51 protein-coding genes (1 of these 51 cut by a window edge) are annotated in these 57,671 nt (G+C 61.8%); 20 read left to right on the plus strand and 31 right to left on the minus strand.

Annotation, left to right across the window (positions count from 1 at the left end; translation table 11 throughout):
• Positions 1-1,048 carry the 5' portion of a DUF805 domain-containing protein gene (locus FHP91_RS14180; protein ID WP_144310213.1) on the minus strand. Its footprint begins 389 nt before the window's first position, so 1,048 of the gene's 1,437 nt are visible here — the first part of the coding sequence; its start codon is at positions 1,046-1,048; its stop codon lies off the left edge, out of view.
• A gap of 48 nt (positions 1,049-1,096) precedes the next feature.
• On the opposite strand from FHP91_RS14180, the gene FHP91_RS14185 reads away from it, so the two are divergent.
• Positions 1,097-1,297, plus strand: coding sequence for a SlyX family protein (locus FHP91_RS14185; protein ID WP_144173576.1), 201 nt, complete (start codon positions 1,097-1,099; stop codon positions 1,295-1,297).
• Here FHP91_RS14185 and FHP91_RS14190 read toward each other — a convergent pair.
• Positions 1,291-1,959 carry a hypothetical protein gene (locus FHP91_RS14190; protein ID WP_144310214.1) on the minus strand — a complete coding sequence of 223 codons (669 nt, stop codon included), beginning with the start codon at positions 1,957-1,959 and terminating at the stop codon, positions 1,291-1,293. The two genes, FHP91_RS14185 and FHP91_RS14190, sit on opposite strands and share 7 nt — an antisense overlap.
• Positions 1,960-2,163: 204 nt before the next feature.
• On the opposite strand from FHP91_RS14190, the gene FHP91_RS14195 reads away from it, so the two are divergent.
• Both FHP91_RS14195 and FHP91_RS14200 read left to right on the plus strand, forming a co-directional pair.
• Complete coding sequence (locus FHP91_RS14195; protein WP_186301560.1) at positions 2,164-3,117, plus strand: restriction endonuclease; 954 nt, start codon at positions 2,164-2,166, stop codon at positions 3,115-3,117.
• Positions 3,118-3,179: 62 nt separating this feature from the next.
• Complete coding sequence (locus FHP91_RS14200; protein ID WP_391527571.1) at positions 3,180-4,331, plus strand: PQQ-dependent sugar dehydrogenase; 1,152 nt, start codon at positions 3,180-3,182, stop codon at positions 4,329-4,331.
• On the opposite strand, the gene FHP91_RS14205 is transcribed toward FHP91_RS14200, so the two are convergent.
• Positions 4,332-6,119: a GspE/PulE family protein gene (locus tag FHP91_RS14205; protein ID WP_144310216.1), complete on the minus strand. Its 1,788-nt coding sequence runs from the start codon at positions 6,117-6,119 to the stop codon at positions 4,332-4,334.
• 121 nt (positions 6,120-6,240) lie between these two features.
• Between FHP91_RS14205 and FHP91_RS14210 the strand changes: the two genes are divergently transcribed.
• Complete coding sequence (locus FHP91_RS14210; protein ID WP_144310217.1) at positions 6,241-6,708, plus strand: CreA family protein; 468 nt, start codon at positions 6,241-6,243, stop codon at positions 6,706-6,708.
• Between the two features lie 46 nt (positions 6,709-6,754).
• Positions 6,755-7,573, plus strand: a complete 819-nt coding sequence (locus FHP91_RS14215) for a nitroreductase family protein (protein WP_144310218.1) — start codon at positions 6,755-6,757, stop codon at positions 7,571-7,573.
• On the opposite strand, the gene FHP91_RS14220 is transcribed toward FHP91_RS14215, so the two are convergent.
• A complete protein-coding gene (locus FHP91_RS14220; protein WP_144310219.1) occupies positions 7,560-9,827 on the minus strand; it encodes a putative bifunctional diguanylate cyclase/phosphodiesterase in 2,268 nt (755 codons plus the stop codon). The two genes, FHP91_RS14215 and FHP91_RS14220, sit on opposite strands and share 14 nt — an antisense overlap.
• 254 nt (positions 9,828-10,081) lie before the next feature.
• Here FHP91_RS14220 and FHP91_RS14225 point away from each other — a divergent pair, with 254 nt between their 5' ends.
• Entirely contained in the window at positions 10,082-11,149 is a 1,068-nt protein-coding gene (locus FHP91_RS14225) for an HD domain-containing phosphohydrolase (RefSeq protein WP_144310220.1), read from the plus strand.
• Here FHP91_RS14225 and FHP91_RS14230 read toward each other — a convergent pair.
• Positions 11,131-11,814, minus strand: coding sequence for a hypothetical protein (locus tag FHP91_RS14230; protein WP_144310221.1), 684 nt, complete (start codon positions 11,812-11,814; stop codon positions 11,131-11,133). The genes FHP91_RS14225 and FHP91_RS14230 overlap by 19 nt on opposite strands.
• Before the next feature lie 381 nt (positions 11,815-12,195).
• Here FHP91_RS14230 and FHP91_RS14235 point away from each other — a divergent pair, with 381 nt between their 5' ends.
• Positions 12,196-14,613 (plus strand): putative bifunctional diguanylate cyclase/phosphodiesterase, encoded by a 2,418-nt coding sequence (locus FHP91_RS14235; protein ID WP_186301562.1) that lies wholly within the window; start codon positions 12,196-12,198, stop codon positions 14,611-14,613.
• An 82-nt stretch (positions 14,614-14,695) separates the two neighbouring features.
• Here FHP91_RS14235 and FHP91_RS14240 read toward each other — a convergent pair whose 3' ends face one another.
• Both FHP91_RS14240 and ettA read right to left on the minus strand, forming a co-directional pair.
• Complete coding sequence (locus tag FHP91_RS14240; protein WP_144310223.1) at positions 14,696-15,160, minus strand: tellurite resistance TerB family protein; 465 nt, start codon at positions 15,158-15,160, stop codon at positions 14,696-14,698.
• 69 nt (positions 15,161-15,229) lie between these two features.
• Positions 15,230-16,894 (minus strand): energy-dependent translational throttle protein EttA, encoded by a 1,665-nt coding sequence (ettA, locus tag FHP91_RS14245; protein WP_144310224.1) that lies wholly within the window; start codon positions 16,892-16,894, stop codon positions 15,230-15,232.
• 106 nt (positions 16,895-17,000) lie between these two features.
• Here ettA and FHP91_RS14250 point away from each other — a divergent pair, with 106 nt between their 5' ends.
• Positions 17,001-18,245 (plus strand): D-amino acid dehydrogenase, encoded by a 1,245-nt coding sequence (locus tag FHP91_RS14250; RefSeq protein WP_144310225.1) that lies wholly within the window; start codon positions 17,001-17,003, stop codon positions 18,243-18,245.
• Between the two features lie 3 nt (positions 18,246-18,248).
• On the opposite strand, the gene FHP91_RS14255 is transcribed toward FHP91_RS14250, so the two are convergent.
• Positions 18,249-18,710, minus strand: a complete 462-nt coding sequence (locus FHP91_RS14255; protein ID WP_144310226.1) for a hypothetical protein — start codon at positions 18,708-18,710, stop codon at positions 18,249-18,251.
• Positions 18,711-18,818: 108 nt separating this feature from the next.
• Positions 18,819-19,445 (minus strand): bactofilin family protein, encoded by a 627-nt coding sequence (locus tag FHP91_RS14260; protein WP_246116316.1) that lies wholly within the window; start codon positions 19,443-19,445, stop codon positions 18,819-18,821.
• A gap of 351 nt (positions 19,446-19,796) precedes the next feature.
• Between FHP91_RS14260 and FHP91_RS14265 the strand changes: the two genes are divergently transcribed.
• The 6 genes from FHP91_RS14265 to tssA all read left to right on the plus strand — a co-directional run bounded on the left by FHP91_RS14265 (position 19,797) and on the right by tssA (position 27,276).
• Positions 19,797-21,203, plus strand: a complete 1,407-nt coding sequence (locus FHP91_RS14265; protein ID WP_144310227.1) for a sensor histidine kinase — start codon at positions 19,797-19,799, stop codon at positions 21,201-21,203.
• An 11-nt stretch (positions 21,204-21,214) separates the two neighbouring features.
• Positions 21,215-21,769: a hypothetical protein gene (locus tag FHP91_RS14270; RefSeq protein WP_144310228.1), complete on the plus strand. Its 555-nt coding sequence runs from the start codon at positions 21,215-21,217 to the stop codon at positions 21,767-21,769.
• Positions 21,766-23,193 (plus strand): sigma 54-interacting transcriptional regulator, encoded by a 1,428-nt coding sequence (locus FHP91_RS14275; protein ID WP_144310229.1) that lies wholly within the window; start codon positions 21,766-21,768, stop codon positions 23,191-23,193. The genes FHP91_RS14270 and FHP91_RS14275 overlap by 4 nt, the downstream gene beginning before the upstream one ends.
• A 217-nt stretch (positions 23,194-23,410) precedes the next feature.
• Positions 23,411-23,752: a BON domain-containing protein gene (locus FHP91_RS14280; RefSeq protein ID WP_186301563.1), complete on the plus strand. Its 342-nt coding sequence runs from the start codon at positions 23,411-23,413 to the stop codon at positions 23,750-23,752.
• 232 nt (positions 23,753-23,984) lie between these two features.
• A complete protein-coding gene (locus FHP91_RS14285; protein ID WP_246116317.1) occupies positions 23,985-25,997 on the plus strand; it encodes a TonB-dependent copper receptor in 2,013 nt (670 codons plus the stop codon).
• 184 nt (positions 25,998-26,181) lie between these two features.
• Complete coding sequence (gene tssA / locus FHP91_RS14290; protein WP_222105215.1) at positions 26,182-27,276, plus strand: type VI secretion system protein TssA; 1,095 nt, start codon at positions 26,182-26,184, stop codon at positions 27,274-27,276.
• Positions 27,277-27,525: 249 nt separating this feature from the next.
• On the opposite strand, the gene FHP91_RS14295 is transcribed toward tssA, so the two are convergent.
• The 6 genes from FHP91_RS14295 to FHP91_RS14320 are packed head-to-tail and all read right to left on the minus strand — an operon-like array spanning position 27,526 to position 35,655.
• Entirely contained in the window at positions 27,526-28,305 is a 780-nt protein-coding gene (locus FHP91_RS14295; RefSeq protein ID WP_246116318.1) for an OmpA family protein, read from the minus strand.
• A gap of 2 nt (positions 28,306-28,307) precedes the next feature.
• On the minus strand, positions 28,308-29,291 hold the full coding sequence (gene tagF, locus FHP91_RS14300) for a type VI secretion system-associated protein TagF (RefSeq protein ID WP_144310232.1): 984 nt from the start codon (positions 29,289-29,291) through the stop codon (positions 28,308-28,310).
• Positions 29,288-33,052 (minus strand): type VI secretion system membrane subunit TssM, encoded by a 3,765-nt coding sequence (gene tssM / locus FHP91_RS14305; RefSeq protein ID WP_144310233.1) that lies wholly within the window; start codon positions 33,050-33,052, stop codon positions 29,288-29,290. The genes tagF and tssM overlap by 4 nt, the downstream gene beginning before the upstream one ends.
• Positions 33,053-33,069: 17 nt before the next feature.
• Positions 33,070-34,488 (minus strand): hypothetical protein, encoded by a 1,419-nt coding sequence (locus FHP91_RS14310; RefSeq protein ID WP_186301564.1) that lies wholly within the window; start codon positions 34,486-34,488, stop codon positions 33,070-33,072.
• Positions 34,485-34,751 carry a PAAR domain-containing protein gene (locus FHP91_RS14315; protein ID WP_144173619.1) on the minus strand — a complete coding sequence of 89 codons (267 nt, stop codon included), beginning with the start codon at positions 34,749-34,751 and terminating at the stop codon, positions 34,485-34,487. The genes FHP91_RS14310 and FHP91_RS14315 overlap by 4 nt, the downstream gene beginning before the upstream one ends.
• Before the next feature lie 43 nt (positions 34,752-34,794).
• Entirely contained in the window at positions 34,795-35,655 is an 861-nt protein-coding gene (locus tag FHP91_RS14320) for a M15 family metallopeptidase (protein ID WP_246116319.1), read from the minus strand.
• 30 nt (positions 35,656-35,685) lie between these two features.
• On the opposite strand from FHP91_RS14320, the gene FHP91_RS14325 reads away from it, so the two are divergent.
• The gene (locus tag FHP91_RS14325; protein WP_144310235.1) at positions 35,686-36,477 is read left to right on the plus strand and encodes a hypothetical protein; all 792 of its coding nucleotides are present in this window, start codon (positions 35,686-35,688) and stop codon (positions 36,475-36,477) included.
• Positions 36,478-37,313: 836 nt separating this feature from the next.
• On the opposite strand, the gene FHP91_RS14330 is transcribed toward FHP91_RS14325, so the two are convergent.
• From FHP91_RS14330 to FHP91_RS14370, 9 genes are all read right to left on the minus strand, one after another.
• Entirely contained in the window at positions 37,314-38,933 is a 1,620-nt protein-coding gene (locus FHP91_RS14330) for a GMC family oxidoreductase (RefSeq protein ID WP_144310236.1), read from the minus strand.
• Positions 38,934-39,006: 73 nt separating this feature from the next.
• Positions 39,007-40,521 carry a CoA-acylating methylmalonate-semialdehyde dehydrogenase gene (locus FHP91_RS14335; protein ID WP_144310237.1) on the minus strand — a complete coding sequence of 505 codons (1,515 nt, stop codon included), beginning with the start codon at positions 40,519-40,521 and terminating at the stop codon, positions 39,007-39,009.
• Between the two features lie 229 nt (positions 40,522-40,750).
• A complete protein-coding gene (locus tag FHP91_RS14340) occupies positions 40,751-41,203 on the minus strand; it encodes a PAS domain-containing protein (protein WP_144310238.1) in 453 nt (150 codons plus the stop codon).
• Between the two features lie 138 nt (positions 41,204-41,341).
• Positions 41,342-42,547 (minus strand): dimethylsulfonioproprionate lyase DddY, encoded by a 1,206-nt coding sequence (gene dddY / locus FHP91_RS14345; protein ID WP_144310239.1) that lies wholly within the window; start codon positions 42,545-42,547, stop codon positions 41,342-41,344.
• 62 nt (positions 42,548-42,609) lie between these two features.
• Complete coding sequence (acuI, locus tag FHP91_RS14350) at positions 42,610-43,599, minus strand: acrylyl-CoA reductase (NADPH) (RefSeq protein ID WP_144310240.1); 990 nt, start codon at positions 43,597-43,599, stop codon at positions 42,610-42,612.
• 138 nt (positions 43,600-43,737) lie between these two features.
• Complete coding sequence (locus FHP91_RS14355) at positions 43,738-44,607, minus strand: enoyl-CoA hydratase (protein ID WP_144310241.1); 870 nt, start codon at positions 44,605-44,607, stop codon at positions 43,738-43,740.
• A 34-nt stretch (positions 44,608-44,641) separates the two neighbouring features.
• Positions 44,642-45,907 carry a CaiB/BaiF CoA transferase family protein gene (locus tag FHP91_RS14360; RefSeq protein WP_144310242.1) on the minus strand — a complete coding sequence of 422 codons (1,266 nt, stop codon included), beginning with the start codon at positions 45,905-45,907 and terminating at the stop codon, positions 44,642-44,644.
• A 144-nt stretch (positions 45,908-46,051) separates the two neighbouring features.
• Entirely contained in the window at positions 46,052-46,687 is a 636-nt protein-coding gene (acuR, locus tag FHP91_RS14365; RefSeq protein ID WP_186301565.1) for an acrylate utilization transcriptional regulator AcuR, read from the minus strand.
• Between the two features lie 147 nt (positions 46,688-46,834).
• Positions 46,835-47,734 (minus strand): LysR family transcriptional regulator, encoded by a 900-nt coding sequence (locus FHP91_RS14370; RefSeq protein WP_144310243.1) that lies wholly within the window; start codon positions 47,732-47,734, stop codon positions 46,835-46,837.
• Positions 47,735-48,546: 812 nt separating this feature from the next.
• Here FHP91_RS14370 and FHP91_RS14375 point away from each other — a divergent pair.
• On the plus strand, positions 48,547-49,074 hold the full coding sequence (locus tag FHP91_RS14375; protein WP_144310244.1) for an O-acetyl-ADP-ribose deacetylase: 528 nt from the start codon (positions 48,547-48,549) through the stop codon (positions 49,072-49,074).
• A 5-nt stretch (positions 49,075-49,079) separates the two neighbouring features.
• On the opposite strand, the gene FHP91_RS14380 is transcribed toward FHP91_RS14375, so the two are convergent.
• Complete coding sequence (locus FHP91_RS14380; protein WP_144310245.1) at positions 49,080-49,439, minus strand: hypothetical protein; 360 nt, start codon at positions 49,437-49,439, stop codon at positions 49,080-49,082.
• Between the two features lie 218 nt (positions 49,440-49,657).
• Between FHP91_RS14380 and FHP91_RS14385 the strand changes: the two genes are divergently transcribed.
• Positions 49,658-50,929: an O-acetylhomoserine aminocarboxypropyltransferase/cysteine synthase family protein gene (locus FHP91_RS14385; protein WP_144310246.1), complete on the plus strand. Its 1,272-nt coding sequence runs from the start codon at positions 49,658-49,660 to the stop codon at positions 50,927-50,929.
• Between the two features lie 49 nt (positions 50,930-50,978).
• Here the strand turns inward: FHP91_RS14385 and FHP91_RS14390 are convergent, their stop codons facing one another.
• On the minus strand, positions 50,979-51,842 hold the full coding sequence (locus FHP91_RS14390; RefSeq protein ID WP_144310247.1) for a hypothetical protein: 864 nt from the start codon (positions 51,840-51,842) through the stop codon (positions 50,979-50,981).
• A 115-nt stretch (positions 51,843-51,957) separates the two neighbouring features.
• The gene (locus tag FHP91_RS14395) at positions 51,958-52,251 is read right to left on the minus strand and encodes a 4a-hydroxytetrahydrobiopterin dehydratase (protein WP_144310248.1); all 294 of its coding nucleotides are present in this window, start codon (positions 52,249-52,251) and stop codon (positions 51,958-51,960) included.
• 225 nt (positions 52,252-52,476) lie between these two features.
• On the opposite strand from FHP91_RS14395, the gene FHP91_RS14400 reads away from it, so the two are divergent.
• Positions 52,477-53,673 (plus strand): BaiN/RdsA family NAD(P)/FAD-dependent oxidoreductase, encoded by a 1,197-nt coding sequence (locus tag FHP91_RS14400; RefSeq protein ID WP_281281798.1) that lies wholly within the window; start codon positions 52,477-52,479, stop codon positions 53,671-53,673.
• A 1-nt stretch (position 53,674) separates the two neighbouring features.
• Here FHP91_RS14400 and FHP91_RS14405 read toward each other — a convergent pair whose 3' ends face one another.
• Positions 53,675-53,998 carry a DUF3301 domain-containing protein gene (locus FHP91_RS14405; protein ID WP_144310249.1) on the minus strand — a complete coding sequence of 108 codons (324 nt, stop codon included), beginning with the start codon at positions 53,996-53,998 and terminating at the stop codon, positions 53,675-53,677.
• Positions 53,999-54,070: 72 nt separating this feature from the next.
• Between FHP91_RS14405 and FHP91_RS14410 the strand changes: the two genes are divergently transcribed.
• Complete coding sequence (locus FHP91_RS14410; RefSeq protein ID WP_144310250.1) at positions 54,071-54,592, plus strand: glycine cleavage system protein R; 522 nt, start codon at positions 54,071-54,073, stop codon at positions 54,590-54,592.
• 48 nt (positions 54,593-54,640) lie between these two features.
• Here the strand turns inward: FHP91_RS14410 and FHP91_RS14415 are convergent, their stop codons facing one another.
• Together FHP91_RS14415 and FHP91_RS14420 are read right to left on the minus strand one after the other, a co-directional pair.
• A complete protein-coding gene (locus FHP91_RS14415) occupies positions 54,641-55,003 on the minus strand; it encodes a nucleotide pyrophosphohydrolase (protein ID WP_144310251.1) in 363 nt (120 codons plus the stop codon).
• A 9-nt stretch (positions 55,004-55,012) separates the two neighbouring features.
• Complete coding sequence (locus FHP91_RS14420) at positions 55,013-55,798, minus strand: 23S rRNA (adenine(2030)-N(6))-methyltransferase RlmJ (protein WP_313791159.1); 786 nt, start codon at positions 55,796-55,798, stop codon at positions 55,013-55,015.
• 256 nt (positions 55,799-56,054) lie between these two features.
• Between FHP91_RS14420 and FHP91_RS14425 the strand changes: the two genes are divergently transcribed.
• A complete protein-coding gene (locus FHP91_RS14425) occupies positions 56,055-56,606 on the plus strand; it encodes a gamma carbonic anhydrase family protein (RefSeq protein WP_144310253.1) in 552 nt (183 codons plus the stop codon).
• Positions 56,607-56,740: 134 nt separating this feature from the next.
• Here FHP91_RS14425 and FHP91_RS14430 read toward each other — a convergent pair whose 3' ends face one another.
• A complete protein-coding gene (locus FHP91_RS14430) occupies positions 56,741-57,622 on the minus strand; it encodes a DMT family transporter (RefSeq protein ID WP_222105216.1) in 882 nt (293 codons plus the stop codon).
• Positions 57,623-57,671 lie beyond the last annotated feature (49 nt).

Consider the following 57,671-nt stretch of genomic DNA (forward strand, 5'->3'; position numbering starts at 1 on the left):
AAAAATTGAAGGCCAGGGTCGACGACACCGTAATAAACACGATCGAACCAATGGCACCGATCCAGCTGGTGGGGGGTGGCTGCGGGCCAAAATTATTGTCGCCCTTGCTGCCGGGGAGGAACATCAGCAGCAGGCTGAACAGACCGCCCACGTAGGGAATTGCGGTAATCAACACCCACCAGCCGCGCCAGTCGAAGTCATGGCAGCGCAAAATGCTCAGGCGTGCGCCGAAGAACACCGCGACCACCGCGCATAGCCCGAGCACCAGCAGACTCTCCAGACGGATACCGATAATGGCGAGCCATATCAGTGCGCTGGTCAGGAGCATGCTGCCCGCAAAATAAGAGCGTCGGCTGATTCGACCGCCGAAATCGGTGCCGAAAAGACGGACCGCTTCGGTCTCGACCACCGCCGCGTCACCGGTATGAATGCGCAATGAACTGTGCTGCGTTGTCGACACGCCCGCTAGCGCCTCCTGTGCCTGATCTTCACGCGCCGCCAGCACTCGCGGCATGTCGCAACCGCAGTTCAGGCAGAGTGTGCGCCGGGGCTGGCGATGGCCGCATTCGGGGCAATCCATGTCGCCAGCAGGTTCGTCAGTGGTGGGCACCAGATCCAGCGCGGCAGGTGTTGCGCGAGTCGGTGGCGGGGGCGTGTCGGGCGCCATCGTCGGTACGTCGGTCGCGGGGGTGGTAGTCGACGGCGGCGTGATCACCGGTTCCGGCACGTCGGCCTCGACCCGGATGCCTACGCCCATGGCCGCGAGCTTGCGGCGATAGGCTTGCGCTTTTTCGGTATCCAGTCCCTTTCGGAGCGTGACGCGCTTGCCGGAAAAGAGCCGCGGTGTTTGTTCTGGCGCAACTTTGAGCATTGCGGCCAACTGTACCTTGACGACCTCAGGATCGTGGCCTGGCAGGATGTCGCCAGAAAAAACGAGTTTGTATTGAGTCATGATATGCGCGTGCGTGTCGGCGGTAGGCGCCAGTTTAATGCATATCGAATTCCGCCAAAGCGACCGGCGTGCATCTTTTGTTCCAGATACCGGCACAAGCGCACGAATGCGTACAATGCCGGCTGCCCGAGTCAGGAGAAAACGATGGAATCACGTCTGGATGCTCTGGAGTGCAAGCTCATGGCCGCAGAGGATTTGCTCGATGGCCTGAACATGACGCTATTCCGGCAGCAGGAGGCGATCGCGCTGCTGCAATCGCAGGTGCTGGACCTCAAGCGCCAGCTGCAATCCGCGCAGCCCGGCAGCGCTGGCCGGCCTGAAGACGAGATCCCGCCGCACTACTGAGTGACTGCCTCCCGCAGGGGCGTGCGCACACGCGCAAAGCTTCGCGGTGCGACGTATTGCAGGATTTCCTTGCCCTCGGTGTCGACAATCAGATCGAGCCCCTTGTCGGGGTAGAGCAGATGCGTCTGGTGCGCGTTGATCGCGACGCGCTCGATCGGCGCGCCAAAGCGCGACATCACGGCTTCCTCGTCGAGGTTCACCGAGGGAATGAAGACGATGCTGTCAATCGGGCGCGTCATGGCGGTGGCCAGGTCGGCCGCACTGAGCGTGGCCTTGCGTGTGGTCGATTCCATGTATTCGGTTTTGACCGCGCGCTGACGCATGCGGTCGAGTTCGTCGCCGGCCACGGCAATTGTCAAAACAAGTTTTCCGGTGACAAACCCCAGCTGTGCACTGCTGAGATAGGCTTCGAGCGCCCCCGTTTCGCCGGGGGCGGTCACGATGGCCACGGTGAGGTCCAGGCCAAAGCGTTCGCGCGCCTCGCCAAGCGTACTTTGCTCCAGCGTGAGCCCGAATACCTTGCTGCGTCCCTGCGCATCTACCTCGATCTGCCACGGCAAGGCCGACTGTTGACGGTGGATGTCATCGGCTGAGGGCATGAAGGCCAAGGGGGCCAGAATGGCCAGCACGACGAGAGACAAAATGGCGACGATCAACTTCATTTTCTGGCGGGTGCTCCGGCTGGGCTCAAGGCTTCGGATTGTCGCCTGCCCGGTCGGGTGACGCAATCTTCCGCTGCGCATTCGGTTTTGCGCATGACATCAGCAAGTGCTGTTTGTTTGATGCTTGCCGCTATGCCAAAATCAGCTTTTTCCGCACCCAAATGAGGCGGGAAGGCGGGTCATGGCCATGCCATGGGAGAGCACATGAATCAGGCGAAAGCACGTCGGCGTGACATGCCCCCTTCGCCGCGCAAGGCGCGGACGCTGTGGCTGCTCGCGCTGGCGTTGATCGTACTTGCCGCGTTTGCCTTCTGGCAACTGGACGGTTCGCACGATGGTGCCACGATGATTGTGCCCGTCATGGCCTTGTTGGTGTCCCTGGTGCTCGGCGGCGCGGCCCTGAGCGCGCACTGGCGCGGTTCGGCAGACAAGGCGCGCAAGCGGGCCGACAAACGCCGAACGGCGGCCAGCCCGGCAAGCCCGGGGCAAGGCGGCGATGCGCCGCCCACGATGCACTCCGCGCCCACCGAGTTCGACCCCGCCGCCATGGACGCTGCGGATCTATCCGATTTCGACCCCGAAATGGTGCCGGCCGCCGCCCGCGTATGGACCTTGAGCCTGCTCGAGAGTCTGGAGTGGCAGCGCTTTGAAGCCTTGTGTGTCGCGTACTACTCCCGCAAGGCAATCTCACTCCGCGCTGTTTCTTTGCCGCACGCGGCCGGCCGTGACGTCTTTCTGTACCAGGACAAGGAACGTCTGGAGCAGGCCACCGGCCTGGTCCACGTGCGCACCCGTGGGGTGAGCTATCTCGATGTGACCCCGGTGCGAGAATTGATTGGCGCCATGACGCACGAGGCCATCGAGCGCGGCTTTTTGATGACCAACGGTTGCTTTACGCCGCAGGCCCGCACGCTCGGCCGTGAGCACGGCATCGTTCTTGTGGATGGGCGCGTGTTACTGGCCATGATCGAGCGTCTGCCGGCCGACGCACGCGATCGCCTCCATGCCATTGCGACCGAAGGCAAATACACCACGCCGACCTGTCCCGAATGCGGCGAAAAAATGGTCTCGGCGACCGGCTCCCATGGCGATTATTGGGGGTGCCGCAATTTTCCCGATTGCACCGCGCTATTGCCTCGACTCCCGGCATTGAACTGAGCCGACGACAAACACCGCCTCACTTGCCATACTGAAACCGGGTTTTCAACGGGAGTGACGAGGTGGCTGGTTTTCGATTTCCAATACCTGCCGGCATCGCGCTGGTTCTTGTTTTGCTGGCGAGCAGCCGGGTGTTTGCCGATGCGCTCCGGCTCGACTCATCCGCCGGACCGCTGGCGGTCACTACCGTCGCAAGCGGCCTCGACACACCATGGTCGCTGGCATTCCTGCCCGATGGGCGCCTGCTGGTCAGCGAGCGCCCCGGTCGCCTGCGTGTGGTGGCGGCGGACGGACGTCTTTCAACCCCGGTCGCCGGCGTGCCGACAGTACATGCCGAGGGGCAGGGCGGTCTGCTGGATGTGATCCTGAGTCCGCGGTTTGCGCAGGATGGGCTCATTTACTTCAGCTTCGCTCAGCCGACTTCAAACGGCGCGCGAACCGCAGTGGCGCGGGCCCAACTTGAACTGTCGTCCACGCCCCCTCGATTAAAGGATGTGCGCGTCATTTTCGCGCAGCGGGACGACCCGGCGGGGCGTCATCATTTTGGCTCGCGCCTGGTGTTCGACGCCGCCGGCAATCTCTTTGCCACACTTGGCGAGCGGTATCACGAGCGCGATCGCGCCCAGGCGCTCGATAGTCACCTCGGCAAAATCGTTCGCATTCGGCCGGACGGCAGTGTGCCGACCGACAATCCCTTGGTGGGGCACAGCACCGCGTTGCCGGAGATCTGGTCTTACGGGCACCGCAATGTGCAAGGTGCGGCCTTGCATCCGGTCACCGGGGCGCTATGGACGCATGAGCACGGCCCGCAAGGCGGCGACGAAATCAATGTGCCGGGTGCCGGCGCCAATCACGGCTGGCCGGTGATTACCTACGGGCGCGAGTACGTCACCGGCTGGCGCATTGGCGATGGTACGCAACGGGCCGATGTGGCGCCGCCGGTGCATCAATGGACGCCGTCGATTGCGCCGTCCGGCATGGCCTTTTATACCGGCGATCTGTTCCCCGCCTGGCGGGGCAATCTGTTTGTCGGCTCCTTGAAGTTCGGCCTGCTGCTGCGTGTCGAACTCGACGGTGACAAAGTGGTGCGTGAAGAGCGGCTGCTGACCGAGATCGGTCACCGGATTCGCGATGTGCGGCAGGGGCCAGACGGCGCGCTGTATGTGCTGGACGAAACCGAGGGACGCATCCTGCGCATTGCCCCGGCAAAGTGATTATTGCGCCTCGCCGCTGGCTGGCGGGGTGGAACGCGCGATCTCTTCGATGGTGGTGGTGCCGGCGGCGATCTGTCGGGCGCCGGCGAGGCGCAGCGGGGTCATGTGCTCACGCACGGCCTGGGCACGAAAACGTGCCAGATCCATGTCGGGGCTGATGAGCTGGCGCAGTGTGGGTGTGAGCGTCATGAGTTCATACAAGCCCACCCGGCCGTGATAGCCGGTCATGCGGCACTCCAGACAACCCACCGGACCACAGGCGGAGGTTGGCAGCGCGGACTTCCACGGTGCGACCAGATCGCGCCAGTCGGGCTCGTCGATCGGGTGTGGCTTGCGGCAATGTGGGCAGAGCGTGCGCACCAGCCGCTGCGCCAGTACGCCGAGCAGCGTCGAGCGGATGAGGTAGGGCGGCACGCCGAGATCGAGCAGACGGGTAATGGCGGAGGGGGCGTCGTTGGTGTGCAGGGTGGACAACACCAGATGACCGGTGAGGGCAGACTGGATGGCCATCTCGGCGGTTTCGAGGTCGCGGATTTCGCCGACCATGATCACGTCCGGGTCCTGACGCAGCAGGGTACGCACCCCGCTGGCGAAATCGAGCCCGATGTTGTGCTGTACCTGCATCTGGTTCAGATGCGGATAGACCATCTCGATCGGATCTTCGATGGTGCATACGTTCACTTCGGGCGTAGCCAACTCCTTGAGCGTGGAATACAGCGTAGTGGTTTTGCCCGAGCCGGTCGGCCCGGTCACCAGGATGATGCCGTTGGGCTGGGAGAACATCTCGCGCCAGCGCACGCCCTCGGCCTGGCTGAAGCCGAGGTCGCCGAAGGACTTGAGCAGCACGTCGGGGTTGAAGATGCGCAGCACCAGCTTTTCGCCAAAGGCGGTCGGCATGGTCGACAGGCGCAGTTCGATCTCCTCGCCATTGCCCGACTGGGTCTTGATCCGCCCGTCCTGCGGGCGGCGCTTCTCGACCACGTCCATGCGGCCCATCAGCTTGATGCGGTTGGTGATGGCCGCGGCCACCGGCACGGGGGTCTGATAGACGAGGTGCATCACGCCGTCGATGCGGAAGCGCACATTGCACACCTCGCGTCGCGGCTCGATGTGGATGTCGCTGGCGCGCTGCTCGAAGGCGTACTGCAGCAGCCAGTCGACGATGTGGATAACCGCCTGGTCGTTGGCATCGAGCGATTTGTTGGAGCCCAGTTTCACCAGCTGCTCGAAGTTGCCGATGCCGCTCTGCGCGCCCTCGTGCTGCGCGACCGCGTGCTTGAGCGAGCGCGCCAGGCTGTAAAACTCGGCCAGGTAGCGCACGATGTCGGTCGGGTTGGCGAGTACGCGATGGATGCGGATCTTGAGCGCCTGCTCGAGCACCGACAGCCACTCGCTCTCGTAGGGTTCGGCGGTGGCGATGGTGACATCGTTATCGCGGATCGCTACCGGCAGGATGCGAAAGCGCGTGGCGTAAGCATGCGAGACCAGGTTGCACACGGAGGACACATCGATCTTCAGCGGGTCGATGTGGAAGTAGGTCAGCCCGGCGTCTTCGGCCAGCCACTCGGTCAGCGACTCGACGCTGAGGGTGTCGTGTGGTGCGCAGGCGCGGGTGAGCCGACGTTCGCCCACCTGCGCCAGCGGATGCTGCTCATTGCGTCCACGCATGCGCAGGGCGGTGACGGTCTCATCATGGTCGCGGCGGCTGATCTGGCCGGCGTCAAGGAGGCGGGTGAGCAGGGTGTCGACGGTGAGTCGGCCGGTGGTCGGCGTGCGTGAACGTGTCATATCATCAGGCTATCTGAAGCGGCGATTGGCGGCAATTGGCGCGTTCAGCCTTGAGAGTCGCTGAAGCGTCCCCATCTTCTACTCGTTTGATTGCCTTGTTTTCAACAAAAAGGACTGGCCGATGAAAGCCGTGCTGTTCATGCTCGCCTCTGTGCTCTGGATGTCTGTGTCGTTTGCCGAAGACGTCGGCAGCGTCAACACCGAATGGAAGCTCACCGGCTCGCACAAGCTGGTGGTCGAGGCGTTTGATGACCCCAAGGTTGATGGTGTGGCCTGCTACGTGGCCAAGCCGGAACGCGGCGGCATTGCAGGCGCGTTTGGCGTTGCCGAGGAGTTATCGGATGTGTCGATTGCTTGCCGGCAGGTCGGCCCGATCACCTTCCGCGAGCCGCTCCCCAGGCAGGAAGACGCTTTCAGCGAGCGGCGCTCGATCATCTTCAAGGTTTTGCACGTGGTGCGCATTGTCGATGTGAGCCGCAACACGCTGGTCTATCTGACCTACACCGACAAAGTCATCTCCGGCAGCCCCCAGAACTCGGTCACGGCCGTGACGGTCGACCGGTCCCTGCCGATTCCGGTAAAAAAATAATGCAATCCACGACCTCGCCTCACTCTTTGAATGGATTTTCCCCGAGATGACCGCACATCAGCCTTTGTACGACAGCCGCTACGGCGGTATGGCGCAAGCCGTTCCCGACATCAGCACTCCGGTGATTGATCAATTGATGACGCATCGCTCGGTGCGGGCGTTTCGCGCCGACGCGGTCAGCGATGCGCAACTGAGTGCGATGATCGCCGCCGCGCAATCGGCCGCCAGCTCGTCCAATCTGCAGGTGTGGAGCGTGGTTGCGGTGCGTGATCAAGCGGTTCGTGACCAATTGGCCGAGTTTGCCGGCAACCAAGCCCATATCCGTCAGGCGCCGTTGCAGCTGGTGTGGCTGGCCGACTTGTCTCGCCTTGAACGGGTGGCGGCGGCCGAGGGGCGGCCCAGCGACGCGCTGGACTACACCGAGATGTTTCTGACGGCGGTGATCGACGCGGCACTCGCCGCGCAAAACGCGGTCGCCGCGGCCGAATCCATGGGTTTGGCCACGGTGTATATCGGTGGCATGCGCAATCGGCCCGAAGACGTGGCGCGTGTGCTCAAGCTGCCGCCCAAGACCTTTGCCGTGTTCGGCATGTGCGTGGGCCATGAAGACGATGCCCGGCCCGCCAGCGTCAAGCCGCGTCTGCCGCAGTCGGCCGTGCTACACCACGAAAGTTATTCAACCGAACAGGACGACGCGGTTGCAGCCTACAACGCCGCCATGGCGCGCTTCTATGAGGCGCAGAAAATGGATGTGAAAGGCAACTGGTCCATCCACTCGGCCAAGCGCGTTGCGGGGCCGGCATCGCTGTCGGGTCGTGATCGCCTGGTGGACGCGCTGAAGGCGCTGGGCTTCAGTCTGAAATAGCGGCTGAGGGTTGGCCGATGCGATCGGCCGCCCAGCACGCAAAGGCGTCGGCGGGCATGGGTCGCGCGTAGTAGTAGCCCTGCACCTCAGTGCAGCCGAGCGCTTTCAGGGCGTCGTGATGATGCGCCTCTTCGACCCCCTCGGCCGTCATGCGCAGGCCCAGCCCGGCTGCCATCTGGATAATGGCGCGAACGATGCTCGCGTCGTCGGCATCCTGGCTCATGTCTGCCACGAAGGATCGATCGATTTTGAGCCGGTCGACAGGCAGGCGCCGCAGATAGGCGAGGCACGAATAACCCGTACCAAAGTCATCAATGGCCAGGCGGATTCCTTGCGCTTTGAGGTTGGCCAACTGGCCAACCAGCGTCGCGGTATCGCCGATCAGCGTTGACTCGGTAATCTCGAGTTCGAGGCTGCGCGCACTCAGCCCGGCCTCGGCCAGCGCTGCCGATACATGCGCTTCGAGCGTTCCGTGACGAAACTGAAGTGGTGACAAATTGACCGACACGGTCAGTTCGCCCAGGCCCCGTCGCGACCAGTTTGCCGCTTCACGGCAGGCTTCGCCGAGGACCCACTCCCCAATGCCGACAATGTGTCCGGTCAGTTCGGCGACTGGAATGAAACGGTCGGGGGGCACGTTGCCGAGTGTCGGGTGCTGCCAGCGGAGCAAGGCTTCGGCGCCAATCAGTGCGCCGCTGTCGAGTGCGAGGATGGGTTGATAGTGCAGCGAGAACTCGTTGCGTTCCAGGGCGGGGCGGAGGCCGTTGCGGATCACCAGGTCGTTCAAGACGTCGGTTGAGACGTCCAGGTGATGGCTGCGGAAGGTGTTCCGACCCGCTTCCTTGGCCTGGTACATTGCCGCGTCTGCCTTGCGCAGCAGGGCATTGAAGTCTTCGCCATCGTCCGGAAAAACCGAGATGCCGATGGAGACCGATGTGACCAGTTCGCCACTGTCGGTGTGGTAGGGGGCGCCCAGGCGCTCGTTGATTCGCTGCGCCACGGTTGCCGCGATCTCGAAGGCGGGCAGCTCATCGAGCAGGACAATGAACTCGTCGCCGCCCTGGCGGCAGACCAGGTCCTTGTCCCCGACGCAGTGACGCAGTCGTTGCGCCACCGACTGCAAGAGGACGTCACCAGCGGCATGGCCCAGCGAGTCATTGACGAGCTTAAGGTTGTCGACATCGACAAACAGCAGGGCGACACGATGATTGGCTTTACGGGCCCACGTAATGATCTGGCCGCAGCGCTCTTCGAGCACCATCCGGTTTGGCAACTCGGTGAGTGAGTCATGCGTGGCGAGAAAGCGGATCCGGTTTTGCGAGGCGTGCTGTTCGGTCAGGTCGGAAAAAATACCGACATGCTGCACGATCTCGCCGCTGTGATCGCGGATGGCGGAAATTACCAGCCATTCGGGATAGATTTCGCCATTCTTGCGCCGATTCCAGATCTCGCCCTGCCAGTGGCCGGTGCGCTGGAGCTTCTCCCACAGCGCCACATAGAAAGCCTTGTCGTGACGCCCCGATGACAGCATGGATGGGCGTTTGCCGATGCACTCATCGGGGAGATAGCCTGTCGCGCGGGTGAAGGCCGGATTCACTGCCTGAATGCGATTTTCGGCATCGGTGATGACCATGCCTTCTTCGCTCGTTTCGAACAGCCGGGCGGCCAGGCGCAGTTGGGTATCCTTGGCTTTGCGCTCAAGCACGATGCCGACCAGATGGGCGCCGATCTCCAATAGTTTTCGGTGAAAAGCTGTTGGTGATCGGTGCTCGAAACTGGACAGCGCAAACGAACCAATGACCTTCCCGCGGGCGCCCAGAATGGGCATGGACCAGCATGCGCAGATGTTGAAGTCTTCAGCCACCGAGCGCAGTTCTTTCCAGCGCGCATCGGTGTGGGTGTTGCTGACAAACACCGGCTCTTCACGAAACACCGCATTGCCGCACGAACCTGCTTCCGGACCGGGGCGCAAATTCTGGAGCTGATCGCGCGCCTCGACCGGGATGCTGGGTGCGGCCAGCACATTGAGCGCTTGGGTGTCGGCGTTCAGCGTCATGACGCTGGCCACGGCATTGGGCACCAACTGCTCTTCGAGGAGGCAAAGGCGATCGATTACCTCGTGCGCCGCATCGCCACGTGCCACGGCCGCCAGCAGCGTCTGCTGGAGGGACAAGATGCCGTTTTGCTCCTGCATCGACAGCTGGATATCGTTAATCGCGCTATCGGTGCAGGTGTTGGGCACATGCTGCGTCATGCGTGAAATCCTGTTCTCAGAGGGGGGCAATGAAATGCTGTGGCGATTTTTGCACGTCCGGTCAAAAAGAGGCACTCACTGTGCCGATTAATGGCATCTGCGTCCTTGATCTAACGCGGATCTTTGAGAGCTAACAATGACTTGCTTGCGCTGGATGCGTCTGGCGTCCTCGTGCCGTTTGAAATTGGTGCTTCAGTGAAGCAGCCGCGGTGTCGTAAGTCCATGGGTATGTTGCCATTGTGCGCGGGGTTCCGATGTTTATCGACGATTTCTTGACATCCGCTTCTGTTCTGGTGTGCGATGACCCGACAGGAAGCGACCCGGCTTTGCGGCAAGCGCTTGATGCAGCCGGGATCACCGCCGTGCAATCTGTTGCCGATCCGCAGGCCGCTCAGGCACTGCTGCGAGACGCGCGTTTTGACCTCATTGTGCTTGATCTCGATAGCGCGCAGTCCCCCGCGCTCGATTTTCTGGCCCAACGCCAGCACGCATCCATCGAGACGCCCGGCCCACCGATTCTGGTGGTGATTCACCCCAATGACACGGCCTTGCGTCACCGGGCGCTGGCGCTCGGCGCGGTCGATTATGTGGAACGGCCTTTTGATATGGAGGCCTTGCAGGTCCGGATCCGCAACGCCTTGCGCATTCGTCAGGCGCAGAACCGTCAAAGCCATTTCGACGAAGAGCTTGAGCGTCAGGTGGCGGCACGCACCGCCGAGCTGATCAACGCCACCGATGCGATTGTCCATCGCTTGGCGATGGTCTGTGAGAAAGCGGATGTCAACGCGGCGACGCACATCGTTCGCGTCGGCAAGATGGCGCATCTCCTCGCCAAGACAGCCGGCCTGGGGGCCGAACGGTGCTTCATGATCGAGCGTGCCGCGCCGCTCCACGACGTGGGAATGCTCAGCGTCTCCGACGATATCCTGCGCAAGGCGGGTCGTCTGTCAGATGAAGAGCTCGCGCAGGTGAGGTGCCACGCGCAGATCGGCGAGGACCTCCTCGGCAATCATCACTCGGCGCTGATTCAGATGGCGGCCAGCATTGCCAGCAACCATCACGAACGATGGGATGGCACCGGATATCCCAATGGCTTGCAGGGCGAGTCGATCCCGATTGAAGGCCGGATTACGGCCATCTGCGATGTCTTTGATGCGCTGACGTCCAAACGCCCGTACAAAGACCCGTGGTCAGTTCAGAATGCGGTGGACTATCTGGTGGCGCAAGCAGGGTATTGTTTTGATCCGACACTGGTTGCGCATTTCGTGGCGCATCTGGACGCGATTGAAGCGGTGCTGGCGCGTTACCCCGATACGCACTGAGTCGCCGCCCACGCAGATTGCAGCGCATCGCGGTGTGGCGCCATGTGGGTGACATCAACGGCCAGCACGGGGCCGCTCAAGGTGTGCCCGGACAGCTTTGCCGGCAAGATGATTTGCGGCTCACCGAGGGTCACATTGACCGTCGGCTGGTCGGATTTCAGGCGTGTCTTGCGATGCGCTTCATCAACCAGCACACCGCCGTTCGTGAGATTGAGTTTGGCGCCCAGCGTGACCATGGCACCGTTGCTCATTGCCGCCTGCACGGCGCACGGAACCAGGCGATAGTCGTTTGCCACGGCAAGGGCTTGGCGGCGCAGATAGGCGCGTAAGGCGTCGGCGCCGGTGGGCGCCTTGGCTGCCGCACGGACAGAAAGCTGCTGCACCTCCAGATCCGTCAGGTGTGGCGCGATTCTGGCAAGCAGTGCGGCATCGATGCTCGGCGCGTCGACCCGGTTCGCTTCGACGCGATGGCGATATGCCTCCACCTGAATGTCGGCTTTGCTCAGCTGCTTGCTGCTCACGGTGCGCATTCCGGCGAACACCGTGTCTCCCAGGGCGAGTGTGAGCTGTTTCTGGAGTGCGGCCGCATCCAGTGCGGCAAATGAGTCCGGTACATCCAGATCAAACTCGAACTGTACAAGCAGGCGGGCTTTGGATCGCGTCATCGGGAGAACCGGTCTGGGCACATGGTTTGTGTATCAACGGGAAAAGCTCGGCCAACTTTACAGACGCCCGTCAGAATTCTCGCTTGAAGCGCGAATTTGGATCTGCGCCGCAGGCTGTCGGTGTTATACGCAAACGCGCCACCGGGCAGATGGGTCTGCCTGTCGCCCCCCGGTGGGCGGGCGTTTCCAACCATTCGAAGGATTTTTCTGCCGGATGCTTGATTTTTTAGAACGCTTGTACCAAATTCCCATCTTTCATTTTTATACGCAATTGGAATGACTCGCGGGCGGTCCCTCGTGCGCCATTTCATCTTCGATACACTGGCGAGCGGCGGGTGTGTTGCAGAGTGCGTGTGTTCGACATCCGAACAGGTGGTCCCCTTGAAAGAAGCGCTTGCCCGAGATACCGCTTACCTGCATCCGTACTGGTGCGAGTTGAGTCAGGACGAGGTGATCGACGGCAGCGACGAATTTTTTCGTATTCACGGCGCCTCTGCCGGCATCAATGCCCTCTGGCCCCATGCACCGGCACTTCGGCTCGCCATCGATACGGTTCGTCGCGAAAGGCGACCGAGTCAATTAGCGCATGCTGCCGTCGCCCACGATCACACACGGGTGAGCCGTGTGCTGGTTCTGCCCGGCACCGCCCAAAGCGTATTCATTGCTGGCGTCCCGGCCGCTCAAACACGATCGCGGGACCGCGCCTTGTCGCGGTGGCGAAGTGATTTTGCCGATGTGGTGTCTGCGCCGCGCCCGCAGCAGCAACGAATCGGCGACTGCCTCGCACTGCTCGTCGCGCATAGCGGCGCGAGCCATGCATCGATTGTCGAGTGTGTGTCGACGGGTTATCGGTCGGTGCACTGTGCGTGCACGACGGTGGGGTGCTGTGACGGCATTGCACCGATCACGCTGCCCCTTGAGCGCCTTTCTTTCGCTGGCGAGACTTCCGTGACCTCGCTTGCCGATGGCACGCAGGCGCTGGTCCATCCGCTGGGCGGTCCCAACGAGCCGCTCTGCGCACGCGCGCTGGTGCTGCACCCGCTGGACGTTTCGCGGCGCGCTGCCATTGAACGCATGGCCGGTATGGTGGGGAATTGGATCGGCAACATTCTTCGCGCCGCCGATGCCATGCGCGCTGCGCAACAGCGTGATCGGCTGTATGCCGAAGTGGTGCGAGCGATGTCTGATGCCGTGCTTGTCATCGACGATGATTTTCGGGTGCGCCAAAGCAATGCGGCAGCAGCGAACTTGCTGGGAGCTCGCCCGGAGACCATTACTGGCGCGGATGTGCGCGACCTGATTCAGGTGAGCGCCAATGATGGCGAAATCGTCGCATGGGCGTCGTTGGCGAGGCCCGGGGACACGAGCCGCATCGAGCCGATCGCATGCGCGCTGCCGCATCGCGGTGGTGTCGCCATGATCAAGGGCTCCTGCGCCCGCCTGGGAGAGGCCGGCGACAGCGATGCGTCGGCTGGCACGCTCGTGTTGGTCCTGCGCGACGTCAGTCACGAGGTCGAGACCATGCGCCGCGCCGAGTGGGCGGCGACGCACGACGCGCTGACCGGCTTGCACAATCGGGTCGGGTTCGAACGCAGGATGAGCCCGGTCGACACATCCGGCCAGCTTATCTGCCTCGATCTTGACCGGTTCAAAGTCATCAACGACAGCTGCGGTCACGCGGCGGGCGATCAGGTGCTTCGCGCCATCGCCACCATTATTCGCCGTCATATCCGGCGCCTGGACGTGCCTGCACGGATCGGTGGCGACGAGTTTTTTGTGGCCTTGCCACAGTGCCCCGAGGATGTTGCATTGAACATTGCCGAGGCAATTCGCTCGGACGTCGAGCAGTACGCGTATTACGACGAGCGTGGCGAGACCTACCGTGTGAGTTGCTCGATGGGCATCTGCGCCTACCACGATCACGACTCTTTGCAGCGGGCGCGCGCCGATGCCGATGCGGCCATGTACAGCGCCAAGCGTAGCGGCAAGAATCGGGTGGTTGCCTTTGAACGCAGCCCTCAGGCCATGGCTCGCTCAAGCGATGTGCATTGGGCGCACCGCATCGAGCGTGCCATTGATGAAGACCGTATCGAGTTGTGGCGGCAACCGATTTTCGATCTGCAGGACAACCGCGCCAAAGGCTATGAAGTGCTGGTGCGCATGCGCGACGACAATGGCGCGCTGGTGCTGCCGTCGGAGTTCATCCCGCCGGCAGAGCGCTTCGACCTGATCGGCGCACTGGATCGGCACATCGTGTCGCGCATTGCGCGGCATTTTTCCGACGTGCTCAACGGTGGACGCTATGTGTCGATCAACCTCTCCGGCCGATCGGCCGCCGATCTCGGGCTGGCCGCCTGGATTACCAACTGCTTTGAGCAAGCCGATGTCCATCCCCACCAGATTTGCATCGAACTGACTGAAACCGCTACCGCTGTCGACCCCACTGACGTGCTTACGCTGATGCAGACGCTACGCCGGGCCGGATTCTGCATTGCGCTGGACGATCTGGGTAGCGGGGTTGCCAGCTTTGCCACCTTGCGTGACCTGCCGGTGGATATCGTCAAGCTCGATGGGGGGTATGTGCGCGGTGTGGCGCAAGACAAACGTGCACAGGAAATCGTTCAGGCGGTGGTGCAGGTGGCGCGCAGCCACGGCATCGAGACCGTGGCGGAATGGATCGAGGATGAGGCAACGCTCTCGTGGGTCAGCCAGGTGGGCATTACGCGTGGGCAGGGCTTCTATCTGGGCGTGCCGGAGCCCATCATCCTAGAAACCACAGTTGACCGCTTGTACCCATGAGCCAGGTATTGAACAAGCGAAGCTTTTCGGCTTCGGGGCCGATCACCCGGTGGGTGATCGCGCTACGCGTCCGATTGCGCGGTTAGCGGCGATGCCCGAGCGCGGCTTGTGCCCGGGCCTTGGCGGCGACCAGGTCGCCGCGCGAGATGTACAGCAAGTCGCCCAGCTTGCGCATCAAATGGCTCTCGTGCGCGCAGACATGCCCGTCGGCCAGGGCAATGGCCCACAGATACTCGACGACGCGCAGCTTCTGAGCGGCATCCAGCGCCTGATTCAAGCGCGATGTAAATGGATGAAACCCGGGCGCTTCGCGGGACTCCGCCGTGGCCGCGTCGAGCAGTTGATCGACTTCATTGGTGTCGAGCTGAAACTCCGCCGCCAGGACTTTGCGTAAATGCGACATCTCGGCTGGCGAGCTTTCGCTGTCGGCACGCATCATTTCGACCAATAGCGCTGCGGTGGCCAACGGGAGGGATGGCGGCGCGTCGTCGGCGTTCGTCGACGCATTGGTCAGCGTGCTGAAAAAAGCTTGAAGTGATTGAATCATCGCGGAAACCCTTCTGAATCAGACGGTGGGGGCGTGCCGCGCACAGCCCCCGCCGAGCAACATGGCAGATCAGCGAGAGATCGGCTTGTAGCGAATCCGCTTCGGCTTGGCGCCTTCCTCACCCAGACGCTTCTTCTTGTCGGCTTCGTATTCCTGGTAGTTGCCTTCAAAGAAGGACCACTGGGAATTGCCTTCTGCCGCCAGAATATGGGTACAGATGCGGTCCAGGAACCAGCGATCGTGGCTGATGATCAGTGCGCAGCCCGAGAACTCCAGCAAGGCGTCTTCCAGGGCGCGCAGGGTTTCGACGTCCAGATCGTTGGAGGGTTCATCGAGCAGCAATACGTTGCCACCGGCGATCAGCGTTTTGGCCAGGTGAAGGCGTCCGCGCTCACCACCCGAGAGATTGCCAACGATCTTCTGCTGGTCCCCGCCCTTGAAGTTGAAGCGGCCGATATAGGCACGGCTGGGACATTCGAATTTGCCAACGGTGAGAATGTCGGCGCCGCCGGAGATGACGTCGAACACCGTCTTGTCGTTCTCCAGACCCTCGCGGGACTGGTCGACGGCTGCCAGTTGCACGGTGCTGCCGATATCGATGCTGCCCGAATCCGGCTGCTCCTTGCCCATCATCATCTTGAACAGCGTGGATTTACCCGCGCCGTTCGGACCGATGATACCGACGATGGCACCGGCCGGCAGGCTGAAACTGAGGTTGTCCATCAGCAGTTTGTCGCCGAAAGCCTTGGATACGCCTTCGAAATTGATGACCTTGTCGCCCAAACGCTCGCCGGGCGGAATGAAGATTTCCTGGGTTTCGTTGCGGCGCTGGTACTCGACGCTCGACATTTCCTCGTAGCGGGCCAGACGCGACTTGCTCTTGGCCTGACGGGCCTTGGGGTTGGAACGCACCCACTCCAGTTCCTTCTTCATGGCCTTCATACGGGCCGCTTCCTGCTTGGCTTCCTGCTCCAGCCGCTCTTCCTTCTGCTCAAGCCAGCTCGAGTAGTTCCCTTTCCAGGGAATGCCATGGCCACGGTCGAGTTCGAGAATCCACTCGGCAGCGTTGTCCAGGAAGTAGCGGTCGTGGGTGACGGCCACCACGGTGCCCGGGAAGCGGACCAGGAACTGCTCGAGCCACTCGACCGATTCGGCGTCGAGGTGGTTGGTCGGTTCGTCGAGCAGCAGCATGTCGGGCTTGGCCAGCAACAGCTTGCACAGCGCGACGCGGCGCTTCTCACCACCGGAGAGCGTACCGATCTTGGCCTCCCAGGCGGGCAGGCGCAGCGCATCGGCAGCGATCTCCATCTGGGTTTCGACGTCAGCACCGGCGGCCGAGATGATGTTCTCGTAGCGCGCCTGATCCTCGGCTAGCTTGTCGAAATCGGCATCCGGCTCGGCGTAGGCGGCGTACACCTCTTCGAGCTTCTGCTTGGCTTCCATCAGCTCGCCAAGCGCTGATTCGACCTCGTCCTTGACGGTTTTGGCCGGGTCCAGCTCGGGCTCCTGCGGCAGATAACCGATGGAGATCTTCGGCTGGTGCTGAACTTCGCCTTCAAATTCGGTATCCACGCCCGCCATGATCTTCAGCACCGTCGACTTGCCCGAACCGTTCAGGCCGAGCAGACCGATCTTGGCGCCGGGGAAAAAGGACAGCGAGATGTCCTTGATGATCTGGCGTTTCGGGGGGACAACTTTGCTCACGCGGAGCATCGACATTACATATTGGGCCATTGGGTACGCTGCCGGGTTACGATCAGGAAAAACGAAACTTTACCCGAAGCCGCGTTCGCCCGTATGCCTGCGCGCACTTGGTTTTGGGCAAGTGAGAGCTAACAACATGCAGATTTGTGTTCTCGGCGCCGGTCTGGCCGGCGTGACCGCCGCGCATGCGCTGGCCCGTGAAGGGCACGCGGTGACGGTGATTGATCGCGCGGCCAGCCCCGCGCAGGAAACCAGCTTTGCCAATGCCGGCCTGATTTCACCGGGGCATGCGTTTAGCTGGGCGTCGCCCGGCGCACCGGTGGCTTTGCTCAAGTCGCTGTTCGACCGCCAGCAAGCTTTGCGGATCAAGCCGCGCTTCGACCCGGCACTGATGCGCTGGGGCTGGCGCTTTGTACGCAACTGTCAAACCGATGCCTGGGAGCGCAATTCGCTCCTGCTGATGCGCCTGTCCGCTTACGCGCAGCAGCAGCTCGACTCCATCATCGACGAAACCGGTGTGGACTTTTCGCATACGCGTGGCGGGCTGATCTATCTCTACGACACCGATGTCGCGTTGGCGCAGGCAATCTCGACGCTGAATGTGTTGCGAGAAGCGCAGATCGAGGCCCATGTCCTCTCGCCTGACGATGTGGTTCGTCTCGAACCCGCCTTGGCAACCCGCGCCCGCAGCATTGCTGGCGCCGTTCATTGCCCGAGTGATGCCAGCGGCGACGCTCATCGCTTTACGGTTGAACTGGCCACTCGCTGCCAGCAGCGCGGTGTGCGCTTCTGTTTCAATGAAACCGTTCAAGCTTGGCGGGTTCAGGGTGACCAGATTGACGCGGTCGTGACTGAGCACGGCGAGCATCGCGCGGATGTGTTCGTGCTGGCGCTCGGCAGCTTTTCGCCCATGCTCGCGCGGCTGCTCGGTCTGCGCTTGCCGATTTATCCGGTACGCGGGAATTCCGTGTCTTTTCCGATTGATGTCGAGCACACGCCGCCAACGCTGGCTGGCGTCGACGATGGCACGCTCACCGCCTGGTCTCGGCTCGGCTCGGTGCTTCGGATGACGACCACCGCCGAATTTTCGGGCTATGCCAACCGACTGCCGGACAAGGATGTGACCATGCTGGTCGCACGTGCGGAAGCCTTGTTTCCGAATGGCGCCGACTTCAGCCAGCCCACACCGTGGTCAGGCCTGCGGCCCATGACGCCGGAAGGCCCGCCCTTGGTGGGCCAGGCCGGGCCGCGCAACCTATGGCTGAACACCGGCCACGGCGCGATGGGCTGGACCACCGCGGCAGGAACTGCGCAAATTCTGGCGGATCTTATCGCCGGTCGCCAACCGGCGCATCCCTATCCCTCGCCGCGTTTGCGTTGAGATTCAGTAAGGAATTGGCGTCCAGTCAGGATGCTCGAAGCTTTTTCCGTACCGGTTGAGCGCCTGCACGGCCATCATGTAGCCCAGTCGGCGGGCGGGCAGGTGGGTGGCGTGCGTCATGATGTCGGCGCCATCGCCCAGATCTTTCTTGATCTCTGAGAGCGCGATGGCGGCATTGCGGTCGGCATGTGTCGTCGGAAATGTGGCGAGCCGCTTGAGCATCCAGTCGGCCAGGGCATCGTATTGCGCTTCGGTGCGCTGGTTCTGCTGCAAATCGTGGCCAACGGCGCGCAGCATTTGCGCCATTTCATCGATGGCGGCCCGGAGCGGCGTATCGCTTGTCCAACGGGCGGGGGCCTGGGCCGGCGTCACCGCCGCCGGGGCGTGTTGATCGGCAAGCACGGGCGGGGCAGCGGCAAAGAGTGTGGCTGCAATCAGGGCGGAGGTAGCAAGAACAGGGTGCATGAAGGGACTCTCCGGAAACGAAATATCTTCCACAAAGCCGAATTGTCGCAAAAAAAACGGGCGCCGACGGCACCCGTTTTTGCATGGCTCACAGCAGGTTTCGCGGCGTCAGTTGGCCGAGGCGACCAATGATTTGACCTTGTCATCCTTGCCGGCCTGCTTGTCGTAGTCACCACGACCAACCTGAGCGGAATTGAGTGACTGCACGTCGCCAGAGACTTCGCCGCCTTCTTCGATCAGGATCTTGCCATAGCGGATCTTGCCGCTGACCCGGCCCGTTGCATGAATGATCAATTGCTTGCGCGCCGTGAGCTCGCCGTCGAACTTGCCGTGGATTTCGGCCACATCGATACCGACTTTTCCTGAAAACGCGCCTTGCTCTGCAATGCGGATCACGCGGCTGTCCATGGTCGCTTCGACCCGGCCTTCGACCACCAGCGTGTCGCAGTCAAGAATTTCTGCACCCTTGAGCTTGACGTCAGGACCGACGATCAGGCGGCTGCCGCTGTCTTCGGTGGCATCGGTACGCGGTGTTTCTGCGGCCTCGGCCGTTGCCGGATTGGCGGTATCAGTCGGGGTCTCGGTCTGGCTACGCATGTGGGCTCCAAATGTTCCGGGTCTGGGGGACGGGCGGGTAGAGGCCGACGTCGGATTGGTCGGCGTGGATGAGTTGAAGGGGGCGGGCGTGGGCTCGGCGGCTTCACGCTTCGGGAACAGTCCGGGTTTGTTGAACATCTCATCTCCTTGACGATCGCGGCTGCGGGTACAACACCCGCTTGGCCCGACTCTTGCAAGTGGCATGCCACACACTGGAAGTCATTGAATCAACGTGGCTTAGCGCCGGTAGACAATGCACCCGATCGCCTGGCTTGTGTCGCACCTGTCGCCAATAGCCGACACAGCTTTTGGTAACATTTCTTAAGCGACTGTTTGTGCTGATAATTTCCATGTCGCCGTTCGGCGACGCCGGCGCGTCCTGTGAGCGAGTCAAGGCATTGTCATAGGCGCTCATTTGCATTTGCTTACCGCATCCGAGGGGCGTGTCGCCTACAGTCGACACTGTCACCCAATCCTGTGGGCAGCCCCATGTTTTCCCGAATGTCATTCCGGCAGATGCTGCTCGCCGGCTTTGTACTCATCGCACTGGTGTTGAGTGCCGCCGCCTTGCAGGGTCTTCGGGTGCTTGAATCCTTTGCGCAACAGAGTCGTGCCGGTGCGGATACCGCCGTGGGACTGACCTCGGCTGCCCAGCAGCTGGCGCAGCGCACCGTCGATATGGAGCGCAGCGCGCGCCAGTTCGTGGTGCTGAATGATCCTGCGCTGCGCAAGCGCTATCGCGACGCACGCACCGACGCCGAAACCGCGCTGCTGGCCTTTTCCCGCGCCGAACCGTCCACGCTGGGCGGTGTCGCCGATACGTGGCGCGCCGCGGCTGACGAGGCCGAAGTTGCGATTACCGGTACGCCCGACGATGTTGCCTTGCGCGACGCACTGGATCGCCTGCATCTGATCAATGAACGCTTGAGCATCGAAGCGCGCCAATGGATCGCGGTGCGCAACGCACGCTTGCTCGACACCCTCGAAGCGAACCGCTTGCGCCTCGCCTGGCAGGTGCTGCTTGCGCTGCTGGTCGCCGTGGCCTTGGCGGCTTTTTTTGGGTGGCAGCTGGCGCGGCCAGTCAAGCAGATCGAGGAGGGTATTGCTCGTCTCGGCGACAACCTGCTCGAGATTCCGGTGGATATCGAAGGGCCGGCAGACCTGCGTCAGGTGGGGCAGCGTCTGGACTGGCTTCGCCAGCGTCTGGGCGAGCTGGAATCCGATCGAGCACGCATGTTGCGGCATGTCTCTCATGAGCTGAAAACCCCGCTGGCCGCGCTGCGCGAGGGGATCGCGCTGCTCGACGACGAAGTCACCGGCCCGCTCGCCGGCGGGCAACGCGAGGTGGTCGACATCCTTCGTGACAATGCCCATTTGCTGCAGGGCCGCATCGAAGATCTGCTCGACTTCAACGCCGCCGTGTTCGACGCGCGGCGCCTGCAACGCAGCACCGTTGAGGTCAAAGCACTGCTGACCCAGGTGGCCGATGGCCAGCGCTTGCAGGCGAAGTCGCGCGATGTCGAGATCGAGCTCCAGGCCGACCCTGTTTCGGTCGATGGCGATATCGCCAAGCTGGGGGTTGCGGTCGGCAATCTGCTGGCCAATGCGATCTCCTTCAGTGCATCGGGGGGGGTGGTGAGCCTGCGTGCCGCGCGCAGCGCCGCTCATCTGCATATTGATTGCATCGATACCGGCCCAGGCATTGCCGAGGACGATATTCCCCGTATTTTTGATCCCTTCTTTCAAGGGCGTCGCCAAGGAGCGACACCGCGCTGCGGCAGCGGTGTCGGCTTGTCGATCGTGCGTGAGTATGTTCAGGCGCACGGCGGTCGAGTCGTGTTGCTCTCTGGCGAACGCGGCGCGCATTTTCGAATCGAACTCCCACTCGATAGCTGAGATTGATATTGATGATTTTCCGACTCTGCCGCCTGAGCGCACCGGCGTTTGTTCTAGGCCTGCTTGCGGGTTGCGCGCAATTTCCTGTGGCAGGCACCTTGCCCTCCGATGAACCCATCAAGACGGCCGTGCGTCACGACGACGTCACGCCGCGTGCCATTCTTGCCTATGGCCGACATGTGGCCGAGCTCGATGTCGCGGGTTTTGCCAAGGAACTGAAAGCCATCGAAGGGCAGGGTGGCAGCGACCCCATGAGCCAGATGCGGCTGGCGCTATTGCATGCGCAGCCGCGTGCCGACGCCGATCTCGCGCGTGGCCTGGCGTTGCTCGACAAGTTGCTGGCCAATCGCAGCCCCGATGCGGCCAGCCTCCACCCGCTGGCGCGAATCGTGCATGTTCAGTTGGCCACCCGCGCCCGGTTGATGGCCCAGAACGAAGCCTTGCTGTCCGAACAGCAGGCCGGGCGCGAAGCGGTGGCCAACCTGCAACAAAAACTGGACGCGCTGACCGCAATCGAGCGCAGCCTGCCCGCGCCGGCACGCCGTCCTTCGGAGACTTCCCAATGAATCTCGCCCAGCGCGCTGATGTCGCCAACAGCGACGCGCCTGAATCACCCCGCCTGCTGCTGGTTGACGACGACCCCGACCTGTTGCGCCTCTTATCCATGCGGCTGCGCGCCAGCGGATATCAGGTCGACGCCGTGAGTTCAGCCGAGGCGGCACTGGCCCACCTTGCTGTGCGCCCGCCCGATCTGGTGCTCAGCGATGTGCGTTTGCCGGGCCGGGATGGCCTGGCCCTGTTTGACGAAATCCGCCGCACCCATCCCGGCCTGCCGGTCATTCTGCTGACCGCTCACGGCAGCATTCCCGATGCTGTCGATGCCACGGCTCGCGGCGTTTTTGGTTACTTGACCAAGCCTTTCGACAGCCGGGTCTTACTCGACAAAGTCCGTCGGGCGCTTGACGTCTCGGCGCCGCGCGCGCTCAACGTCGGTGAAAACAGCCAAGCCTGGCGCGCCGAGATCGTCAGTCGCAGCGCCTGCATGAACGAGGTGCTCGAAGAAGCGCGCATGGTGGCGGCGGGGGATGCCAGCGTGCTCATTCGCGGCGCCAGCGGCAGCGGCAAGGAATTGCTCGCGCGCGCGATTCACCGTGCCAGCGTGCGTGCCAACCAGCCCTTTGTGGCCATCAATTGCGGGGCGATCCCCGAAGCCCTGCTGGAGTCGGAACTGTTCGGCCATGTGAAAGGCGCGTTCACCGGTGCCAGCACGGCACATGACGGGCTGTTTCTCAGTGCTGACGGCGGCACATTGTTTCTCGATGAAATTGGCGACATGCCGCTGCCGCTTCAGGTGAAGCTGCTGCGCGTGCTGCAAGAGCGCGCGGTGCGTCCGGTCGGGGCGACGCGGGCGCGCCCGGTCGATGTGCGTATTATTTCGGCAACCCATCGCGACCTGGATGCGGCCATGCACGAAGGCAGCTTCCGCGAAGACCTGTATTACCGGCTCAACGTGGTGCGCCTGACGCTGCCCTCACTCGATGCGCGACGCGAAGACATCCCACTGCTGGCCGGGCACTTCATTCACAGTCTGTCGGAGAAGTACGGCAAGACCATCCACGGATTTGCGCCCGAAGCGCTCGAAATGCTGGTGGCCGCGGCCTGGCCGGGCAATGTGCGCCAGCTCTACAACGTGGTCGAGCAAGTCTGTGCGCTTACTACCACGCCGCTGATTGCCGCCACGCTGGTTCAGCGGGCCTTGCGCACGCCCGCCGTCGAAGTGCTGACCTACGCCGAGGCGCGCCAGCGTTTCGAGCGTGAGTACCTGACGCAGGTCCTGAAGCTGACGGGCGGCAACGTCACCGACGCGGCACGCTTGGCGGATCGCAATCGCACCGAGTTTTACCGGCTTTTGCAGCGCCATACGCTCACTCCCGCCATGTTCCGACTGGCCGATGAAGCGGACGATGTCGCAGCGACGGGACGGCCGTAACCCCTGAGATGGCGGGAGATTGTGTCGAAGTCACCATTTTGCTGTTGTCATATGGCGACAAATATTGGAGCTCGTCTCGATGATTGCACCGCCGGGGGCTCGTTTCATTCACTAAGCCTATGATTTCAATTCGAAATATCAATCTGGCATGAACGCTGCTGTAAGCCCTGTGACGACCCATTCGGCGTCATCACGTGTCTTAAACAGGAGTGACATCATGAAACACGGATTTACCACCGCCAGCCTGATCGCTATCGCCGCCTTGTCCTTCGGTCTCGTCCAGCCCGGTTATGCCGCCGACGCACCGGCCGGTGCGGCAAAGCCCGTCCTGAGCGTGTCGGCCGCCGATGCCGCCATCAAGGGCAAGGTTGAGGCCGCGCTAGCTGAAACCACCACGCTGCAAGACGCCAAGATTCGGGTGGATGTCAGCGACGGTGTCATCTTGCTGAGCGGGCAGGTCAGTTCGCCCGCGCAACGCGACGCAGCCGCACAACGTGCGGCCGGAGTGGTGGGCGTCAAGCGGGTGATCAACGAGTTGGCCCCGCCGACCGGCAGCTAACAGGCTGCGTGCCCGACACGTCATCCAGGCGTTGTCTTGGCTAGAAAACGGCGTGCTCGAGAGCACGCCGTTTTTGGTTTTTCAGTGCTAACAGCCGCGTCATCGAAGGCTTGCGACGATCTGTCGCAGCCGGTGTCAGACCATTCTTGCGGTAGGTCAAACGTGCTGCATCACCATTTTCTTATGCTTCGCCCGGTCCAAATTCAGCTCACACCGCTTCCGGGAGTCCGCAATGACACGAATGAAAATCCTGCCCGCCGCCATCGGCCTGTTGCTCGCGCACGGCGCGCTCGCACAGGGCACTGACACCGTCATGGATCATGTGGTGGTCACCGCGCCGGCGATGGCCGAAGCTCTGGTGGTGACGACGGACCCCAAGGCGGCGCGTCAGCCGATTCCTGCGCACGACGGCGCTGACTTGCTGAAGAATATTCCCGGCTTCTCGGTCATCCGCAAGGGCGGCACCGATGGCGATCCGGTATTCCGTGGCATGGCCGCATCACGTCTGGGCATTTTGCTCGACGGCGAGATGGTGCTCGGTGGCTGCGGCATGCGCATGGACCCGCCCACGGCATACGTGTTTCCGGAGGCCTACGACAAGGTCACCGTGCTGAAAGGCCCGCAAAGCGTGAAATACGGTCCCGGCAACAGCGCAGGCGTGGTGTTGTTCGAGCGCCAGGCGCCGTCCTTCGAAACGGCCACGGTCAAAGGCGACATGAGCCTGCTGATGGGCAGCGCCGATCGCAACGACCAGGTGCTTACCGGGCAGGCCGGCACGCCTGATTTCTATGCCGATGTTGCCGCCACACGCTCTGACGCCAATAACTACAAGGATGGCGCCGGCAACGAGGTGCACTCGGCCTACACCCGCTGGAGTACGAACCTCGCGCTGGGCTGGACGCCCGACCGCGATACGCGCCTGGAGCTCTCGCTGGCCAAGAGCGACGGCGAAGCGCGCTACGGTGATCGCAGCATGGATGGGGTGAGGTTCGACCGCGAAAACATCGGGCTCAAGTTCGAAAAGTCCAATATCTCGCCTGTCCTGGCCAAAATCGAAGCGCAGATCTATCGCAACTATGTTGACCACGTGATGGACAACTATTCGTTGCGCACCAATACCGGCATGAAGTCCGTCAACAATCCTGACCGCGAAACCCGGGGCGGCCGTCTTGCGGCAACGCTTAACCTCAGCGATGACACCGTGCTTGACGTGGGCACCGAAGTGCAGAGCAACGAGCACACCCTGCGCAAGGCCAGTAGCATGACCGGTATCCCCAACTATGAGTCACTGTCGCGCACGGCCGACATGCGCTTCTACAGTTATGGCGTGTTCGGAGAGTTGCAGCATATGCTGGCCGACGGGCATCGCGTGATTGGTGGATTGCGTATCGACCGCAGCCGCGCGGAAGACGAGCGGACGGGCAAGACCACATCGGGCACGGAGGAGACTGACACGCTGAAAGCCGGTTTCTTGCGTTATGAGCACGATCTGGGCGGCGGCAAGACGCTGTACGCGGGCCTCGGTCATAGCGAACGTGCTGCCGACTACTGGGAGCGCAACAAGAATCCGGCGGCCACGTCGATGATGATGACCGGCGCCGCCAGCACCTTCGATATCAAGCCTGAGAAGACCACGCAGTTCGACATCGGCGCGCTTCATAACGCCGGTCCGGTGCAGGCGTCGGTGTCGGCATTCTTTGCCAAGCACTCGGACTACATTCTGATCGAGACGCTCCCGGCAGTCAGTACCTGGGCCAGCAATGCCCGCAACGTCGACGCCACCACCTGGGGCGCTGAAGCCGATCTGCGTTATGACTTCACCAGCCACTGGGCCGGCACGGCCACGCTTGCCTGGGTGCGCGGCGAAAACGACACCGACGACACCGCGCTTGGCCAGATCCCGCCCCTGGAAGGACGGCTTGGCATCAACTACAAGGCAGACACCTGGTCGGCCGGGGCGCTGTGGCGTCTGGTATCGGGGCAGGACCGTGTCAGCGTCGGCACCGGTAACATTGTCGGTCAGGACATTGGGGAAACCGGCGGCTTCGGCGTGTTTTCGATCAATGCCAGCTACACACCGAACAAGCGCACGCTGATCTCGGCGGGTATCGACAACCTGTTCGACAAGACCTACGCGGAACATATCTCGCGTAGTGGCGCAAACATTTCAGGCTACGACATCACCGATCGTATCAACGAGCCGGGACGTACACTTTGGCTCAAGCTGAGATTGGCGCTCGACTGAGCGGCACGACTCAGAAACATGGGCGACCCGATGAGGGTCGCCCTTTTTTTGGTCGCGCCTCGCGCCTGGACATGGCGATTGCAAGTGGCCAAACAAAGGTGGTTTCATTTTTATTGCCATGTCATGCTTTCGCGTGACGAATGCATGTTGTATAACCACGGCTTTGATTGCGAAAGAGACCCTGATGGATATCGACGCCCTGATGCGACCACTGGCCGGTGCCACCGAACCCTGCGGGCAGGACATGATGTTTTCCGCGGAGTTCGACTCCATCCAGGAGGCGCGTCGTCACGACGATCCATCCTTGGCGCAGGGCGAGTGGATTACCGACGTCAAAGAGGCTGACTGGCCGCGTGTCGTCCAGATCTGCGAAACGCTCCTGGCCAGGCAGACCAAGGACATTCGGGTCGCCGTCTGGCTGACCGAGGCGATGTGCCATACCCGCGGACTCGATGGCCTGGCAGACGGCTACATCCTGCTGAGTCGAATGTGTGGCCAGTGGTGGGAGCTGCTTCACCCTTTGCCCGAAGACGGCGACATGGGGCAGCGTGTCGGAAGCCTCGACTGGCTCGTCAATCGTTCCGCCCGACTGATTCGTGAATTGCCGCTCACTCAATCCTCGAAAGGCCGCTATTCGCTGCAAGACCTCGAATCGGCGCGGGCGACGGCATCGACCATGGAGCGCAACCCCGGCCTGGCCGATGAGCTCGCCCGCAAGGCGCATCTGACCATGGTCCAGTTCGAGGCGGCCCGAAAGGACTCACCACCGCAGCATTTTGTCAGCACCCTCGCGTCGGTCGAGCGGGCAAGAACCGCTATCGCGTCATTCAAGGCCGCTATTGATGCGGCACTCTCGGATGAGGCGCCGGCCTTTGGCGCGGTGTTTGATGCATTTGACGATCTTGACGCCTTGTGCCGCCGCTATGCCGCCGACGCGGGCGTTTGGTCAGACAATACGCCGAAAGCCGATACCCCGCCCGCTCAGGAGAAAAAGATGCCAACGCAGGATGCGGCGCCTGTGGCTGCCGCGCGGGAGAGGGGGCCGGTTCAGACCCGTGACGAGGCCATTCGGCAACTCAACGACATTGCCGCTTTTTTCAAGCGCACCGAGCCGCACAGCCCTGTCGCCTATCTCGCAGAAAAAGCTGCGCGATGGGGCAACATGTCACTGCATGAGTGGTTGCGCGCCGTCGTCAAGGACGACGCCGCCCTGTCGCAAATGGAAGATCTGCTCGGGGTTGTGCCGATACCGCACGAGACGAACGACGCCAACTACTGAGCCTTGTTCGGCTGCCCGACACCACCAGCGCGCGCTCGCGTCTGCCTTGCGATGTCCCGACAGGGTGTCGTGACCGTGTCGGACGATTGCGCTTGTTTGAACCTAGAAACCGCAGTTGGCCGCGTGTGTCCATGTGCAAGGTATTGAACATGCGATGCTTTTCGGCTTCGAGGCCGATCACCCGGTGGGTGATAGCGCTACGCGTCCGATTGCGGTTTCCAGGTTGAAAGCCGTTTTACCACGGTGATCCTAGTTCGCCAGACGGAATTCGATGCGCCTATTCTTGGCGCGTCCTTCCTGCGTATCGTTCGTCGCGATCGGGCGATCCGGACCCGCGCCCAGGGCGCTCATCGAGGCCTCGGGTACACCTTTGGCGATCAGGTACTCGCGCACGCTATTGGCGCGCGACAGGCTTAGTACCACATTGGACATCCGGTCGCCGCTGCTATCGGTATGGCCGATGATCTGGACGCGGGGTGAGCCGAGTCGTTTGATGGCCGCTTCCATCTCGTCGACGATGGCGGCGCCGGTCGGGGTGAGTGTCGCGGAACCGACCTCGAACTCGATCACACGATTCGACAGGGTCTGGTCCAGCGTCGACTGGGCGCTGGTGCCAACCACCAAGGCGTTGTCGACGGTGTAGGTCGGATTGAGTGCCGTCGCCATGTCGCTCACGATCTTTTGCCGCTGGGCTTCATTGGATACCGTGCCCTTGAGCGCGATTTGCGTTCCATTGACCTGCAATTGGCCGCCGCGAATCTGTTTGAGGTTTGGACCGAGGAGCTTGGACATGTATTCCGTCCAGTTTGGCGGGGGCACGACCCCGCCCACCTCAAGCCGGTCAATGACCGCGTTTGCGCCGTAAATGTCGCGCAAACGGGTGAGTATGGCGCTGCGTGCCGCTTCATCGGGCACAACGCCAGAGGCCACGACTTCTTTGGTCGTGTGTGTAGCGCCAGTGGTGTTTTGCGCCACGGCGTAGGGGCAAAACAGACAGAGTGCGGTCAGGATGCTGATACGGAAAATCATGCTCATTCTCCAAGAAAAACTTCACGAAACGTATTCACTGCAGACTCCAGCGTTGTTTCGCTCTGGTGGAGATAGGACGACAGTTTTGCGACGCCGTAGTCATCGAGCAACATGTCGTGTTGTTCGATCCATTCCGGGTCATCGAGAACAATGACGTGCTCCGGCATGCTCTGGGGAGACATTACGGTCAGCAGCGTTCGGGACGATGCGCCATTGAAGCCGATCACCAGGCGCGCGCCGCGCGCATCGCGCGCGATCAGCACTTGCAGCTCGCAGCTCGTCTTTCGCAGGAACGCGGTGACCAGGTACAACCAGAAGCTGGCGGCAAGGTTGCGGTGTTGTTCGCTGTCGGGCAGGGGCAGTACGAGGGCTTTTTCGATGGGGCTTCCACCACTGCCCAGTACTGGTCGCATCAATAAACCGATCGCCAGAATGATTCGTCGAATCGCATCGGGGGCGGTCTCCGTTGAGATCATTTCAGCGAATCGGGCGATGGAGGTGCCGCGCACGAAATGCCCCAAGGGGTCAGCGGCCACGGCCAAAGCGAAATCGTCGGCGCAGTTCAAGGCCGCGAGTTCGGCGAGTGTTTGCGCCAGTTCGGCGCCGGACAAGGCACCGCGGGCCACCGAACGGAGCTGACCGAAGGGGCGCGACAAACCGGCCGGGCCGCAACGGAACATGAGCAGATCGTCACGCTCAATGGTGGCTACGGTAAGAAAGGGAAAGCGTCGCCCCGAGGCATCCTGACTGGGACGCAAGTGACCAACCACCGACAGACGACTGCGCGGGCCGACAAAGGCGAAATCGACCGCGGGTGCTTCGTCATAGGCGATTTTCCAGCGCGGGTCTTCAGAGAGCAACTCCATGGCGGAGGAGAGCCACCGGTCAAGCATGCGGGTCAGGCTGTGCTGGTTGGGTCCCTTCACAAAATCCCCGCGGCTGGGCAGTTTGCCAAAGCAGGTGGCAGGTGCGGACACGTGGGTCATTGCGCGACTCCCGTGCTTGACATGGCCACGGCAGGCGTTGAAACCGGTCCATTGGCAGGCCGGCGCCGCTGCCCGGCGATTTCAGCTGGCAATACAACACCGCCTAGGCCGCGCTGTGGCGCATTGCCATCGCTGGGCGCGGCTTGTGCCTGGGCACTGCTGATGACGCGCAGATCAACACTGACCTCGACGCCATCGCGAGACCAAGACAAGCGGAAACTGTTGTCGGGCTGCCTCACGCGCCGGGCCGAGTTGATCATCTTCTCCAGGCCAAAGCGACCGGGGAAGTTCACCAGTTCGATGGATCGGCCGTCGAAGGCTGTCGAAACGATTCGCGCGCCAGGAAGGCCGGCGGCATTGGGCCACACAAAGTTCGCCCATTGCGCTGGACCGTTGCGGTAGTCCAGTTTCTGACCATCGATCTCGATGACGTAGCCGGTCGCGCCGGGCACGGGCAGCGGTCGCAGCATGAAGACCGTCTGCGGTTGTGCGCTACCGTCTTCTCCATTGGCGGCCGCGCCGTCAAGAGACGACACCCAGCGTGAGAAACCGGTCATGAACTCGCTTTGCAAGGCGATGCCCAGATCGCCCCAGGTACGCGGTGTCACGGTGTTGCCTCGGCGCACGACAAGCGCGCCCATGGTGGTATCCACATACTTGGCGATGGCGCCCTCAGGACCAAAGACCTGTGCAATTTCCAGCGGTGAGGCTTCAATGCCTGCTTTTGCGGAAAACGGGTATTTGATGGCCAGCTTTCGGTTGAAGGGTTCGTAAACCTGAATTCCCCAGGACTTGTTCAACTCGTGCTCGGCGGGTTGAATGACCGCAGAAAAGCTCTGCAACAGCGGGCGCAGCAACAGTGGCCGCAGCACAGCGCGTTGGTTGTCCGGCATGCCGTTGAGCATCTGTTCATCAACAAACCGCAGGGTGTCGGCCAGTTCGGAGTCGCCGCCGTCGATGGTTTCGCGCAGTAGCTTGATCGCGCCCGGCCCTGGATCCCCCTGGTTTTTAAGTTGATTCAGCCGGGTGCGAACCTTGGACAATTGCTTGAGATAGGTACTCGAAAGCGGTTCGGCGTTGTCTCGCGAGATCATCAACCGACCGAAACCGGCAAACTCTTTGCCGATCGGCCCCATGGCCACTTCAACCGCTTTTGCGCTCATGTTGACGTCGACTTGGACCCGACTGGGCGCCATGCGCAGCACCGAACGTTTGAACCACTCGACAAAACCTTTCTGCGCGCGCTCGATGCCCACATTGGCCATCGACGGGTTATCCCAGGATGTCTGGTCGAAAATCACCTGAATCAAGGTGCCAATTGGTGATGTTGCCGGGTCGCCCAGGCGATTCATGCCGGCGACCGCGGCGGGGAAGGACTCGAATGCGCTAACACTGATTCCCTGCACGAAGCGTGTCCATTCTTCGGCATATTCCTGCTTGTACATCGCGATCAGCGATTTCTGAATCTGCTCGGGACTGCCTTCGAGCGTGAGATCGTCCTTGACCGAGGTTTTCAGCACCCAGTCGGCGCTGTTGTGTTCGCTGGTGGCCGCTTCCTTGATGGCGCGCTGCACGTAGTCACGCCATGCGTCGACCGTAAATGCGCCCGACACGACGTAGCTGCCAGAGACGAGCTTTGCATTGTCGGCCCCGACAATATTGGACACCGTGAGGGGCGGGAAACGTGTCGATGCGCGCGCCTTGAGTTCGGCATACACGCGCTCGGCGGCAGGCATGCCACGCACAACGCGGCGCAACTTGTCCCGGGTCTGATCGACAATGGCCAGATTGTTGGTGAGCGTGGGCCACTCAGGATGATTGGCGTGTTCGAGGTGGAAGCTCAGAATGCGCTCGGCAGCGCGGATCATCTGTTCGCGGGTCATGGTGCCGCGATTCGCTTCGAGCCAACTCCGCCAGAAGCGGGTGATCTGGTCGGATAAATGCCCCACTTCGATATGGTCGTGGCTGGCCAGCATCAGATAGGTCTTGAGCGCGTTGTACGCGTCGTCCACCTCGGTCGGCATGGCCTTCTGATAGGCCCCACCCGCCGTGGGTTCGGAAACATCCTTGGTGGGCGTTTTCTCGGCTTGATTGTTCACCTCGATCAAAAACGCCTCAAGGCGCTGCTGCACGGGCTTGAGCATGAGGTTGCTGACGCCGGCAAAGTATTCGGTCCTCAGTTTGTCCGTGAGCTGTTCGCCTCGGTACAGTCCGAACCCGAGTGAAATCGGATGCGTATCGTTGAAGCGTTCGAGTTGTCCGAGCCGGTCCTGAAGAATCGCCAAGGCTTCAAAACGCGATTGCAGATCGAGGCGCCCATCCTGAACGCGGACCGCCTGACGCAGGTCTTGCTCGACATTCATGAGCAATTCCCGATTGTTCAAGAAGGACCAGCTCCAGCTCCCCAGCATCAGTCCAAACAGGCACAGGCTGCCGAAGACAGCCGCCTGGCGCCAGCGCATCCGCGATCGACTGGCATACTGACGAACCAGATTCCTGTCGGCAAAGACGACCTTCGAGAAAAGGTCCTTCAGGAAGAAGCCATGATTCGAGGTGGCCCGAACCGGCATGGGGCCATCGCCGACCAGCCCGAATTTATGCGTGATCCGCTCGTTCGCCAGTGGCTTGGTCTCGCCATTCTGAAGTGCCGAGGTAATGTAGAAGCCGCGAAATATCGGTTTGAATTGAAAGGGGTTTTCTTCAAAAAGCGTGGCCAGAAAGGCTTTTAATGCAGGTTTGATGCTGGCAAATTCAGACGGAAAGGTGAGTAGCCCCGGTGGCGAGCTTTCGCCCAGGCTGCGTGACATCTGCGCGACACTCAGCGCCCTCAGGCCTTCGTAGAGTTCGTCGAATCGTTGATCGAACTGCGCAATGGCGTCTTCGTTCCCGGCTGGGTCGTAGGGGAGGGTGGCGCCCCACACGCGGTCCCGCTCATTCCAGTCGAGGTCATGAAAGAAATCATGAAAACCCGGTATCAGGTCGGCCTTGCTGAACAGCACATACACCGGCGCAAACACCGCGAGGTTTTCGGTCAGCTCCTGAACCCGCTGACGCAGATTCTTCGCCAGGGTCATCGCAAAGCTCGGTGAGTTGCCAAGAAGCTCGCCAATGCTGACCGTCACGATGATCCCGTTGATCGGCGCACGTGGACGGTATTTTTTCAGCAGGCTCAGAAAGCCCAGCCATTCAGCGCGATCTTCTTCGTGAATGGAATACCGGCCGGCGGTATCGAGCAGGATGCCTTCCGTCGTGAAGAACCAGTCGCAGTTGCGCGTGCCGCCGATACCTTTGATCACGCTGCTGCCACCGTCGTCAAACGGAAACGTCAAGCCGGAGTTGACGATGGCGGTGCTTTTTCCCGCGGCGGGGTTTCCGATGGTCATGTACCACGGCAACTCATACAAGGCGGCAGCGCCGGAGGTTTGGCCGAGGCGCGAGGTCTTGATGGTTTTGACCGCCGCGTGCATGCGCTCCTGAAGTACAGCAATGTCAGATTTGACGGCGTCGTTGGCCGCCGCCTTGGCGTGTTCGCCCTGTTGTTCCAGCATGGCGCCAAGATCTTCGGCCGATCGTCGGGCGCGACGTCGGCGAACAAACCAGACGACAAGCCACAACGCAAGGAGCACGCCGCTGGCCATCGCCGCCCAGAACAAGGCAACTTTCAGTGTTTTTGCACCAAGAAAGAAGAAGGCCATGGCCGCGCCGATACCGATGAAGGCGAGAAGCCGGGAGTCGCTAAGAAGGGATCGAAGTCGTGACATGAGAGCGGAATATCGAATCAAACGGCAGGGGGCATGCCACCAGCCACAAGCGGCATCGGGCGGAGGAGCACGGCTGAGCGTGCCGTGGGATGTTGTTGGCTAATGCAAAGGACGGGCTGTGCAAGCGACAGGGCGTGTTCATGCGCGCAAGCAAGGGCGAGCAGGGCGCCGAAGGGGGGCGTTGCGCCGCAGGCGGCGCCGATGCAGGGGCAATCGGCGAGCGGATCGAGCTCGGTAAATGTTTCGCCCAGGGCGTCCAGTAGTTCCCCGACGCGACTTTGCCGATGGTCTGCGTCACTGACAACGGCCTTGATGTCGGCTGGCGCAACGCGATGAACAGCGAGTAGTCCGGCGATCAGTTGCTCGATCAAGGCGCCACTGATCCGGCCGCCGGCGTCGACTGATTTTTCGCGCTCGGCCGCGCTGACACGCGTCAGTTGGACTGAGGTATCGGAGCTGTCGGGATTGCCGAAAAGCAGACATACCCCGCATTCGCCCGGGATTTGCCCGCTTTGACGGTCGGCCGAGAACAAGCCTTGGCGGCCAGACCATGACGCGGCGGTGCGTGATCCGATTGATGATGCAGCGGCCAAAACCATGGTGAGTGCGTCGTTCGAGGTGCCCGCCGCATCGAGAACCATTCGGTCAATGTGCGCCATGACGTCGGACTCGTTGGCCGCCGCTCGAAGGCTCAGCGCCCGTTGCGTGGGCTCGAACGCGGCCAGATAGTGTGATTCGAGCCAGGACTGCAAGCGGGGAAACAGTGCCGCATCGATACCTGGAGGGATAAGCCACACCAGATTCAGGCGGGATATTGCGGTGCACTGACTCAGTGCCTCCTGTGCCTGGGCGATCCCCGCGGGAAGAATCAAATCGACCAGTGCGAGCATTCGTAAATGTTCAGAGCGCCCGATGTCTTCGGCCAGCGAAGCGTCGTGCTGCGCAAGACTTTCGCCGATGTCATCCGTGTCGAGCGCGTCGATGCGCGCCGTAAAGATCGGAAATCCGGCGTCGTCGAGAAGTGAATTGTCAGGTGTTGGCCGGACTCCGGTGGCCTGCGCCGCCAGCATGTCCGACGGGCCATCGCCGCTCCCGGAAATGGCGAACGCACCGATGAGGTTGATCGTGAAGCCACGCTCAATTTCAGCAGTCTGTGTGGCGCCGTTCGCCAACGGGTCGACGCTGTCGCTTGGCGCCGATGTCTGAGAAGCCGCCGGCGCTTTGAGATGTTCAATAAAGCCGCGCAGCAACGCATATCCGCCGACAATCGCCAAGGGCAGGGCGCCCAAGTAGAGAAACAACTCGGTGGTGGATGGCGTGTGATCATTACCTTGCCACCAGCCCAGCACCAACGCCCAGATGAGTGCAACAGCAAGAAGACTCGCACCGATTATTTTGAATGCCGACACAATCATGGGGGATGAACGCTGGCTCAATCGGTGGTCAGGGACTGGCTGGCAATCAGTGATGCACCGCAGGCGGTGAGATCGCCGTGGCGTGCGGCGGGCCGACCATCGATCAGCGCCGTCGGGTCACCCGTGGCGATGGTGGTCACGCGACCATGGCCTTTTTTTGGGCAGCTCACCTGGTCGCCGACACGGGCGATTCCTCGACCGCCGCAATCGCTGCTTCCAGACGCACTGATCACCGTTCCGCCGTGGCTGGTTTTGTCTCCCAGCAGAATAAAAGGGCGTGTCATCACAATCTCCACTGACTCAATAGGGGTCCAGGCACCGCGACCGTCAGGACGCCGTGCTGCCCAGCACACCGTCTCGCCGTAATTCCACATGGCCGAAATCACGCATTCGCCACCGACCACCCCAGGTAAGGCCCACGGATTCGGCCAACTCGCCGTAAAGCGCATACCCGCGCATCGCCCACGGATCGTTCTCTGAAATGATCAATTTCCCATCCCGGACAAACGCACAATCTGCCGCCAGTCCGTATTGGTGGTAGCTCATGTAGGCGACAGCCTGAGTTACGCGGGACCCCAATGCCGCCAAACGGGCCTGGCGATCCGGGCTTCGGTACCCCTCAAGCAGCGTGATCTCATAGCCATACCGTTCTCGCATGGCCTGGATGACAAAGAGCAGGCGACGGGTGAAGTCGTCGTCCAGTTGAGACCAGTTGCGGCTGGCATCCATGACACCTGGGCGAATCTGCTCAACCTCGCGGGTCGTAAACACGTCCGGCGGCAAAGATGGCGGCGGAACCAATTGTTCGCCATGGAGCAGTGCGGCGATCTGGCGGTCGGGCACGTAGGTGCGCTCAGAAAAATCAAAAACCGTCGGCCCGCGCAGAAAAATGGCGACAAGCGGTGGGGTAGCAATCATCACCGCGCCGAAGAGGATGGCGGCACGGCGTCGGATGGCCCAGGCAAAACTGCTTCCAATCCGACCCTGCAAACCGTATCGGGTCGCATCAATCATTGATGCCGCAAGCTTCGACAATTGCCATAAACGCAGCCTTAGCGAGCTCGCTGATTGTCGCCAGCTTGATGCCGCGACAGCTCGCTGCTCAGGAAACATGAGCAGGACAACTGCGGCAAAAATGACGAAGAAATAGACCAGCAAACCTAGAAGGATCACGACGCGTGCTGCCATCCATTCAAACGGGTGCTCGCCGGAAAATTTGTGCGAGTCGTTCTCAAAAGTTTTTCCGGCACCCAAAAAAGCGCTATCTTACGACATCCGGATATTTTGATCCCTATTTTTTACGACAATGTAATGTCAGAACATACGAAAATGACCCCGGCGGCGACGCCCCGACTCGTCGGCGTCGGCAGCTCGCAGTCCAGCCAGTCATATGTCAGCATCCTGAAAGACCTCGATCCGACACGTCCGGAGTCCCGTGCGTCGTCACGACGACCAAGGCTGTTGATCCCGATGCTTGCGCTTGCCGCGATTACCGGCGGCGTCGTGGCGTCGCTTGTGGTGGGACATTTTTCGTTCGGGAGTCGTTGGACAGACAGCCTCGCGACGGTTTCGCCCTCCGTCGTGCAGCCAATGTCGCCCATTGCTGACGCCAAGCACACCGATGAGACGACAGGTGACGGACCGTTGGTATTGCTTGGGTCACCTACGAACAACACTGCTGCAGTAATTGTTGAGACGCCTCAGCCGCAAACAGAGCCGCTCAGCCAAACGGTGGCGACTCAGGATGGCGCGATCATGCCATCGAAGCATTCGGTGGCAGAGCCCGTAAGCGCGATCGCCAAATCGCCACCGGGAAATGCCACGGCGCAGATCAAGCCACGCGCGAACCGAAAGCCGACCCGCGCCGACAAACGCCGCGCAACGAAATCGGTACGTCAATCCCGCGTGAGTCATCGCGCGTCAAACAAGGCCGAGGTCGTTCAACAGGCCGCGGTTGAACGTGACGTCGATATCATCACGGCCATCGTCAAGGACGTACCCAAGCGCTAGTTGGTGCGCTCAGGACATGCGCAGCGGCATGCAGCAGTCGACTGCTGCGCGCGCACTCGCTGACGTCCTAACGGCAGGTATCCGCCCGCGGGGCCATTGCCGTGTCGGTCGTCGGTTGGTTGGACGCCAGCGCGCACCGGTGCCCCCGGGCGGTCACGACGAAGATGTCCCGCCAAGCGGCATGGGCGCGATTCCGATTGCGATCCGAGTCATCGGACGGATAGCGCGATCTTTGGGTGGTATTGCGGCATCGCAGTCCGCTGTCGGGCTAGGCAATGGTTTGTAAATGCAATGCGTCGCGCGGCTCCCGGCTTCCGGCTCCCGCGGTCAGTTTGCCGTTGGCGTCGTCGCTGAAGCTCGGTCAAGAACGGACGCGTACAGCGTCGGGGCAACGCCAGGCTCGAATCCAATCCGTTCCGCGTGCTCAGGCGGCGCTCTTGCTGGCCGGCTTGAGACCGGTAGGCTCCTTTCATGCCCAGATTTTTGTGTAGATTGAGGACCAGATGAACGCGTTCAGCCAGGGGCGGAAGTTCCATCCCGGACAGCGTGGCCGGCAGGCGCAAATCGCGCAACAGCACAAAGGCTGAAAGCGATTTCTGCGAAAACCGAGCCCACGGTTGGTGCGGAGCTGCGCGCTTGTTCATCACCCTGTCAACGCTTCTCGGTACCGGGCGAGCAGGGGGCTTTTACCTCCAGGCTGCTGCGCCTGACCGGGCGCACCAATAACGAAAGACGCCTTGCGGCGCCTCTCTCAGTGCAGAACGACCACCGTTTGGCGCCGCGCGGCACGCCTGGCCGGGGATCGCTGGGGTGGGTCACCCCCCCGGCGGCCTGGTTCAGGCGTGCAGGCGAGCGGCGCGGATGAGTTGTGCGCCGCGCTCGGCGATCATGATCGTCGGCGAGCTGGTATTGCCCGAGGTGATGGTCGGCATGATCGACGCGTCGACCACCCGCAGCCCGGTCATGCCGCGCAGTCGCAGTTCGGCGTCGGTGACCGCCATTGCATCGTCCGCACGGCCCATCTTGCAGGTGCCGACGGGATGGAAGATGGTCGTGCCGACGTTGCCCGCGACATGCGCCAGTTGCTCATCGGTGGTGAATTCCGCGCCCGGCAGGTGTTCCACCGGTTTGAATGGCGCGAGCGCCGACTGCGCGACGATGCGACGGGTCAGTCGCAGGGCGCGGGCCGCCTTCAGGCGATCCGCCTCGTGGGTCAGATAGCAGGGCGCGATCTTTGGTGCACTGCCCGGGTCGCGGTCGCGGATTCCGATGTGGCCGCGCGATTGCGGGCGCAAGTCGCAGACGCTGGCCGTGAAGGCCGGAAAGCGATGTACCGGATCACCGAACTTGTCGAGCGACAGCGGCTGGACATGGTATTCCAGGTCCGGCGTCTCGAAGGATGGGTCCGACCGGGCAAACAGGCCGAGCTGGCTAGGCGCCATGGTCAGCGGGCCGCGGCGGAAGAGGGCGTATTCCAACGCCATCATGGCCTTGCCCCACAGGCTGTTGGCCTGCTGGTTGAGCGTCTTGATGCCCTGCACCTTGTAGACGCTGCGCAGTTGCAGGTGATCCTGCAGGTTCTTGCCAACCCCCGGCAGCGCATGGACAACGGGGATGCCCAAGGATTGCAGCATGTCCGGATCGCCGATGCCCGAGCGTTGCAGGATCGCGGGCGAGCCGACGGCGCCGGCCGACAACACGGTCTCGATGCGGCTGTGTGCCACGCAGGACTCGTTGCCGCGGCGGAATTCGATGCCTCGCACGTGCTTGCCTTCGACCACCAGCTTGTCGGACAGGGCACCGGTGACGATGCGCAAGTTCGGACGTGAGCGGATCGGATCGAGAAAGCCGCGAACGCTGCTCCACCGGGTGCCCCGTTTCTGGTTGACCTCGAACTGGCTGACGCCCTGGTTGTCGCCACCATTGAAGTCCGGCGTATTGGAAATGCCGGCCTGTACCGCTGCCTCGGCGAACCGATCGAGAACGCGCCACGACAGGCGCTGCTGCTCCACCCGCCATTCGCCGCCGGCGCCATGCGTTTCGCTGGCGCCGTTCCAGTGATCCTCAACGCTCTTGAAATGCGACAGCACGCTGTCCCAGCGCCACCCGGAATCGCCGGTGAGATCGGCCCATTCGTCGTAGTCGCGCGATTGCCCACGCAGGTAGAGCATGGCGTTGATCAGCGTGCTGCCGCCCAAGCCCTTGCCGCGGGCATAGATGATCGAGCGGCCGTTGAGGCCCGGTTCCGGCTCGGTCATGTAGCACCAATCGGTACGTGGATTGTTGATGCAATAGAGGTAGCCGACGGGGATCTTGGTCCAGATCCATTTTTCGTCATTTCCGGCTTCGAGCAGCAGGACGCTCACGTCCGGGTCTGCCGACAGTCGGTTGGCCAGCACGCAGCCGGCCGCGCCGCCACCGACCACGATGTAATCAAATTCGCCTAGATCGTTCATGAGACTCTCCTGGAATGAAAGGCGCAAAGCACGCCCGCCTCCGTCGGAGGCGGACAGGGTGGCGTCGATGCGCTCAGTTCACCGGCATCACGAACTCAGGACCCTTGGAGCCGCTGTCGGGCCAGCGCTGCATGATGCTCTTGTAGCGGGTGTAGAAGCGCACGCCTTCCTCGCCGTAGGCATGGTGATCGCCGAACAGGCTCTGCTTCCATCCACCGAAGGAGTGCCAGGCCATCGGGACCGGCAACGGCACGTTGATGCCGACCATGCCGATCTGGATCTTCTGTGCGAACTCCTGCGCGGTGCGGCCGTCGCGGGTATAGCAGGCTACGCCGTTGGCGAAGGTGTTGGCGTTGATCAATTCGACGGCCTCGGCGAAGGTTTCTACCCGTACCACGCACAGCACCGGTCCAAAGATCTCTTCGTCGTAAATCTTCATGCCGGGCTTGACGTTGTCGAACAAGGTGGCGCCGAGGAAGTAGCCCTCTTCGCGGCCCGAAACGGTGAGGTTGCGACCGTCCATGACCAGGGTCGCGCCCTGTTCGACGCCAGAGCCGATATAGCCCTGGATGCGTGCCTTGGCTTCGGCAGTAACGACCGGGCCCATGTCGGCGCCCTGTGCCTCGCCGTCGTTGATGTTGAGCTTCTCGGCACGCGACTTGACCTTGGCCACCAACTCGTCAGCAATCGCGCCGACGGCAACCGCCACCGAAATGGCCATGCAGCGTTCGCCGGCAGAACCGTAGGCGGCGCCGATCAGGGCGTCGGCGGCCTGGTCGAGATCGGCGTCCGGCATCACCACCATGTGGTTCTTGGCGCCGCCCAGGGCCTGCGAGCGCTTGCCATTCTTGGAGGCGGTTTCGTAGATGTAGCGGGCGATCGGGGTCGAGCCGACGAAGCTCAGCGCGTGCACGTCCGGGTGGTTGAGCAGCGCATCGACCGCGGTCTTGTCGCCCTGCACGACGTTGAACACGCCGGCCGGCAGACCGGCCTCGCGGAACAGCTCGGCGAGCAGCAGCGACGGGGATGGGTCGCGCTCGGAGGGCTTGAGGATGAAGCTGTTGCCGCAAGCGATCGAGACCGGGGCCATCCACATCGGCACCATCACCGGGAAGTTGAACGGGGTGATGCCGGCGGTCACGCCGAGGGGCATGCGCTGGCTCCAGTTGTTGATGCCACCGCCGACGTTGTCGGAGAACTGGCCCTTGAGCAACTGGGGGATACCGCAGGCGAACTCGATGATCTCGATGCCGCGCTGCACTTCGCCGCAGGCATCGGGGAAGGTCTTGCCATGCTCACGGGTGATCAGGCGGGCCAGATCTTCGGTGTGCTTCTCGACCAACTCCTTGAACTTGAAGAGTACGCGAGCACGGCGCTGGACGGCCGTGGCACCCCACTTGTGTTGAGCGGCAGCCGCGGAAGCGACGGCGGCTTCTACATCGGCGACGGTGGCCATTCGCACGTGGCGGGCAATCTTGCCCAAGGCGGGATCGAACACCGGCTTTTGCTCGTCACCGGTGCCCGGGTGGAAGGTATTGTCGATCCAGTGGCCGACAAGATCCGGGGCCGAGGTATACGTGAAAGTCATGTCTGCTTCTCCTTTGGGTTGGCATTGCGGCTGCGAAATGGCATTTAACAATAAATAAACTTTTCGGTCTAATTAAATCTTTCCGATATGATATTTCAGTTGCTTATAGCAACAGCCGTGCTTCGATGATGGGTCGGGCGGATCGCGCGAGGCGGTTTCCGGAAATCTTGCTGCCGGATTTGCGGCTCCTGTGGCAGCCCCCATCCCTGGGCAAGCCGCCATCGGCGCGTTACGGTTTGTGGGGCGCCCCGGGGTCGGGTGGCGCTTCAAGCGCACTCATGCGTTGCTGGAGCGCTCGTTCACGGGCGCGGCGCTCGGTCGCGTCCCTCGCGATGGCCACCGAGCCGAGCACCTCGCCATGCGCATCACGCACGAGCGCAAAGCTCATCTCGACATAGATCGTGGCGCCGGCAGCCGTGCATGCGCGAGTGATCACCGCCTTGCCGGCGAGGCGCGTTTGGCCGCTCGCCAGCGCGCGGTGAAACCCAACCCAGTGGGCGGCACGCAGCCGTTCCGGAATGATCAGGTCGAGGCTCTGGCCAAGCGCCGCGTCGCTCGAAAAACCGAAGAGCGTCTCGGCGGCGGGGTTCCAGATTTGGATCTTGCCTTCGCAATCCGAAAAGATCACGGCGTCGGCGATCTGCGTCAGAACATGGTGTGACAGTGCGGCATTGGCATTCATTGGCGGCCCTCCTTGACCACGCATCAGGCGAACCGGCGCACACGTCGACCGTGCGCGACAGGGTTTCGTCGCCAGCTTACACAGACCGTCGCGCCCGATCGCACCGTGTGCGACAAGGCCGCGACGGCCCGTGCTCGATCAGCGCTTCCAGTCGCGCAGTTCGCAGACCGCCTTCTCGTGCGGCGGCAAGCCCTTCGGCCCCATCGGCCCGGAAGCCGGATTGCACAGGCGGGTCGACTGCTCGTTGTCCTGCGCGGTCGAACGTGCCCAGACGGTGACCAGGCCCGAGTTCTCGATGGTCTGGTTGCAGCCTTCCTTGGCGTGGAAGGCATGGATCGCGTTGCGCTCGAAATAGGTCAGCCACTCATGCTTCGCGTCCTGGTTGGCGAACCATTTCTTCCAGCGGTCGTTGGCGCCATCGATCTCGACGCGCCAACCCGTTTCGGTGCGTGCGTGCTTGAACTCGTCGCTGTCCCAGTGCATCACCATGTACTTGTTCTGATCGATGCACTGCGGCTTCGTCAGCGTCATGTAGATTTCTTGCGGGTGATGATAGTGGAAGGGGTAGGAGGTGTTGAACAACTGCACCGTCATGCCAATCTCCGCGCCAACGGTCTCACCATCGATCTCCTTGATGCGCAGGTTGCCCCAGGGCCCCATGAGCTCGGCGTAGAGATAGCCACCGCGGAAGCGGTCGGTACCGGCGGCCGGGTTTTCGGCATAGAACGGAATCCAGCCGACAGATGACCACAGCGTGGGCAAGCCCTTGATGCTGATGTCGTGGCTCCAGTGTGCCGTGGTGTCGGTCCGCGAGGTGACGGCGACGAAGTTCTCATTGAGCGCCAGGCCGGCCTCACCAATAGCGCCGCCCATCTTGCGGTAGTAGTCGGTGAGCAGGGGGCGCTGGAGCCAGGTCGACACCGGCGACAGCGCCTGAACTTTGGCACTCGGCGTGTACAGCGGGAACGCGTCATAGTCCTTCTGCGGATCGAAACAGCGCTTGGCCTTGTCGGGCTCGGCGATGATCGCGCTCAGATGCTTGGCGAGCAACTCCATGTCGCGGTACTTCATGATGCAGCGGGTTTGCTGCTTGCCGGTCTTGGCGTCGAAGGTCTGGATGGTGGCCTCGGCCGAATCCTTGCATTGACCGGTCGGCGTCTCGATTGTCTTGAGATACTGGCCGAGGTAGGTGAGCGATTCCGACCAGAATTGATCGACCAGTTTTTGCTCCGCCGCGCTGTAGGTGCGCGGTTTTACATCATCCTGGCAGACAAACTCGGCCGCCATCACCTGAGAGCTGGCCAAAATCGACCCGAACAACAGTCCTGCGTATCGTTGAAACATGATTGTCTCCTCACGTTGGGAAGGGCGGGGCCATTGATTTTTTTGGTCCCCGCCCGGGTTCATCAGGCGTTGACGTCTACCACCACGCGTCCACGCAACTTGCCGTCGAGCATTTGGGTGGCCATCGGAATCGCCTCGGCAAGCCCGATCTGATTGGTGATCAGGTTGAGCTTCGAGATGTCCAGGTCGGTCCCCAGACGCTGCCATGCGACCAGACGATCGGCCCGCGGGCACATCACGCTGTCGACACCCGCCAGGGTGACGCCGCGCAGGATGAAGGGGGCAACAGAAGACGGGAAGTCCATACCGCCAGCCAGTCCGCAGGCCGTCACCACGCCGCGGTACTTGGTGCTGGCGCACACGTTGGCGAGGGTGTGGCTGCCGACGACATCGACGGCACCGGCCCAGCGCTCACGGGCCAGCGGCTTGCCCGGCGAGGAGAAGGCCTCGCGGTCGAGCACCTCGGCAGCGCCGAGTTCCTTGACGTAGTCGGCCTCTTCCGGGCGACCGGTCACGCCGACAACGCTGTAGCCGAGCTTGGAGAGCACCGAGACTGCGACACTGCCCACGCCACCGGCAGCGCCCGTCACCAGGATCTCGCCCTTATCCGGCGTCACGCCATGGCGCTCGAGCGCCAGCACGCACAGCATCGCGGTATACCCGGCGGTGCCGATGGCCATGGCCTGTTGCGGCGTGAACTGGGCGGGCAACGGCACCAGCCAGTCGCCCTTCAGGCGGGCCATCTGCGCCAGGCCGCCCCAATGCACTTCACCAACGCCCCAGCCATTGAGCAGCACCCGGTCGCCGGCCTTGTAGTCGGCGTGGGTGCTGTCTTCGACGGTACCGACGAGGTCGATCCCCGGCACCAGCGGAAAGCGCCGCACGACCGGGCCGCGACCGGTGATGGCGAGTGCGTCCTTGTAGTTGAGTGTGGACAGGGCCACGCGGATCGTCACGTCACCTTCGGGCAACTGCGATTCGTCGATGTCCTGCAATGCGGCCCGGTAACCGGCCTCGTCTTTCTCGATCAAAATGCCTTTGAACTTGCTCATTTCCTGCTCCCTCTCTTGGAATTGAATCTGTCAGTAGCCAACGCTGGCCCGACAGTACGGCGCGTTGCTCAATGCCCCTGTGCAATGCAGGGGTGCGAACAACGCCCGGTGAACACCGGCCTGAGCCAGCGTCCGGATTCACCGGTGACGAAACACCGGTGCGCGTTTGGCCAGAAAGGCGTTCATGCCTTCTTTCTGACCATCGGTGGCAAAGGCCGCCTGGAACAGCCGGCGCTCGTGCAGGACGCCTTCGGTCAGGCCGACTTCCTGCGCACGATTGACGGCCTCCTTGGCCAGACGCACGGCCGGCATGTTGTAGCCGGCGATGGTGTGTGCCGCTTCTAGTGCGGTCTGCAACAATTCGGTAGCGGGCACGATACGCGCCACCAGCCCAGCGGCCTTGGCCTCGACCGCGGTCAGGTTGCGACCGGTTAGGATCAGGTCCATCGCCAGCGCCTTGCCGACCGAGCGCGTGAGCCGTTGCGAACCGCCGATGCCGGGCAGGATGCCGAGCTTGATCTCGGGCTGGCCGAAGTGCGCGTCATCCGCGGCAATGATGAAGTCGCACATCATGGCCAACTCGCAACCGCCTCCGAGCGCATAGCCGCTCACCGCGGCAATGATCGGTTTGCCGACGCGCTGCAAGTCTTCCCAAGCGGCAAAGATGTCGTCGGACTGCAGGTCGACAAAGGACTTGCCGGCCATCTCCTCGATGTCTGCGCCGGCGGCGAAGGCCCGCGGACTGCCGGCAATCACGATGGCGCCAATGTTGTCGTCCTTGTCGAACAGGCGCAGCGCCGCCACGACTTCTTGCGACATCTGCACATTGAGAGCATTCATGCTCTTCGGCCGGTTCAGGGTGATCAGGCCGACGCGTTCTCGGCGTTCGACCAGGATGGTTTCGTAGCGCGGCGCGGCAAGCGGCGTGGGCTGAACGACGGGACTCGGCGCAGCGTTTTCCTTGAGTTTTGTGGCGGACGCGGCGGACGGGCGGGGGTTGGCTGACATCTTCAGGGTCTCCTTTGACGGCTCTCTTGGGGGCTCAAGCGCTGGCGCGCTTCATGGGGGTGACTGCTTCTTGTGGCTGGGGCACGTCGTTGGCGCCGGTAGCGGGCGCGTAATCTCCGGTGCCCGACATCAGTTCAGACAGGATGCGGTCGCGGTGCTCGTCGAGCGCCGGCGCACGCAGCGGACGGGCAACGTCGATATCGGCTGCGGAGCTGAGCTTGATCGGATTCCCGGCGGTGCGGACCGGGCGCTCGGCTGCGCCCTCCACCTGGATAATCATGTTGCGCGCCTGCAGCTGGGGGTGGCTGAACAGGCGGTCGATGGTGTTGATCGGCGCGCAGGGCACACCGGCCTCATTGAGCCGATCGATCCAGTGGTCCATCGGTGCAGTGCGCGTGATGGCCTCGATGGCCTCGACCATCGCCGGGCGGTTGCGGCAACGCAGATCATTGCTGATAAACATCGGGTCGAGTGCCATCTGCGGCGCGTCGAGCGCATCGGCCATCAGCATGAATAGCTGGTCATTGCCGGCGGCGATCACGAAACGGCCATCTTCGGCGTTGAACGTCTCGAAGGGCGCGAGTGACGGATGGCTGTCGCCCGTGCGGGTCGGCACCTTGCCTTCCACGTCGTAACGCGCGAGCGCGGTTTCCATCAGCGCCGCCTGGCAATCGAGCATGCCGATGTCCACACGCGTGCCCTGGGCGTCGCGGGTGCGTTTGTAGAGCGAGGCGATGATGCCAACCGCAGCGAACAACGCGGCGCCGAGGTCGCCGAAACTGGTGCCGACACGTGCCGGCGGCGCGTCGGGCCAACCGGTCAGGCTCATGATGCCGCCCATCGCCTGCACGACCATGTCGTAGCCCGGTAGATCGCTGAACGGACCGGTGTGTCCGAAGCCCGAGATCGAGGCATACACCAGGTGGGGATGCGTCCGCGCGAGGCGGTCGGCGCCATAACCCAGGCGGTCCATCACACCGGGCCGGAAGTTTTCGACCAGCACGTCTGCCTCGCTCAGCAGGCGCTCGAGCAGATCGCGGTCCCGCGGGCTTTTCAGGTCGAGCGCGATGCTCTCTTTGCCGCGGTTGAAGCACATGAAATAGGCGGACTCCTGACCCACGAATGGGCCGAAGGCGCGGGTGTCATGCCCGGTGGCCAGGCGCTCGATCTTGATCACCCGCGCGCCAAGATCGGCCAGCACCATCGTGCAGTAGGGGCCGGCCAGCACCCGGGAAAAATCCAGCACAGTAATGCCCTCAAGCGGGGCCTTTTTCGGCGGCGCGTCTTTCGCTGCGTCCATAAGATCTCTCCTCGTTGGTGTCGTCGCCGTTAGCGACGTGTTTTCGTTCTAGTGTTCAGTGCTACTTCGAACGGCGCTGCTCCTTTGGTGCATGTGCAGGTGAAGCAAATAATTAGACCGATTGTCTTAAAAACGACAAAAAAATTACGCTCTCAGGCTCATCACAAAAAATTTGGCATAGGCTTGCAGCGGCTCGCCGCGTCGTTCAAGTTTTGCGCGCAGCACAGCCCCCTCCCAACCAATCCAGAAGAACGCCGCCCACTGTGCCGCGTCGATACGCGGCGAAATTTCGCCTGCCACCTTGGCTGCTTCAATGCAAGCCGCCGTGCGAGCCTCCCAGTCGAGCAGAACATCGACCAGCTGGGCCCGGAATGCCTCGGGCAGCGCTTCCATCTCCTGCCCAAGGTTTCCGATCAGGCAGCCGCGCCGAAAACCATAGCGCGCCATGCTGGCCTCCGCGTCGGCACAGAAGGCCTGGAGACGAGCGAGGGGGGACAGGCTGTCGTCGAGAAAATAACGGTCGAGCTTGCGCGCAAAGTTATCGGCGTACTGCCGAACCAGCTCGGTACCAAAGGCCTCCTTGCTGGAAAAAAAGTTGTAGAACGAGCCTTTAGGCACGCCAGCGGTCTTCAGGATTTCCTCGATGCCCGTTGCAGAGAAGCCCTTCTGCGTCAGAGCGGCAAGGCCGGCACGACACAGGACATCTTTGGTTTCGCGGTAATCGCCCTCGGATTTCGGCGGGCGGCCGCGTCGGCGGACAGGGGGCATGGCGTTGATCATGCTGCAATTTTTAGACCGATCGCCCTATTTAGTCAACGCCCTTTGTCTTTTTTTGCATGCGGCCCTTTGTCGACGCGCACGCCAACACCGCGTCTGCATACACAGACCGCGCCCGGGGCGGACATTGGGCGTTTCGTACAATTGGTATCAGAGGCTGTCGCGGTGCCAGACTTCCGTCACGATATTCATCGCGGCGGCGACGGTCTGCTCTTGGTAGCGCTCCTTGCGGCAGACAACGGCCAGTTCGGCCGGCAGCACTACCGCGTCAGCAATAACAACGCCATCTGCATGGGCGGCGCGCAGCGCCTGGCTATCGCGCGCCAAGGCGAGTGCCACGCCCGACTTGACCAGATCCATCATCGACGGTTCAAGGTCGACCTGCGCCACGATGTTGAACTCGACCGCCTCGGCGGCCGCCACCCGGGCGAGCAGGCGATGATGTACCGACTCCGGCGGCGTGCCAATCCACGGCAACTGCGCCAGTTCGCGCCAAGTCTTGCCTCTGACCTGCCCACCCCAGTTTGGCGGCGCGACGACCCGATAGACAAAGTCAGTCAGTGCGAGCACCTCAAACTGCTCGCGAAGATCTGCCAGGCCGGGGGGGCCGAGCGCAAACGCAACATCAAGCTTGCCCGCGGCCACATCCGCCGCCATCGCGCCCGACATGCCATGGCGTAGCGTGAAAGATACGGCCGGATGCCGCTCGGCAAGCAGGCGCAAACACGCGCCCAGGCGGAGAAACTCCGGATCGAGAATCGTTCCCAGACTCAGGCTGCCGAGCACACTCCCTTTCAGACTCGCGGCAGAGGCCCGAAACTCGCTCATCGCCGTCAGCACCCGTTCCGCCGCGGGCAACAACTGCCGGCCCGCCTGCGTCAGGTGCATACCCCGGGGATGGCGCTCGAACAGCGGAGTCGCTATCGACTGCTGCAACTTCTTGAGCTGCAAGCTCAACGCCGGCTGCGTGATACACAGACGCTCAGCCGCACGCGTCAGGTTCCCCTCTTTGGCTACGGTCACAAAAGCACGCAACTCGGCATGGTTCATTGGGTGTCAACGCCTGGAAGGGGGGAGGGCGCCACGAACCGCGAGCGCCGCGCCGGGTAGGGGGCTGGGATACACACAACATCTGTCTTCGTTCGGGCCAGAGTCCGTCAAGGATAGATCAAAGCGTCGGGTGACGGCTTGATCGACAAATGAACGGTGGATTCATCAGAGTTGAGGTGGCGACCGGCCGGCCTGGCTGGCCTATCGACTCTGCCGTCTAATTTGCTGAATTGCCTTCAGAGGATTAAACCGCGCTCACGGCACTCCGAGCGTGAGCTTAGTACCGTTATCCGGGATAAAGCGGTGATCAAGCGCAGCAGCGTCTTCGCGCGTATGCATGCTGCGGCGGTGATCCTGGCACCGCAGCGGTGCCTCAATCCCTTGCCGCCGCCCAAGTCAAAACTAAAGCCGTTTGTGTGAAAGAAGTATCAGAGGTCGGCACCATGAAGTACATGTATGCGTTAGCAGGCGCGCGCGTGGAGTGTGCTGGACAACATTGAAGCGGTGCGCGCCTAACGATGGTGGCCGGCGGGGTTCGATTGCAGGTACGGCGGCTCAAGCGTCAGTGGAAAACCTTGCGGAACACAATGCGCCGACAATGTGGTTTGATGGAGCGTGTATTGCATAAGCCGTAATGGGTATTTTTGACGAGAGGCAGACCGTCTTTCTTAGGGTTTTAAAACCGCGATAATTTGTATTATGTAAACCAACGCGAATTCATACAAACGACGGCAGGCCAGCCGACGCGAACTTCAATCATTCCCTGTGTTGGCGCACAATGTTCCTGTGTTACTCGTCGTGGAATCCCAGACATGCAAGTCGCGCGATTGTCAGTTTGGCAGGGTGACATCACCACGTTGTCGGTCGACGCCATCGTGAACGCCGCCAATGAGTCTTTGCTTGGCGGCGGTGGTGTTGATGGCGCAATCCATCGTGCCGCCGGCCCGGAACTACTTGCCTGTTGCCGCGATCTGAACGGCTGCCCCACGGGTGAAGCGCGGATCACGCCCGGATTTCGGCTGCCGTCTCGCTGGATCATTCATACAGTGGGCCCGGTCTGGCATGGCGCTCTCCGGAACGAATCGGCGCTATTGGCGGCGTGCTATCGCGCCTGCTTGGCGCTGGCGATTCAAAACAACGTTCGCAGTATCGCGTTTCCTGCGATCAGTTGCGGGGTGTATGGGTTTCCCGCTGAGTCAGCTGCGCGTATCGCCGTCGCGGAATGTAAAGCGGCTCTGGCGTTGCATGCCGGGCTGGAGAAGATCCTCCTGGTGGCCTTTGACGCAAAAATGGCAGCTATTCTCACAGCTACCCTCTTCGCGTTCGACGACACCGTCTGAGTATGTCAGGAGGCCAGCGCCGCCTCTCCGTTGCAACGCATTCGGCATGACACCAACCCTTTTCGTGGACGGAACGACACGCATTGCGTTTTAAGTGCGACATCATTCCCAAGTTCGGCCTCTTCGCCTGACTCATAGTGATCAATGTGCGCCAGTTCCAGAAAATGCTCGGCAGATTGGCGGCTATGGAATATCGTCAGGCTCCCGTCGCTGGAGCAGACCCAACGTCCGTTCAATGAAATGGCATGGCAGGTGCAGTGGTGCATACAGACCGGATGAATCCGAATTGTAGACGGCACACCTGACCAGATCGGTGCTGCCACTACCTCAAGCCATCCCGCCATACGGTCGGTTGACGCAATCATCTTGTTCTCCTCCGTCATGTTGTCTGGCCGGTCGGTAGCGCCCTACTCCACCGATCTCGTTTGGCCTGGTGGCTTTTTTGTATGCCACTTGAACTTCTTTTCTAGTCATGATTTTGCGTAGGGTCAACAACTGACTGACGAGAACGTGCTTCGAGCCGACGGGTGAGGAGGCTGCTTGATATACTGAATCCTTTACTGACGTGTAGAGGGGCGCATCGATGAAACTTGAGACTCTGGCTGTCCATGGCGGCTATTCACCCGATCCGACAACCAATGCGGTGGCGGTGCCGATCTATCAGACCACCTCATACGCATTCAACGATACGCAGCATGGCGCCGACCTGTTTGATCTCAAGGTCGAAGGCAATATCTACACGCGCATCATGAACCCGACCCAGTCCGTGCTCGAAGCGCGTGTGGCAGCGATGGAGGGCGGTATCGCAGGTCTGGCGCTGGCGTCCGGCATGGCAGCGATTACCTATGCTATCCAGACCATCACTGAAGCGGGCGACAACATTATTTCAGCCTCGACGCTCTATGGCGGCACCTACAATCTGTTCGCGCATACGCTGCCGCAAATGGGCATCAACGTGCGTTTCGCCGACTATCGCCAGCCCGAGGAATTCGAGAGTCTGATCGACGAACGGACCAAGGCCATTTTTTGCGAATCGGTCGGCAATCCGTTGGGCAACATCACCGACTTCGAGCGCCTGGTAGAAGTTGCCCACCGAAACGGCATCCCCGTCATTGTGGACAACACCGTACCGACCCCTTATCTGTGCCGACCAATCGAACATGGTGCCGACATTGTCGTGCACTCGCTCACCAAATACCTTGGCGGCCACGGCACCTCCATTGGCGGCATAATCGTTGATTCGGGCAAGTTTCCCTGGGCGGAGCACAAAACACGCTTCAAGCGCCTGAACGAGCCCGACCCGTCATATCACGGGGTGGTCTACACCGAAGCGCTTGGTGCGGCGGCGTTTATTGCGCGGGCGCGCGTCGTGCCGCTGCGCAACATGGGTGCAGCGATCAGTCCGTTCAACGCTTTCCTGATTTTGCAAGGTATCGAAACTGTCGCGCTGCGCATGGATCGGATCTGCGAAAACACGGTGCGTGTTGCCGAGTTCCTGCAAGGCCATGACAAGGTCGAGTGGGTGAACTACGCGGGTTTGCGCAACCACAAAGACTTCGGTCTGGTCGAAAAGTACATGGGCGGCCGTGCATCGGGCATCTTGTCTTTCGGCGTCAAGGGCGGCCTGGCGGCCGGTGGCCGTTTCCAGGATGCCCTCAAGCTGGTGACGCGCCTGGTTAACATCGGCGATGCAAAGTCACTCGCCTGCCACCCTGCCAGCACGACGCATCGACAGCTCTCTCCAGCGGAACTCGAAAAGGCCGGCGTTTCGGAAGACATGGTGCGCTTGTCGATCGGCATCGAGCATATCGACGACATTCTCGCGGATCTGGCGCAAGCGCTCGAGGCGGCTTAAACCCAACCCGTGACGCAGTCACAAAAAGCCGGCGTTCGCGCCGGTTTTTTTATACCCCGACCCCTTCGAGCAGTGTTTTTGCCCGATCCGCGTCAAGATGCGCAATCGCGTCGCGCGGTTGGCACGTGGCAGCGGCAGAAATATTTCTCTCGACCGCAACGCTCCTGCGACTGCGACGGTTGATCGACAAGGCGTTGGCGTAGGCAATCCGGATGCTTGGCGAGTCGGGATCGAGAACAATGGCCCGCTCGAAATGCCGCAAGCCCAAGGCTCGGCTGGCGCCGTGGGTCAGACGCCCCACGACGCTACCGACTTTATCAACCACTTCAATGTGATAGCCACCCAGCGCTGCGTGCGCGGCCGCATGGTCGGGCTCAAGTGCGATGGCAATCATCAGGCTTTGACGCACCTTGCTGCCCAGCCCGCGCCCTAGCGCCTTGACCACCGAAATCTGCTGGCTATAACGCGCGAGCGCGAGCGCGTGGGTGTACCAGACGTTCGCCCAGCCTGGATCAATCTGGCTCAGGCGCTCACAGTGGCTTGCGGTATCGCAGAGCAAGGTGAGCGCACGCACTGGATCACTTTCGAGATGCATGGCGTAGGCGATGGCAGCTCTACCGGCCACGACGGCACCGATTGGGCCAGCCGCCTGGCCCGTCGTCATCGCGGCACAAAAATCACCTGCGTGGTAATCGCGCCAGGCAGATTGCAGCATCTCGGCCAGATTGTTGGGATCGGCGTCGTTCGACAAGCCCGGGCCGCAGCGTTCAAGTTGATCAGCCAAGCGCTGCGCGTCGGGAAATGCTTCGCGATCACCGCTGTGCAAAACGGACCAATGGGCTTCAAGCGACGAGCCCGTATAGCGATAAACGCGGTCCCCATAGGGGAACGCGCGCCATTCGATCTGCTTCATTTGCTCTCCCTGACGGCCGCTCCTTTCGGTCTGTTTTTTGTCGGAGCTTCCTGACTTCACGCCGTCTTTTTTGTGAGCTTACCACCAGGAGAGCGCGCATTCATGACGCAGCGCATCACGTCGCTAGATCATTGATGAATCGCGCCATCACCATGTCTTTTTCCGACAAGCCGCCTGCGTCGTGAGTTGTCAGCGTGATATCGACGCGGTTATAGACATTTGACCAATCAGGGTGGTGATCCAGACGCTCGGCCATCAGGGCGATCTGGCTCATGAAGCCGAACGCGGCGTTGAAATCCCGAAAACGGAAACTGCGGGAAATTGCTGTTTTGTCGGGGTTCAGTTGCCAGCCGTCCAGACTGGCAAGATTTTGTCCTAATACGTTTTCCGTCAAGCGCTTGTTGCTCATGCGGCCTCCTGTCATCCCGTTGGCCGGTGCGGCCATGTTGCGGACCAAGCGAACGAATGGGTGGATTCATCGACGGCTCACGGCGAAGCCTCCGTGCGCATACGCCATTAAGACACGCGGACTATCCGGCGACAAGCCCGTCGTCGAAAGGGGTGGCCGCGCATTGCATCATGGGCGTCGCGTCGCTAAGCTTCGCCGCTTCCATCCTGACAAGGCGATATCCCGGTGAAACGCAGCTACGACGCCATCGTGATCGGCGCAGGTGCAGCAGGCATGATGTGCGCCGCGCGCGCTGCCCAGCGTGGTCGCCAAGTGCTCATCATCGATCACGCCACATCGCTGGCCGAGAAGATTCGAATCTCGGGGGGCGGACGCTGCAACTTTACCAACCGGGTGGTCGGCGCCAGCAATTTTCTCTCGCAGAATCCGCACTTTTGCCGCTCGGCGTTGGCGCGCTACAGCCCGCAGCATTTTATTGCGCTGGTTGAGCGCTACGGCATTCGCTATCACGAGAAGACGCTCGGGCAGCTGTTCTGTGATGACAGCAGCCAGCAGATCATTGACCTGCTGGTGCAAGAGTGTGCGGACGGACAGGTCGATTGGGCGATGCCGGTCAAGGTCGATTCCGTCGGTCGTGCCGACAAGGATCGGTTTTTGGTGCGTACCGATCATGGCGACTTCGACGCCGCAGCCCTGGTCGTGGCCACCGGCGGTCTCTCGATCCCGAAAATCGGCGCCACCGATCTGGGTTGCCGCATCGCGACGCAGTTTGATCTCCCCGTGGTGTCGCCCCGCCCTGCCCTGGTACCGCTGACGCTGGATTCGGAGACGCTGTCGGCACTCGCCCCGCTGGCGGGCGCCGCCTTCGATGTAGTCGCCCGTTGCGGCGATGGCGAATTTCGCGAGCGGGCCTTGATCACTCATCGCGGCCTCTCCGGCCCAGCAATTCTGCAAATCTCGAGCTACTGGCAATATGCTTGCGCCACCGGACACCCAGCACCGGTTCGCCTCAATCTGCTACCCGATGACGACGCCGCTGATTGGCTCGCCGAGCACGGCGACAGCAACGCCCTGCTCGGAAATCTGCTGGGTGAGGTGCTGCCCAAGCGTTTTGCCAAAGCCTGGTGCGAACTGCATGGCTGGGAGCGGCCCCTCAAGCAAATCGGGGCAAAGGAGCGCAAGGCGATTGCCAAGGCGCTGGCCAACTGGTCCCTTGCACCCTCGGGGACGCAAGGCTTTTCCAAGGCAGAGGTCACGCTCGGCGGCGTCGACACCCGCGCGCTGTCGTCGAAAACCCTGGGCGCATTGACGCAGCCCGGCCTCTACTTTATTGGTGAAGTGGTCGATGTCACCGGTCACCTTGGGGGTTACAACTTCCAGTGGGCGTGGTCATCGGCCGTTGCCGCAGGTGACGCGCTCTGAATTACTTGACCGCTTCGAGCACGCCTGCCATCTGTACCATTTCCACGTAGCGGCCAAGCATGACCACCGAGCCCGGGCGACGATTGTCGCCGGTGTCCGAGAACTCGAATCGATACACCCGCCTCAGTACCATCTGCCCGTTTGCGTTACGCGCAAAGCGTGTGCGCTCGGTGGCAACGGTTTCATCCAGAAACTGAAATCCTCGCAGTGAACACGCGGAGCGGGCGGACGTCAGCGCGGTCTCTCGTGTCTTCAGCGAATCCATCCAGTACCAGGCAATGCCACCCAATGCCAACAGCGGCAGAATGTCCCAAAGGGTGATCATTGCGCACCCACCGACAGCCGTGGCCGGCTTTCGCCTACAATCGACACATCATTTCGACAGGAGTGTTGCCTCATGCGTAACCTTGTTCTGACCGCTATTGGTGATGATCGCCCGGGTCTGGTTGAAGCCCTGTCCACCACCATCAACGAGGCCGGCGGCAATTGGCTGGAATCATCGATGGCGCAACTTGCGGGCAAGTTTGCAGGAATTTTGCGTGTCACGGTCCCGGAAGACGCGGCCGATGGTTTGATTGCCGCGCTCACCGGCATGACCGCGCTCAAGGTCACGGTCACCAGTGCCACAGACACCCCCGCCCCTGAAACCGCGCGGCGTTTGCATCTGACCCTGGTTGGCCAGGATCGTCTTGGCATCGTACGCGAGGTGTCGCAAGTGCTCTTGCGGCACGCCGTTAACGTTGAAGAGCTGAGCACGCTCACCTCCAGTGCACCAATGTCGGGCGAGACCATGTTCCACGCCAAGGCGAGTCTGCAAGGTGGGCAAGATCTGGATGCCGCGGCATTGCAGTCGGACCTCGAAGCGCTCTCGAATGATTTGATCGTGGACATCACACTCGACGAAGTCGTCTGGGTCTGAATCTCGGCGCTGGGCCCGGATCGACGCGACCCGGGCAATGGCTTTGGCTCATAGCTGGGTGTATTTGTCGGCCCGGCCATGCGCCTTGTCGACCGGATAGCGCGATTCATTGATGGCCAGTTTGCGCTGCGCGGCATCGGCGAGATCAACCTCCAGCACGTCGGCGAGGCGCACCAGATACAGCAGCACATCCGCCAGTTCGAGCGCAACCTCCGCACGATCGGACGCCGGCAACGCCGCCGACGCTTCCGCAGTTCGCCACTGAAAATGCTCCACCACCTCCGCCGCCTCGCCAATCAAGGCCATGGCGAGGTTTTTTGGCGTGTGGAACTGCCCCCAGTCGCGGGCCTCGGCAAAAGCACGAAGCGCGTCACGCAAGGCCAGTAGATCGCTGTGTGGAGCGGCGGCCATGTGATCTCCTCAAGTGCTGTGGCTATCGAGCTGATACCGGGCAGGCGCGCCGGCACCCATGTGCTGACTCAACCACGGCAAGGTTTCTGCCAATTGCTCGGCCAGTGTCCACGGTGGATTCAGAACAAACATACCGCTGCCGGTCATGCCCAGTCCATCGGCGGCGGGCGGCGCGACTTCAAGCGTCGCGTGCAGCCAGCTTTGTGTCGAGGCGCCCAGTTTGAGCAATTTCTTCGGCAGGCGACGAGATTCGGGACGCCCGATAATCGGGTACCAGACCAGGAAGCACCCGGTTGGAAAGCGCTTGAGCCCGTCCTCCAGCGTCGCGATCAGCGTGTCGTAGTCCTGTTTGACTTCATAGGGCGGGTCGATCAGCACTACCGCTCGGCGTGTTGGCGGCGGCAACAAGGCTTTGAGCGCGGCAAAGCCATCCGTCTTCTTTACCTGCGCCCGCCGGCCGGCATGTGCAAAGTGCTTGTCGAGGGCGTCGAAGTCGGTCGGATGGAGTTCAAACAAGCGCAAACGATCGGTGTCGCGCAGCAGACGTTGGGCAATGTCCGGCGAGCCCGGATAGCTCGTCGGCAAACCGGTTTTGCCGAGGCAACCCACCGACTCGAGAAAGCGCTGCACCGACTTCGGCCGCGGTTTGATTCCGGCAATTTTTCCAATGCCGGTTTCAAACTCGCCGGTGCGCGCCGCAGGGCCCTGGTCGAGCCGATAACTGCCGGGTCCAGCGTGGGTGTCAATGTACCAGTACGGTGCGGGTTTCTGGTTGAAGTAGTCCAGCGTCAGCACGAGAGTCAAGTGCTTTAAGACGTCGGCATGATTGCCCGCATGGTACGCATGGCGATAACTGAGCATTGGCGCGCGATTCGCAAAAACCGGATGAGCCGGCATGCTATCACCGACACTGTCCAATCGCCTCTCAATGCCGCGTTTCAAACGGATTTTTCAGTTTGCAGTGCAGCATATGCTTGATATGATTGCCGTTTTTCTGACCGCCGAAAACCGGTCAACAGGCGCGCAGACGCCCGAGCAGAGAGGACAAAAAATGGCGATTTACGCACTGGATGATCGAATCCCGACCCTGGCTGCCGGCAGCTGGGTGGCCGATAACGCAACCGTGCTGGGCCGTGTTGTACTCGGCCGAAATGTGAGCATCTGGTACAACTCGGTGCTGCGCGGTGACAACGACCCCATCACCATCGGCGACAACTCCAATGTGCAGGATGGCTCGGTGCTGCATACCGACGACGGTGTGCCGCTGACCATCGGCGCCAATGTCACCATTGGCCACATGGCGATGTTGCATGGCTGTGAGATCGGTGACGGATCGTTGATCGGCATTAACGCCATCGTTCTCAATGGCGCCAAGATTGGTCGCGGCTGCCTGATTGGCGCCAACGCCCTGATTCCGGAAGGGCGCGAGATTCCGGATTATTCGCTGGTGGTCGGCTCGCCCGGACGCATCATCCGCAGCCTCACCGAAGAAGAAGTGGCCGGATTGATCGCCAGCGCGGAAAACTATGTACGCCACCTGTCCGAGCACGCCAATGGGCTGCGCCGCATCGATACACCGTCAGCGGCCGGCCACGTTGCCTAAGACGCCCCGGTTTAATCCAGGTCAAACCATCCGTTTTTGATTGGCTTTAAGGTTCAGGCGTCGGATGTCTCCGCGACATCCGCACTCCTCCAGGTAAGGGTTTTTTTGGCGCGCAGCGAAGTCTGCGCGCTTTTTTATTGGGCCGTCGGGCGAGGCGCCGGCTGACCATAGCGCGCCAGCATAATGACCGCGGCGAGAATCACCATGCCGCCAACAATTTGAATACTGCTGATCTGCTCGCCCAGAAAAACCGCAGCCAGAACAGTGGTCACCACCGGTTCGAGCGTTGAGAGCGTAGCGGTATCCGCAGCGCCCAGACGCTGGATGCCGATGAACAGGCACACCATGGCAACCACAGTTGAAACACAGGCGATCGCCAGAATGGCCGCCCAACCCGACGTGCTCTGGGGAAACTGCGGGCCATTGAAGGCCGCCATGGCACAGAGCACCACCGCGGCTGAACTCATGACCACAGTGCTCGCTGCGACTGGATCTTCCTGGCGCATCACGCGGTTTGCGGTCAGCAGATAGGCCGAATAGATCAGCGCTGCTGCCACACCGAGCGCGATGCCCATGGGCTGCCCCGACACATCGGCGCCAATGACCAGACCTGTCCCCACCAGCGCCGCAAGCACCGCCAATATACGAACCTGCGTCAGCGCCTGTCCGAAAAAGACCGCGCTGAGTACGGTCACGATAAATGGGTGCAGGTAGAGTAACAGCGCCACCAGGGCCGCGGACGCGAACTCGAGCGCTGAGAAAAAACTGAAGGACTGTCCAACATAGCCGATGCCGCCCATGGCGGCGAGCAAGCCCAGGTTGAGCCCCCGCGGCCACACCCGGCGCTGCACAACAACCAGCGTAATCATGATCAAGGCCGCGATCGAAAAGCGCAGGAGCAAGAGCGTTGCCACGTCCACGCCATCGAGGTAGGCGTACTTGGCGAAAATTGCCATGGCGCCGAAGCAACTGGCCGACAGCGCCACGTAAAGGGCGCCCGCGCGATGAGGCGTCATGGGCTCTTCCATTGAGTTCAGGGCGCTGAATGATCCCGCGCCACCGCAC

Source organism: Denitromonas halophila (assembly GCF_007625155.1).
GTDB classification, from domain to species: Bacteria; Pseudomonadota; Gammaproteobacteria; order Burkholderiales; family Rhodocyclaceae; genus Nitrogeniibacter; species Nitrogeniibacter halophilus.

Coding starts and splice junctions, on each gene's coding strand:
- FHP91_RS14185 (WP_144173576.1), top strand. CDS start 1,097: ATGGAATCACGTCTGGATGCTCTGGAGTGCAAGCTCATGGCCGCAGAG.
- FHP91_RS14190 (WP_144310214.1), bottom strand. CDS start 1,959: ATGAAGTTGATCGTCGCCATTTTGTCTCTCGTCGTGCTGGCCATTCTG.
- FHP91_RS14195 (WP_186301560.1), top strand. CDS start 2,164: ATGAATCAGGCGAAAGCACGTCGGCGTGACATGCCCCCTTCGCCGCGC.
- FHP91_RS14205 (WP_144310216.1), bottom strand. CDS start 6,119: ATGACACGTTCACGCACGCCGACCACCGGCCGACTCACCGTCGACACC.
- FHP91_RS14210 (WP_144310217.1), top strand. CDS start 6,241: ATGAAAGCCGTGCTGTTCATGCTCGCCTCTGTGCTCTGGATGTCTGTG.
- FHP91_RS14215 (WP_144310218.1), top strand. CDS start 6,755: ATGACCGCACATCAGCCTTTGTACGACAGCCGCTACGGCGGTATGGCG.
- FHP91_RS14220 (WP_144310219.1), bottom strand. CDS start 9,827: ATGACGCAGCATGTGCCCAACACCTGCACCGATAGCGCGATTAACGAT.
- FHP91_RS14225 (WP_144310220.1), top strand. CDS start 10,082: ATGTTTATCGACGATTTCTTGACATCCGCTTCTGTTCTGGTGTGCGAT.
- FHP91_RS14230 (WP_144310221.1), bottom strand. CDS start 11,814: ATGACGCGATCCAAAGCCCGCCTGCTTGTACAGTTCGAGTTTGATCTG.
- FHP91_RS14240 (WP_144310223.1), bottom strand. CDS start 15,160: ATGATTCAATCACTTCAAGCTTTTTTCAGCACGCTGACCAATGCGTCG.
- ettA (WP_144310224.1), bottom strand. CDS start 16,894: ATGGCCCAATATGTAATGTCGATGCTCCGCGTGAGCAAAGTTGTCCCC.
- FHP91_RS14250 (WP_144310225.1), top strand. CDS start 17,001: ATGCAGATTTGTGTTCTCGGCGCCGGTCTGGCCGGCGTGACCGCCGCG.
- FHP91_RS14255 (WP_144310226.1), bottom strand. CDS start 18,710: ATGCACCCTGTTCTTGCTACCTCCGCCCTGATTGCAGCCACACTCTTT.
- FHP91_RS14260 (WP_246116316.1), bottom strand. CDS start 19,445: ATGTTCAACAAACCCGGACTGTTCCCGAAGCGTGAAGCCGCCGAGCCC.
- FHP91_RS14265 (WP_144310227.1), top strand. CDS start 19,797: ATGTTTTCCCGAATGTCATTCCGGCAGATGCTGCTCGCCGGCTTTGTA.
- FHP91_RS14270 (WP_144310228.1), top strand. CDS start 21,215: ATGATTTTCCGACTCTGCCGCCTGAGCGCACCGGCGTTTGTTCTAGGC.
- FHP91_RS14275 (WP_144310229.1), top strand. CDS start 21,766: ATGAATCTCGCCCAGCGCGCTGATGTCGCCAACAGCGACGCGCCTGAA.
- FHP91_RS14280 (WP_186301563.1), top strand. CDS start 23,411: ATGAAACACGGATTTACCACCGCCAGCCTGATCGCTATCGCCGCCTTG.
- FHP91_RS14285 (WP_246116317.1), top strand. CDS start 23,985: ATGACACGAATGAAAATCCTGCCCGCCGCCATCGGCCTGTTGCTCGCG.
- tssA (WP_222105215.1), top strand. CDS start 26,182: ATGGATATCGACGCCCTGATGCGACCACTGGCCGGTGCCACCGAACCC.
- FHP91_RS14295 (WP_246116318.1), bottom strand. CDS start 28,305: ATGATTTTCCGTATCAGCATCCTGACCGCACTCTGTCTGTTTTGCCCC.
- tagF (WP_144310232.1), bottom strand. CDS start 29,291: ATGACCCACGTGTCCGCACCTGCCACCTGCTTTGGCAAACTGCCCAGC.
- tssM (WP_144310233.1), bottom strand. CDS start 33,052: ATGTCACGACTTCGATCCCTTCTTAGCGACTCCCGGCTTCTCGCCTTC.
- FHP91_RS14315 (WP_144173619.1), bottom strand. CDS start 34,751: ATGACACGCCCTTTTATTCTGCTGGGAGACAAAACCAGCCACGGCGGA.
- FHP91_RS14320 (WP_246116319.1), bottom strand. CDS start 35,655: ATGGCAGCACGCGTCGTGATCCTTCTAGGTTTGCTGGTCTATTTCTTC.
- FHP91_RS14330 (WP_144310236.1), bottom strand. CDS start 38,933: ATGAACGATCTAGGCGAATTTGATTACATCGTGGTCGGTGGCGGCGCG.
- FHP91_RS14335 (WP_144310237.1), bottom strand. CDS start 40,521: ATGACTTTCACGTATACCTCGGCCCCGGATCTTGTCGGCCACTGGATC.
- FHP91_RS14340 (WP_144310238.1), bottom strand. CDS start 41,203: ATGAATGCCAATGCCGCACTGTCACACCATGTTCTGACGCAGATCGCC.
- dddY (WP_144310239.1), bottom strand. CDS start 42,547: ATGTTTCAACGATACGCAGGACTGTTGTTCGGGTCGATTTTGGCCAGC.
- acuI (WP_144310240.1), bottom strand. CDS start 43,599: ATGAGCAAGTTCAAAGGCATTTTGATCGAGAAAGACGAGGCCGGTTAC.
- FHP91_RS14355 (WP_144310241.1), bottom strand. CDS start 44,607: ATGTCAGCCAACCCCCGCCCGTCCGCCGCGTCCGCCACAAAACTCAAG.
- FHP91_RS14360 (WP_144310242.1), bottom strand. CDS start 45,907: ATGGACGCAGCGAAAGACGCGCCGCCGAAAAAGGCCCCGCTTGAGGGC.
- acuR (WP_186301565.1), bottom strand. CDS start 46,687: ATGATCAACGCCATGCCCCCTGTCCGCCGACGCGGCCGCCCGCCGAAA.
- FHP91_RS14370 (WP_144310243.1), bottom strand. CDS start 47,734: ATGAACCATGCCGAGTTGCGTGCTTTTGTGACCGTAGCCAAAGAGGGG.
- FHP91_RS14375 (WP_144310244.1), top strand. CDS start 48,547: ATGCAAGTCGCGCGATTGTCAGTTTGGCAGGGTGACATCACCACGTTG.
- FHP91_RS14380 (WP_144310245.1), bottom strand. CDS start 49,439: ATGATTGCGTCAACCGACCGTATGGCGGGATGGCTTGAGGTAGTGGCA.
- FHP91_RS14385 (WP_144310246.1), top strand. CDS start 49,658: ATGAAACTTGAGACTCTGGCTGTCCATGGCGGCTATTCACCCGATCCG.
- FHP91_RS14390 (WP_144310247.1), bottom strand. CDS start 51,842: ATGAAGCAGATCGAATGGCGCGCGTTCCCCTATGGGGACCGCGTTTAT.
- FHP91_RS14395 (WP_144310248.1), bottom strand. CDS start 52,251: ATGAGCAACAAGCGCTTGACGGAAAACGTATTAGGACAAAATCTTGCC.
- FHP91_RS14405 (WP_144310249.1), bottom strand. CDS start 53,998: ATGATCACCCTTTGGGACATTCTGCCGCTGTTGGCATTGGGTGGCATT.
- FHP91_RS14410 (WP_144310250.1), top strand. CDS start 54,071: ATGCGTAACCTTGTTCTGACCGCTATTGGTGATGATCGCCCGGGTCTG.
- FHP91_RS14415 (WP_144310251.1), bottom strand. CDS start 55,003: ATGGCCGCCGCTCCACACAGCGATCTACTGGCCTTGCGTGACGCGCTT.
- FHP91_RS14425 (WP_144310253.1), top strand. CDS start 56,055: ATGGCGATTTACGCACTGGATGATCGAATCCCGACCCTGGCTGCCGGC.
- FHP91_RS14430 (WP_222105216.1), bottom strand. CDS start 57,622: ATGACGCCTCATCGCGCGGGCGCCCTTTACGTGGCGCTGTCGGCCAGT.